This window comes from Fulvimarina pelagi HTCC2506 (assembly GCF_000153705.1).
In the GTDB taxonomy this organism is placed as follows: domain Bacteria; phylum Pseudomonadota; class Alphaproteobacteria; order Rhizobiales; family Rhizobiaceae; genus Fulvimarina; species Fulvimarina pelagi.
On record NZ_DS022272.1, the window covers coordinates 2,079,277 to 2,136,767 of the forward strand.

Consider the following 57,491-nt stretch of genomic DNA (forward strand, 5'->3'; position numbering starts at 1 on the left):
TCTCGCCCAGTTGGCGCGACGAGGGTGAGACGGCGCCCATCGTCAGGGGACGGCGGAGCCAAGTCGTAAAGAAGCGAGCTTCGTCGCCGATGTTCAACTGACGTCGCAGCAGCTTCGATCTCGGTAGCGGCTGCGCGACCGACGGTGACAGTGGCTCCAATAGCGACATGTACTCTCTATGTCCCTGCTCTTAGCAAGTTGAAGGCCGATGCCGGCGGTGACCGCCGTTCATATAGGGTATTGGCCGCGATTGTAGAAAAATCGGCGTCGTCGCGGGCTCGCGTCCGCCCCTATTTCCCAGCGGTCGACTTTGAAACGATGCACAATCAATCGCTTAGGTTCTCGAAAAAATCTTTCATACGCGAGAAGAAGCCATTCGATTGCGGCGAGTTGTCTTTCGAGCCGATCTCATCGAATTCTTCAAGCAGCTCCCGTTGGCGTTTCGACAGATTTTGCGGCGTTTCGACCATGACCTGAATGAAAAGATCGCCCGTCTGCGGCGAGCGGAGCACAGGCATGCCCTTGCCTTTCAGGCGAAACTGCTTGCCGGTCTGGGTCCCTTCCGGAAGCTTCACGCGTGCCGTCCCGTTGTCGATCGTCTGCACCTCAAAGGCACCGCCGAGCGCGGCCTTGGTCATGGAAACGGGAACGCTGCAGTAGAGATCGGCGCCCTCGCGCTGGAAGAACTCGTGAGGGGCTATCGACAGGAAGATGTAGAGGTCGCCGGCGGGACCACCGCGAAGACCGGCCTCGCCCTCGCCAGCAAGGCGGATGCGCGTGCCGTCTTCGATGCCCTCCGGGATGTTGACCTGAAGCGTGCGCTCCTCCGGCAGGCGACCGTCGCCACCGCACTTGTTGCAGGGGTCGGTGATGACCGATCCGCGGCCTTGGCAGGTCGGACAAGCGCGCTCGATCGAGAAAAAGCCCTGAGCCGCACGGACCCGACCGACACCGCCGCAGGTCGGACATGATGACGGCGTCGTACCCGGTTTGGCACCGCTGCCGGTGCAGACGTCGCACTGGATCGTCGTCGGTACGGAGATCTCGGCTGTCTTGCCGCTGAAAGCTTCGGCAAGGCTGATCTCCATGTTGTAGCGAAGATCCGATCCGCGCTCACGGCCAGATGTGCCGCCGGATTGACGAGCCCGGCCCCGGCCGCCCATCATCTCGCCAAAGATATCGTCGAATATGTCGGCCATCGACGAGGAGAAGTCCCCGCGGAAGCCACCGGCACCCCCGCCGCCGCCATTCTGGAAGGCGGCATGGCCGAAGCGATCATAAGCCGAGCGCTTTTGCGGATCCTTCAGGACTTCGTACGCCTCGCCCAGTTCCTTAAACCGCGCTTCGGCATCGGTATCGCCGGGGTTGCGGTCAGGATGGTATTTCATGGCGAGCTTGCGAAATGCGCTCTTGAGCTCCCTGTCGTCCACATTGCGGGAAACGCCGAGCGTCTCGTAGTAATCGGCCTTCATTCACACTTCCAAACTGCTACGACGGCGCGACCCCGGGCGCTGCTTCCGGTCCGCCAACCGGATGTCGCCTCATGGTGATCGTCCGTCCTTCATGGACATCCGCCCGGCGCTCAAAACGCCGAAGGCTTCGTTCGAAAAATCTCCGCCCTACCCAAGCCAATTCGAGTCGATATCGCCTCTCGCCATGGCTTACGACTTCAATGACCCCGGTTGGGTTCCGATTTAGGAATGTTTCGGTGGCGTTACCACAGGACTCGAAGATTTCATACAGGCCGGGTGAAGCAATCCCACGCGACGAAGTTCGGCCAATTCGGGTTCAGCAATGCCCAAGCAGATACATTCAGGGCGCGTGAACGGCTCTATGGCGAGCGCTTCCGGCGGGCCTCGCCCCCTCGATGACCTTGGCCATCGCCGGTTCGAGTAACCGGAAAGACCCGACCGCAACGACGATGGTGATCAGCATCGGCAGCACCATGAAAACGTAAAAGCTGATCCATCCAGTCGTTTCAAGCCAGCGGTCCCAGATCGCACGCAAGAAGATGAACTCGAACACCGGATGCCAGATATAGATACCAAAAGCAGCAGCGGTCACCGGCATTGCGAAGGCAAGGGCCTCAGTCGATCGCGGGTTCTGCACCTCGGCGAGCGAGCTCGTAAGCAGCGAGAGAATAAGCAGAGCGAAGATGACGTACCAAGGCTGGAGCGTCAGCATGCAGGTGACGGCGAGCCCCATGAAAGCGATCCCAAGATACGGGGTGTCGACCTTGAGTGTTTCGCTCGCGACGATGCGTGCGAGGAGTCCGCCGATCATGAAGTCGCAGAAAGCCCGGTAGGCACCGAAAGAGTCGGCGGACGTCCAGTGGCCGCTTGGGAAAACACCCATAGCGCTAACCCATTCCAAGCCAACGAGATAGGTGACTATTACTGCCGAGAGACCGAGAATACCTCGCTTTCGCACGGCGAGGACGATTACCGGGAACAGAGCATAGGAAAAGAATTCCGCACTCACCGACCAGGACACGTAGTTGAGTGCCAGATCCGGCGTCAAGCCGAGCGCGTGTATTCCTAGGAGGTGGTAGGGCAAGCTCTGGAGATCGAGTGCCCACGGGTAATGTGGGGCGTTGATGGACCAACCGTATACTGCCGCGCAGACGAAGAAGAGCGTCGTCAGGAGGTGCAGCGGGTAGAGGCGAGCGACCCGTCGGCGTAGAAACGATGTGTAGTCCGCTACGGTCTGAAGGCTGTCTGTATAGCGGCTCGTGATGAAGAAGCCCGAGATCATGAAGAACATGTCGAGAAGCGGCAGCAGTCTGAAGAGATATTCGATCGCGATCTCGGAACCCGCGGGCCCCCAGAAGAGGAAGTGGTAGGTCATGATGAGCATGGCTGCGATGAAGCGCCAGCAGTCGAACACTCTGAAATACACCGGAGACTGGCTCCCAACTTGCAACACCGACAGACCGGGCTCACTCGGGTACAAGCCTCGGTTCTTCATCCGGATCATGCAATTCGCAATGCAACCTGCAAGCAGACGGTTAAATCGCGGTTAAGCCTTCAATTTTAGTAAGTCGGCAGAAACAATAGACTGGGACCCCACGCAGCACCTCATAGACAGCGCTGCGGTGTCATGGCCGTATCTAGCGTGAGACGGGACAAAGTTTGCTGCAGTCCGTCCAAGGATAGCGGTCCTGCAGATTTACGAAGATCAAGCGCTTCGTTTCTCAGGAGGCGGTCAGCCTTGAAATTCGGGCAGCTCGCTAAGTTCGTTGGCAGTCATGCTGGTCCGGAGCCGTCCAAGATCGAGCGAGAGCCGGTTCAGCATGAGTACGATGCGCTTCTCGCCGAGCCCGAGAAAACCGCCAACTTCGATGACGACCGCCTGGGGAACGCCATTTCGGTCGCCAAGCACCTCTGCGACCCCGCCGATCTCCTCGTCGTCTGATCCGATGACGCTCATCTCCGCTATCTGACCCGCCATGAGGTTGAGCGCCGGGATCGGGGTCCTCTCGTTCTCAACCGGTATAAGCACCTGCGAGGTCGCCGCCGTCTGCCGCTCGCCGGCTGGCTGCGTCGGCTGATCGCTCCGCGCCTCTGCGGAACCGTTGGCTTCCCCTTCGGCCTGGGAAGCATCCTGCGCCATGGCGCTAGCGCCGAGAAGAAGAACAGCCAAGGTCATCGCGAGCATTTTCATGAGGTTGCGGTCCGTCTGATAACGATATTGCGTGAACGGGAACCGCCTGCTTTCGCTCCCCAAGGCCTCGAAAATGTGAGCAGAAGGGAAATTAGCGGCCGAAGGTCGAAAGAATGGCTTCGCGCATGAGGCGAACGCGGTTGGCCGTTCGCTTCGATTGCTCGATAGAACGACCCACTGCATCGACCGCAGCACCGGCCTCCTGCTTGAGACCCAAGACAATTGTGCCGATCTCCAATCGGTCTCGCCAGAACCGGTTCATGACAAAATGATCCGGCATCGCACAGGAATCAGCTCGGCGAATGGTCGGGTCGGCAAGCAGGCTTCGCGTTGCTTCCGCTACGATCTGTTGGCCGGGCGAAGTCTTAGCGTAGCGCTCGTCATATGCACTTTTCCATGCATAGACATCGCCGCCATCGACCAGCATCACGATGCTGGCGATCGCCTCTCCATCGAGCCGCAGGGTGAAGATTCGCGCCCGGTCCTTCTCGGCCAATGCATTCAGCGCCTCGCGCGCAAAAGCGGCGCGGTAGCGGTCACTCGTTAGCGCACTTCGGGCCCTCCCCTTCCAACCAGACGCTTCGAGGATGAAGAAGTCCTCGAGCGCGATGCGAAATGCATTTGCCTCGCGGGCTATCTCAACTTTTACCGAGCCGAAGCTTTCGAGCCGGCGCCGACCACGTTTCAGTTCGCGCAGGCGTTTGCCAGAAAGATTGGCCTGAATCGCATAACGGGCTCCCCCGCCAGGTGTCAGAGCAGCTCGGGAGAAGCGGTTGACAACCTTGATCGGCAGGTGAAGTTCGTCTGCACACTGTTTCACTGCCGCAGCCATGCCTCCCTCGATCCGAACGTCCGGAAAGACGAGGATGTCGGGAAACTCGAGCTCGGAGCCCGCGAGTGTCGTGACGAGGCTCTTCAATGTGCCGACCGGATCGTCGCCGTCGAGCGGCAGTGTACCGAGGGGACCGAACGGATGGCTCCAAACGCGCATGACCTGTACGCGGGCAAAAAGGCCGACCCGTTCCACTGAGAATGGCAAGAGCAGGCGAAGCCGGCTGCGATCTGCACGCTCGTCGCGGATCACCATGAGGCGGACACGTCGATCCTCAAGGCGCGGCATCGCCGGTACAAGAAAGCGCGGATCGTAAAAGATATTGCGCTCGATCGAGCGTTCGGAGAGATGGATCAGTTCGTCAATAAGGCCGAACGCATGTCTCGGTTCGTAGATCGAAACGCTGCGGCCCGGATAGGCAAGTCCAGCCGATACTTCCAGGCGCGGTGTCGGACGGATCCCTTTCTCTAGATCAGCGGGTTGATCCGCGAGTTCTTTCTGAGTTGCAAGTTGGATGGCGGACATCGGGCTGGTTTGGGCCTTGGTCAATGCGAAGACAAAAATGGTTTCGCCAAAAATTCGCAGATAAGGCTTAAGATTTCACGGACGTTCCCCTGCCGAACAGCGTAAGGACTGCGACTTAGCCTGAGTACCCGCCTTCGCGGAGATAGTCCATTTCGGCTTCAGTCGATTGCCTCCCGAGGACAGCATTTCGATGGGGAAAGCGCCCGAAACGGGCAATGATATCCCGATGATGCTTTGCATATTCTATGTTTTGCTCCGTGCCGACGCGCTCCATCCACATCACACAGGCGTCCTGGTCTACCAGATCTTCAGAATGCATCAGCGGCATCGCGAGGAACTGATTGATCTCCTCCGAGACCGTCTCGTGATCACCCCGTTCTAGAGCAACAAGCCCGATCTTCTTAGCTTTCTCGTCTGTCGCGTAGGCTCGGGGTGTTCCACGGAACATGTTGCGCGGAAATTGGTCGAGCAGGATAACCAAAGCGAGCGCGCCAGTCGGCTCCTCGATCCAGTCATCGAGATGACCTTCGGCCGCCTGTTCGTAAATATCGAGAAACCGGCTTCTAACGGTCTCGTCGAACGCTTCATCCTTCGAAAACCACTTTTCGGACCCCGCATCCCACCAGAATTCGACGATGGTGTCCGGCGCGACCACATAGTTGTTCATCGAACGTTCGTACCCTCCAGGTCTCGGGTTCAGCCCTGGATCCTGATATAGACGGTGCGAAGTTGCGGAAAAGGCGGGACGTTTTCTAGCAGAGCGATGTGGAATCTTGATCTCACCGGGCTGAAATGCCCGTTGCCCACGCTGAAGGCACGCAAGGCGCTGAACGGAGCGCCTGCCGGCAAACAGGTACGGATTCTCGCCGACGATCCGATGGCGGCGATCGATCTGCCACACTTCGTCGCCGGCTCCAAACATCGCTTGATCGAGAGCGGGCGAGACGGCGAGACGCTTTGGTTCGTCATCGAGGCGGGCGGGCCGCCCGCACCAATCGATTGCCCTTTCGACGCAGTCAGTTGAAGCTCATTCCAGGAATGACGAGCGGATTGTCCTCGATGGCAACGCGGTCCGGTGCGTCGGTGCGGGCCCCGCCGGTAAACGCCGCGAAAAGGTCGCGGACGCGTGGCTCGTTCAAGTTCTCGCCGATAATCACGAGCCGCGACTGACACTTCGCATCTTCACGCCATGCCGGAAGCCGAGCCGGCGGGTGGAGATAGCCGCGCACGCCATGAAGGACCAACGGACGTTCGGGGTGCTCGAGAGTGAGAACGATGCCTTTCATCCTGAGAATCCTTTCGCCTTCGAAACTGCCGAGCATTTCGAGAAAAGCGAAGGCCGCTTGCTCCGGAATCGGCGCGTCATGTACCAGTGCCATCGAACGGACGCTTCCGTGCCGATGTCGGTGATCATGGTCGCTTCCGACAGCGTGGCTGTGGCCTAGCCAGTCGGCTGGGTCGCCTAGGCTGCCGTCCATCTTCGATATGCCGCAATCGAGGATTCGATCGGCCAGCGAGCGGGCGTCGTTCATCGCGACAACCTCGCCATGTGCGTTCACGGCTCGGATCGTTCTGCGAAGCCTCTCCTCATTTGCAGGAGCCAGATCCGATTTGGTCAGGACAATGCGGTCGGCGACAGCAAGCTGTCGGGCAGCTTCCACTCGTTCGGACAGGTTCATCTCGCCATTGACGGCGTCGACGACGCAGACGACCGCATCCAGAGCATATGCCTCGACGAGGACCGGGTGGGTCATAATGGCGGCCAGGATCGGCGTCGGATCGGCAAGGCCGGTCGTCTCGACGACAACGCGCGAAAGCGTGCGACCCTTTCGAGACCGATCGGCAAGGCGTTCGAGTGTTTCGACCAGTTCGCCGCGGACCGAACAGCACAAGCAGCCGTCGGAAAGTTCTATCAGCCCATCGCTGACCTCGGCCTCGACGAGCATCTGATCGATCCCGACCTCGCCGAATTCGTTGACGACCACCGCGGTATCGGTGACCGACGGCTCGCTCAGAAGGCGGTTGAGAACCGTCGTCTTGCCGGCACCTAGAAATCCGGTCAGGAGCGTGAGGCGGATCGGAGAGGCGGTTCTAGCTGCTGATGGCTGAAGTTCGGTCATGCCGCGAAGATGGGCGTCGACCGCGGGGGTGGCAAGCGATCATGACCGTGCTCGTTGCAATGCCCATCATAGCATAGCCGAAGACTTCAACGCGAAGCGAACTGCGGGACCGGCATACCGGGAGCGGGTTCACCATCGATTTCGACAGCAGGCGGCGCCTCTTCTGCCGATGACTTGTCAGCAGGCTCGGTACGATCGCCGGCCTCCACCTCGCTGCCCGGTTCGTCGACGCTTTCGCGAAGGACAGCAGCGGCGAGAAGGTTCTGGGCGTCCTGAGGCTGCGGGGGACGAAAGCGCGGGAGCGGAATGCCGTAATTTTCGATCAGCGAAATGCCCGCGGTGAAGTCTTCGCCGGCGGCCGCGCCGCCCAGCGATACGCGGATTGCCTTCGGCGAACGGCCCATGTCTCGCAGGAGCGGCGAGCCGTATACAAGGCTCTTGTCTCGCCGGTCGGCGACGCGATCGTTCGCTCGAGCCGTGCGCCCTTCGCCCGAACAGATATAGTTCGAGACGTCGAGGGTTACCTTCCCATCGCCGACGATTGGCAATTCCTTGACCGTCTTGTAGTTCGCGTCCAGATCGGCCTTGAAGGCAGTCTCGTATAGTTCGGCCGACAGGGTCTCGCGCTCGATAGTGCCGTTTGCGCCGAGAACGACCGCAATCAGCGTACGATTGTCACGGGTGACCGCGGACACAAGGTTGAAACCACCGGCGCAGATGTAACCGGTCTTCATACCCTCCGCCCCGTCGTATCGACCCAACAGCTTATTGCCGTTGTTCATCAATTTGCCGTTGAAGACGATGGCTTCGGTGCCGAACCAATCCTTGTATTCGGGGAACTCTTCGCGAATCGCCATCGCGAGGATCGCAAGATCCTTCGCGCTCGAATGCTGTCCTTCACCGGGCAGGCCATGCGCATTGATGAACTGGGTATCACGCATGCCGATGAGGCCGGCGGTGCGGTTCATCATCGCGACGAATGTCTCCGACGAGCCGTGACCGAGCGTCTGGCCGACGGCCGTGGCCACGTCGTTCGCCGACTTGACGAGCAGTGCCCGAACCGCCTCGTCGAGCCGCATTATCGATCCAGGCGGAATGTCGAGCTTGGACGGGGCCTCATTGGCAGCCTGTCGGGTCATGACAACAGGCGTGTCCCAATCCATCGACCCGACTTCGACAGCCTTCATGGCGAGATAGGCAGTCATAAGCTTGGTGGTCGAGGCAGGGTACCGTCGCTCAGTCGCGTTCGACTGGGAAAGCACCTTGCCGGTCTCCAGATCGACAACGATCGAAGCGAGTGTTGTCTTCGGATCTTCGGGTTCGGTCGCTTCGGCTTCTTCGCCCTTTTTTGTCGATTGGTCTACCTGGGCTGTGGCTTCGTCATCTTCCGACTGCGCGAAGCTTGGCACGGCAAAACCGGTCGTCATCAGGCCGGCTGAAATAAGAGCGGCCAGAAAAATCTTCGTTCCTGAAAAAAGCGATGCGTTCAACCGCGAACCTCATGACTCTGGAGCCTGCTTACCGGCTCGTTTAATGCGACCCTTGCAATCGCGCCACACGTATCCGTGATAATGGATCACTCGCCGTTAATTTACCGATGTGACGCAAGAATGGCACAGATGGGAAGACATTGCGGAAAGGTTCGCATATCTCCGTTCCAGTCGCCCTCATGACTCCTCATCCAGTTCGAGGCTCCATGCCCCTCAACGATCGAATAGCCGAGAACGTACAGGATTTCTCCAATTGGCGCAGGCATCTGCACCGCAATCCTGAATTGCTTTACGAGGTGCACGACACTGCAGCCTTTGTGAGTGAGCAGCTGAAAACGTTCGGGTGCGACCTGGTTGAAACAGAGATCGGCCGGACGGGGGTTGTCGGACTGATCCATGGTCGCAGCGGCGACGGCGGTCCGATGATCGGGCTTCGGGCGGACATGGACGCGCTGCCGATCTTCGAAGAGTCGGGCGTCGACCATGCTTCAAACCGCAAGGGTCTGATGCATGCATGCGGCCACGACGGGCATATCACTATGCTGCTCGCCGCCGCGCAAGTTCTCTGCGACACTCGGAATTTCGAGGGTACTGTCGCGGTCGTGTTCCAGCCTGCCGAAGAGGGCGGCGCGGGCGGTAAGGCCATGATCGATGACGGGCTGTTCGAGCGATTTCCCATGTCGCAGATCTACGGGATGCACAATCTGCCTGGATTGCCGGTCGGCCGGTTCGCCATGTGTCCCGGGCCGATCATGGCCGCTGTAGATATCTTTAAGGTGACGGTACGCGGCAGCGGCGGACATGCTGCCCTACCACACGGTACGGTCGATCCAATCGTCACCGCCAGCGCGATCGTGCAGGGGCTGCAGTCGATCGTGTCGCGGAATCTCGATCCGCTCGGCAGCATGGTCGTCTCGGTGACTGAATTTCACGCTGGCTTCGCACACAATGTCATTCCGGACGAGGCGGTGTTTTCTGGGACTGTACGCTGCCTCCGACCGCACTTGCGGGAGTATGCGGAGAAGCGCATCCGCGCACTTTCCCAAGGGATTGCAGCAAGCTTCGGCGCGAGCGCGGAGGTGGAGTGGCGGAGCAGCTATCCGCCGACGGTTAACGATGCCGCCGAGACCACCCTGTGCGCCGAAGTCGCCTCTGACGTCGTCGGCATAAACCAAGTCGACGATGCGGCCCAGCCGCTGATGGCAGGCGAGGACTTCGCTTACATGCTGGACGAGAAACCAGGTGCTTACGTTTTCGTCGGAAACGGTGACAGCGCCGCGCTTCACAACGCTCACTATGACTTCAACGACGGAGCGATCGTCTACGGAGCCAGCTACTGGATTGCGCTCGCCGAACGGAAACTGTCCGAACTCCGCGCGACCTGAACCGGTTGCCGCAGATATACTGCTGGCTATCGGAGCATATTTTTGCCGAACATTCCCGTATCCGAGCATCGCACCGGGCGGGACAACTGACAGGAGGCGGAAGAGGTCAGGGAGGTGGGCGGCGGCGGCGGCGAGATCGGTTGCGTTCATCTACTTTCGCGGAGCTGACATTACCTATAACGGTGCCAAGCCAGAGGGCGACCTTCAGGATAGACTTCGGCCTACCGACCTTTTCTCAGAAAGTTCCAATACTTACTTGGCAAACGCTCCATCGTACGGCTTCGAACATTGAAACCACCGTATTTTTGCCACCATAATGCTCACGAAATTTCGTTCGGTCGATTTGCTGCAGAGGGACGGTGGCACTCGGCTCGGCGCTTCGAGGTAAACTTCAAAAGGGCAATTGATCGGCGACACCATGGGTTCGACAATGGACGCGCTCGCCCGGGCGCTCATCAGAAGGCTCGATCTGGTCGCATCGTTGAACGAGGACGACCGGAAGGCCTTAGAGGCCCTTCCCATTACCGCAAAGACCGTTCAAGCGGGAACGGACATTGCTGTGGAAGGCGAAGAAATAAATCATTGCTGCCTGCTTCTCGACGGCTTTACCCATCGCTACCAGTTCATGCGCGGGGGTAAGCGCCAGATTACGGCGTTTCATGTCTCGGGTGACATTCCAGACCTGCACAGCCTGAAATTCAACTCGCTGGACCACAACTTCGCAGCAACGGTTCGCAGCGAGATCGGCTTGATTCCGCACGATGCGCTCTGGAATCTCTGCATGGAGCGACCCAATATCGCCTCAGCCCTCTGGCGTGAGACCTTGATCGACGGCTCGATCTTCCGGCAATGGATCGTCGCGCTAGGCCGGATGTCCGGCACTCAGAGGACCGCTCATCTGCTGTGCGAACTGACCATGCGTCTGCAAGCCATGGGGCTCGGCGATGGTCATCGCTACCATCTGCCTCTGACACAAAACGAACTCGCCGACGCCCTCGGATTGACTGTCGTCACGGTCAATCGGACGCTCCAGACTTTGAAACAGAAAGGCCTCGTCGATCGCGACCGCTCCTGGCTGACAATCATGGACTGGAAGCGACTCTCTGAAATCGCGGAGTTCGATCCGAGCTATTTGCATTTCCGGATACCGCCGAAGATGACGGTCCCGCAGTACGAGGTGCCGGAAGCGGCGTTAAAGCAGGCGGCACAATAACGCGCATTCAGGGGGCGCTCAGCCCATGAACTGGCCGCCGTTTATCTCGACGATCTGACCGGTGACGTAACCGGAGAGCTCGGGCGCCGCGAGGAAGATGTAGGCAGGTGCGCAATCATCCGCCTCGCCAAGGCGTGCGAGCGGGATGGAAGATGCAGTCTTGGCGAGCTTCTCTTCGGACGAATAGCGACGGTGAAAATCCGTCATGATGGTGCCGGGAGAGACCGCGTTAACCCGGATCAGGTCGGGCGCGAGCTCGCGCGCGAGCGCCCGCGTCCAAGTGGATATGAATGCCTTCGAAGCCGAATAAAGCGATGAACCTGGGGAGCCGCCCACGGTTGCCGAGATCGAGGAGGTGTTCACGATCGCCGCCCCCCTGGCCTGCTTCAGCGGCCCGAGCAGGGCCGTCGTCAATTCCACGACCGAGCGCACGTTGAGGTCAACGACGCGGTCGAATTCGGCGCGGGTCACGCTCGCGGCCTTGAAACGGCCCTCCATCGTGCCGGCATTGTTGATGAGGGCGTGGATGGGACCGTTCGCTTCGACTGCGATTTGTTCCCCAAGCGCGCGTCCAGAGTCAGGCTTGGAAAGGTCACCCGTAAAGAGCGAAAGCCGTTCGCGCTCCCCGGGCGGGACCCGTTCGAGAAGATCGGCCTCGACTTGATCGAGGCTTCGACCGACGTGCGCAATCACCCTCGCTCCGCAGGCAAGGAAGGTAGCGGCAACCGCGGCACCGATCCCACGGCCAGCGCCCGTGACGACGACTGTCTTTCCCCGAAACAGGGTTTCACTGAAAGCGCGCGACACGTTTCTTTCCTTGATGTTTCGTTTCGGACCTACGTTCACCCATTGTGCGATCCTGCCGCGCGGTGGCTGCGGAAAAAATCGCTTCGACTGCGAGAATCAGCCAGGCAAGAATGATCGCGCCGCCTCCCACGGGTGCAGCTCCCTCGAAGAGCCGATCTCCAAGCCAGATGCGAGCGGCAAGATCGCTGGAAAAGAGGACGAGGCCGATGGTCATCATAAACGCAATCGACCCGATCGGACCCGGCGAGCGGTCCGCCATGATCGATAGCGCGAGAAGCACGGGCGCATGCGCGAGCAGAATACCGGCCGCAGGCACTGCGAGCGCCTGATCAGCCGTCCCGTGCGATGCATAGGCCGCGAATGCAACGCCGCTCGCACCGACAAGCGAGGCAAGAAACTGGATGCTGGCTCGAACCAGGCCTCTCATTTCTTCCTCAGATCGCTCCACTTTGGTGGCGCAATTCGCTTTTCCCGCCGCCAGGCCGGTTCCAGCGCCTTGCCGGTATAAAATTCCTGTTGGGAACGACTTTCGGCAACGCTTGCACCAGGGGTCGGTTTACTCCTCGACATCTCATCGAGAACCGAACCCGGCCAGAGATTGTAGCCAACGGTGTAAGATGCCTTCGCAAGAAGATGGGCGGAAATCGGCGCGGTCAGGAGGAAGAAGACGATCGCGGCGATGGCGCGCAAAGTCTCGGGCAGCGATTCAGAATTGATCGCAAGGCCAAGGAGCAGGAGGCTGGCCCCGACCGACCCGGCCTTTGAAGCCGAATGCATGCGGGTGTAGAGGTCGGGAAGTCGCACGAGACCGAGCGCGGCGAGCGCGATAAAGAGCGATCCGCCGACAATCAGTAACCCCTCGACGATGTGATAAAACGCGGTCACCGACCCCACTCTCCTCTGGTCCCGTGCGAAGACTTACCCTGCGGATCGCGGAATGGCAGGGACTCCAGGCTGTCTTCGTCGCCGCTCTGGCCTCGCGCGAGGATGAAACGTGAGAATGCGGTTGTCGCCAGAAACCCGACCAGACCTAAAGCGATCGCGATATCGACATAGAGCGTGAACCCCGTGTTGATGCCGATCAAAGCTATGAAGCCGATCGAGACGCTGGTCAGCATATCGAGGCCGAGCACACGATCGGGCAGCGTCGGGCCGATGATGATGCGAACGGTCGTCAACAGGAACGACAGGCCCAGAAGCACGAGACCGAAGTCGACCGCGTATTCGTAGAAAAGTTTCGCATATTCTTCGATCATCACCGAAAGGCCTCCAGGATCATTCGTTCGAAGCCGGTCGCGATATCGCGGCGGTTTCCTTCGGGGTCAGAGCAGTCGATGGCGTGTACGTAGAGCGTCGAGCGGTCCTCTGAGACGTCGACGGAGAGCGTTCCGGGCGTGAGTGTAATCATGTTTGCGAGCAGCGTTATCTCGAAGTCCCGGTCGGCGCGCAGGTGATACGCGAAGATGCCAGGCTTCAGGTTCATCTTCGGCTTGAGCACCAGTATCGCGACCCGCCAGGCGGACTTCATCAGTTCCAGCAGGAAGAACAGCAACAGCTTGGTTATCAAAAAGCCGCGCTGCATGTAGCCGGCCCCGCCTACCTGTTCACGGATCAGGTAGAGTGCACAGGCGCCGAGAATGAAGCCGAAAACCAGATTGATCAGCGTGAAAGAGCCGGTGACGACGACCCAGACCAGCGCCAGAACGAGATTGATGAGATAAAGTGTCATGGCGCGTCCCCGAACACAGACGAAATGTACCCGCTTGGGTCGACAATGCCCGCCGCAGCGCCATCCGTCAGATCGAAGAGCCATTGTGGCCACACGCCTGCCGCGATGACGAAGGCGGTAAGCGCGAAGAGCGGGATCGCAGACAGTGCCCGGTCCGGTCCGGCCGCTAGGAACTTCTCCTCGACAACGCCGCCAGGTTCGACCTTCCTGTCAGCCGCAGCGATTGGCGGAAGTGGACGCCAGAAGCCAAGAGCGAAGACACGGGCGCTGGCGATCGTCAGGAGGAAACCGGAGACGAGGACCATTGCCGCGAGCCAAGGGAGATCGCCGGAAATCGAAGCTCGTACGAGTGCGACTTTGGGCCAGAATCCAGAGAAGGGGGGCAGGCCAGAGACGGCGAATAGTAGGATGAGCATCACCGCCGCAAAGAGCGGATTGCTCCGCCAGAGCCCGCCCATCTCGCGCAACGAAGATGTCCCCGTCAAATGTGCCGCAACACCGGCAGCGAGATAGAGCGCCGTCATCACGACGATCGAATGGAGAGCGTAGAATATCGTGCCCGATAGCCCGACCGAGAGCGAGCTGGGAACCGCATCTCCATCTGGAACGGGCATTGCCAGGGCAACGAACATCGTGCCGATCCCGGCGATCACGACATAGTTGAGAAGCCGACGCAGATCCGTTTGGGCAAGAGCACCGAGGCCACCGACCAGCATGGTGAGAGCGGCTACCCACGCGAATACGGCGCTGAGTTCGGCACGTTCGGGTGGGAAGAGCATGAGATTGATGCGGATCGCGGCATAGATGCCGACCTTCGTGAGGAGGCCCGCAAACAGCGCGGATACGACGAAACGCGGCGTGTGATAGGATGCCGGAAGCCAGAAATTGAGCGGAAAGGCCGCCGCCTTCATGGCGAAGGACACGAAATAAAGCGCGGCCAGCGTGAAGAGCATTGCCGTCTTGTCGGTCTCGGCCGCCTTCTGGGCGATATCGGCCATGTTGAGAGTGCCGAAAATCCCATAAAGATAGCCGGTCGCGATCAGGAAGAATGTCGTGCCGACGAGATTGAGGAAGCAGTATTTTGTCGCGCCGTCGAGCTGCTCGTGCCGGGAGCCAAGAATCAAGAGCCCGAACGAGCCGATCAAAAAGACTTCGAACCACACATAGAGGTTGAAGACATCTCCAGTGATGAAGGAGCCGGAAACGCCGCCCATCATGATGAAGAAGAGCGGAAAGAATCCGTAACGCCGCTCTACCTTCGAGATGCTCGCCACCGCATAAATGCCACAGCACAGCGCCGCAAAACCGGACGCAGCCAGGAAGAGCGCACCCATGAGATCGGCAGTGAAGGCAATGCCGAAAGGCGGCAGCCATCCACCCATCATCATCGTCACCGTACCCTGCGTCGCGACCCGATAGAGCAATGTCAAATCGGCCAGAAAGAGCAGGACGAGCCCCGGCAAAGCGATGAGCGGATGCCAGCGGATGCTCTTGCGCATCATCAGGAGCCCGGCGCCGAATATGAAGCAGATCGCGACGGGCAGAATGACCGAGTAATCGATCAACGGCACAGCGCCTTGGGTCATCGCTTCGGCCTTCAAGGCCTCGAGTGAAGGGTCAGCAGCCATTTTCGTCAGTAACCAAGGGGCGGCAGCCCCTCGTCCTCGGGTTCGGCGATGCGCATCTCGTCGGTGTCATCCGTGTCGAGATCCTGGAACGCCCGATAGGAGAGGACGAGCAGGAAGGCGAAGAAAGAAAAGGAAATCACGATCGCTGTCAGGATCAACGCTTGGGGCAGCGGGTTTGCGATCATCTCACCCGGCACCTCCAGACCTTCAGGAATGATTGGCGGGACGATCGATTGGATGCGGCCGTTGGTGAAGATCAGAAGATTCACAGAATTGCCAAGGAGCACGACACCCAGCAGCATGCGGATGATGTGTTTGGACAAGATGAGATAGACCGTCACCGCAAAGAGCGCGGCAACGACGAAGCAAAGCGCGATCTCCATCAGTCGGTCTCCGTTTCCTCAAGGGCGAGTGCTATCGACGAGATCGCACCGACGACGACGAGATAGACCCCAATATCGAAGAACAGTGGCGTCGAGAGTGCCACCTCTGTGCCAAGAAATGTGGGGAATGCCCATAATCCGGTGAGGAATTCGACGCCGATCAAGAGCGAAAGGACGCCTGAAAGAACCGCAAGCATCAGCCCGGCCGCCGCAATGGCCATCGGATGAAAATGCAAGGCCCTTCGTACCGGCGCGACACCACACGCAATGCCGTATATCGCGAAGGCCGAAGCTGCGATGAGGCCACCGATAAAGCCGCCGCCAGGCTCGTTGTGGCCGCGCAGCAGCACGAAAATCGAGAACAGCACCATCAGGCTCGTCAGGTACGGCGCGGTGAAGCGGAAGATGATGGTTCTCATGGGGTTACCTCCATGGGATCGTTCGTTCGGATGCCGCGCCGGCCGACCCGGATGCGGATAAGGGCGAGCACCGCTAGGCCGGCAGTCATGACCACCGCAATCTCACCCATCGTATCAATGCCGCGGAAGTCGACGAGGATGACGTTCACGATGTTGCGCCCGTGTGCGATGGCGTAGCTGTAGCGTTCGAAGAAATCAGAGAGGCTGCGATCGAAATCGCTCTGGACAACCGCGAGAAGGAAGAGGCCGAAGCCGATACCGGCCAGAACGCCGATGGTCGCGTCAGGCAGTTTCTGTGCGAGCGGACGATGGTCGCTCGGCGACAACTTCAGCCGCGTCATCACAAGTGCGAGGATGACGACCGAGAGGGTCTCGACCATGAACTGCGTGAATGCCAGATCGGGCGCGCCTTGTAGCATGAAGATGAAAGCAACGGCATAACCCTGGATGCCGAGAGAAACGATTGCTTGGAGGCGGTTTCTGGAGACAACCACGGCGAGGATCCCGAAGACGATCAGGCCGAGGATAATCCACTCATAGGGCAGGAGATCGGGGAGTTCCGGAACACTTGGGAAACCATCCGCCCACCACATCGAACCGAACAGTGCGGCAACGAGCGCAATCATGACCGTCGTCATGTAGTAGTCGAGCCGGCCCGGCTGGACGATCAGCGTGACGCCAAAAGCCAGGCGTACGAGGCCACGCATCGCCTGGTCGAAGCCATAGTCCGGTCCCCAGCCGATCGCAGCGAGGAACTGGGCGAGCTTCTGACGGATCTGCGTTGAGGCCAGATAAATTATTACGCCCAGAACGATCGTCAGGCAGGAGAGCGCGAATGCGAGATTGAGATGCGGCACCCAGCCGATCTCGATCTCCACCGCCTCGCCGTAGGAGGCCGTTGCCATCGGGGAAGAAAAGAGCTCGTGGTAGACGCCGTAGTAGAGAGCGCCGACGAGCGACAGTGCACCGAGCACCAGCGGCCCCAGCCAGACTCTGAGACCACTCTCATGCGGATGGTCGATATGCTGCGGCTTGGTGCCGACGAAGGGTTGCAGCGCGACTATGAAAGCGGCGGCGAACATCAGCGCGTTGCCCGCGATCGCCGCGATCAGCAGAGCGACGTGATAGAAATCGCCGTATTCGAGCGCGTGGTAAATCTCTTCCTTGGCGAGGAAGCCGACGAAAGGCGTGATACCGCCCATGGAGAGTGCGCAAAGTAGTGCTGCGACGAAGGTAATCGGCATGTGCCGCGCAAGCCCGCCGAGCCGGTGAATTTCGCGGGTATGGGCACCGTGGTCCACCGAGCCGGCAACCATGAAAAGCCCGCCTTTGAACAGCGAGTGGGCGATCAAATAAAGCGTCGCCGCAATGATCGCGGTCTCCGATGAGACACCGATCAGCATGACCAAAAGCCCGAGGGAAGCGACAGTCGTGTAGGCGAGCGTTATTTTGATGTCGCTCGCGCGGACGGCCAGCAGCGCACCAACGACTAGGGTGATCGCCCCGAAGATCGGTAAAATGGTCATCCAAAGCGTCGTCTCGCCCAGCGCAGGATGCATCCTGAGAAGCAGATAGACGCCGGCTTTCACCATGGTGGCCGAATGCAGATAGGCCGAGACGGGCGTCGGCGCTTCCATCGCGTTCGGAAGCCAGATGTGGAAGGGCATTTGCGCCGATTTCGTGAAGGCGCCACAGAGAACGAGAATCAGGACCGCCAGATAATACGGGCTTTCGCGCAAGGCGTCGCCCGCTTCGAGAATATCACTGAGAGAGGTGAGGCCATGCAACTCTCGAATGGCGATGAGGCCTGCGAGAAGCGCTAGGCCGCCGCCGCCAGTAATGACCAATGCCTGGACAGCTCCCCGCCGCGCCTTCTCCCGAGTATGGTCGAAGCCGATCAACAGGAATGAGGTGATCGAGGTGAGTTCCCAGAAGACGAAAAGCGTGATGAGGTCATCGGCGACGACGAGCCCGAGCATCGAACCCATGAACATCAGCATGAAGGAATAGAACTGGCCCTGATCCTTGTGGCCCTTCATGTAACCACCGGAATAAAGGATGATGAACGTGCCGATCCCCGTGATCAGCAGCGCGAACACCATCGAAAGGCCGTCCAGGCGGAACGAAAAGGCGATGTCAAAACTGGGGATCCACTCGAACCCCCAGCGATGCACGGTACCCTTGGCAATCTCGAAGATGCCGCGCAAAAAAATGACGAAAGCGGCGGCCGGTGCTAGCGCTAGAAGCCAGGTGGAATGGGATTTGAGGACCGAAGTGAGGAGCGGCGCGACAGCGGCTGCGAGAAAGGGCAGGATCAATGCCACATAGCCGAAGTCGGAGACGAAGCCGTTCAATTGATCCATCAGCGCCCCATCCCTCCTTGAGTCCTGCATCCGGTCGCCCAAACGCATCGATCCGTTTCTTCATAGAAACCGTGTCCGCTCGGGGCAAGCCATAGCGGCCGTGAAAGCGCACTCGGTTCGAACGCGGAATCAAAACCTCCTCACGACTTCGTAGTGTGCGACATGGCCCGAGTTTTGCTCGAAGCGCCCAATCGGCTATCGTGCCCCCTCACGCCTTTGGCGGTGCGTTCGTGCCGCCGGCTCCCAGACATTCCGTCAAGTCCCGAGCGAGTTTGATGCCCGTTAATCTCCCCAGTCCGCCCACGGCCGAACGCCTTATCGAGCGAGATACGCGCCATGGTATTGCGAGATCGGACGAATATGCCTGGCTGAGAGCTGCGAACTGGCAGGATGTCTTCAAGGATACGAGCGTCCTCGATCCGTCGATCCGCATTCATCTGGAAGCGGAGAATGCCTATGCCGAAGAGGTGATGGGCGACACGAAGGAATTGCGCGAGGCGCTGATCGCGGAGATGCGCGGACGCATCAAGGAAGACGATTCGTCCGTACCCGCGCCCGATGGCGACTTCTCCTACGGCGTCGCCTACGAGGCCGGCGCGGAATATCCGCGGTTCGTACGCTACCGGCGTGGCGCAGAAACATCGAGCGAGCCGCATATCCTCGTCGACGGCCCGAGCGAGGCGGCGGATCGGTCCTATTTCTCCATGGGCGGCGTCACCCATTCGCCGGATCACACGACGCTTGCCTGGTCTTATGACGACAAGGGATCGGAGTATTATCTCCTGGCGATCCGCGATGCCGAGTCAGGCGCAAACACTGGTACGGTGATCCAGGACACAAGCGGCGCGGCGGCCTGGGCGTCCAATTCACGCGGCTTCTTCTACACTCGGCTCGACAAAAACCACCGACCGAGCAAGGTCTTCTACCACGCGCTCGGCAGCGATCCGGACGAGGACCGCCTGATCTACGAGGAGACCGATTCGGGGTTCTTCATGGGCGTCGGCAAGAGCCAGTCCGGCCGGCTCGTGCTGATCGACATTCATGATCACGAGACGTCCGAATGCTGGATGATCCCGGCCTCGAACCCGGCAGCAGAACCGCGGCTGATCGCCGAGCGGGAGACAGGCATCGAATATGATGTCGATGAGGGAGAAGACTGCCTCTACATTCGCACCAATGCCGACGGCGCGCGCGACTTCAAGATCGTCACGACACCGATGGACAAACCAGAGCGTTCCGCATGGGTGGACGTCGTCCCTCATGAAGAGGGCAGGCTCATCATCAGTCATATGGCACTCAAGCGGCATCTCGTCTGGCTGGAGAGGCGTGACGGCCTGCCACGCATCGTCGTGAAGAAATTCAACAGCAGCCCCGATCCGACCGACGGGCCTGAGCATTCAATCGCCTTCGATGAAGAAGCCTACTCGCTGGGCCTCATCGGCACCTACGAGTACGACACCGACGTCATCCGATTCTCGTATTCGTCGTTGACGACGGCGGCGCAAACCTTCGAATACAATGTCGAGACCCGCGAGCGGACGCTCCTGAAGACGCAGGAAGTGCCGTCCGGCCACAACCCGCAGAATTACGTAGCGCGGCGCATCTTCGCACCGGCAAAGGATGGCGAACTGGTGCCTGTCTCGGTGGTACATCACAAGGATACGCCGATCGACGGTTCGGCACCTTGCCTACTCTACGGCTACGGCTCCTATGGAATATCGATCCCTGCCTCGTTCAGCACCAACACGCTCTCTTTGATCGATCGTGGCTTCGTCTACGCCATTGCGCATATCCGCGGCGGCAAGGACAAGGGGTTCGCGTGGTACGAAGCAGGCCGCCGGCAGAACAAGGCGAACACATTCACCGACTTCATCGCCGCCGCCAATCATCTCGTGGCGGAGAACTTCACGAGCGAGGGGCGGATCGTCGCCCATGGCGGGTCGGCGGGCGGCATGCTGATGGGCGCAGTCGCGAACATGGCGCCCGCGACATTTGGTGCGATCGTCGCCGTCGTACCATTCGTTGACGTCCTCAATACCATGCTGGACGACACCCTTCCGCTGACACCGCCGGAATGGCCCGAATGGGGCAATCCGATCCTGTCAGGCGAAGACTATCAGGTGATCGCGGCTTATAGCCCTTACGACAACGTGAAAGCGCAGGCCTATCCGCCGATCCTGGCGCTCGCCGGCCTTACCGACCCTCGTGTCACCTACTGGGAGCCGGCGAAATGGGTCGCCAGGCTCAGGGCGATGAAGACCGACGACAATCCCGTCATCCTGCGTACCAATATGGATTCCGGCCATGGCGGCGCCTCTGGACGCTTCACCAAGCTCGAAGAAGTCGCCTATATCTACGCCTTCGCGCTGAAGATGACCGGGACGATCTGAACCGTAGGCAGATTGAAGCCACTCCCGTCCCCTTTGCTTTCCCGCCGCCGTTCAGGTGACGAGCGGCGCTCGTTTTTCGCCCGCGAAGGACGAGGAAAGGCCTTTATGTTGACGACGACCGCTGAGAACAAAGATAGCCTGGAAGGCGACCCGCGCCGCTGGATCATCCTCGCGGTGCTTCTGCTCGCGGGTTTCATGAATCTCGTCGACGTGACGATCGTGAACGTGGCGGTGCCCAGCCTGACCGCCGACCTCGGCGCATCAAGCGCGGAAATCGAATGGGTCGTTGCAGCCTATATTCTTTCGTTCGCCCTTGGACTTCTGCCCTTCGGGCGGCTCGGTGATATTGTCGGACGCAAGCGGATGTTCCTGATCGGCATATCCGGGTTCACGGTCGGCTCGGCGCTTTGCGGCCTCGCCCCGACCATCGGTCTCCTCATCGCGTCGCGCTTCGTCCAGGGCCTGTCGAGCGCAATGATGATGCCGCAAGTACTCGCGCTCGTTCAGGTCACGTTCTCACGTGAGGAACGAGGTTTTGCCTTTTCGCTGTTCGGAGTGACTGCAGGCATGGCCGCTGTCACCGGCCCTCTTGCGGGTGGCGCCCTGATCGCGGCCGACATCTACGGGCTCGAGTGGCGGCCGATCTTCCTCGTCAACATCCCGATCGGCCTCTTCGCCTTGGTCATGGGTTGGCGGCTGATCCCGCGGACCCGGCGCGGCGATTATGAGCCGTTGGATTTATGCGGTGTGGCGCTCGCCGCGCTCGCCGTTTTCACGGTCGTTTTTCCGCTCGTCGAAGGCCGCGAATTCGGCTGGCCGTGGTGGTGCTTCGCGATGATGGCCGCGAGCCTGCCCATGGCCACTGCCTTCGTGAAATGGGAGGCCAGACGTGCCCGGATGAACAAAACGCAGCTTCTGCCGATAAGCCTTCTCACGAATCGCCATTTCCTGCTCGGCCTTACGATGACCGCGACGCTGTTTGCCGGAATACCCGGCTTTTTCTTCGTGACGGCGATCTTCCTGCAGGTCGGTTTCGGGTTCACGCCGCTCGAATCGGGGCTTGCGACAACGCCGTTCTCCGTCGGCGTCTTCATCGCCTCGCTCGTTTCCGGGCGTTTCGGTTCGGCTTATGCGAAGGCACGGTTGGTCACAGGGCCGCTCATTCTGGCGAGCGGGATGATCTATCTGCTCACGGTGGTCTCGGGCGTCGACCAGACGACGGACCACTGGGCGTTCACCGCTCCCTTGGTGCTCGCCGGCCTCGGCATGGGCATCACGGTCGCGCCGCTCTTCGCAACGATCCTGACCGTCGTCGATAACCGAGACGCGGGTTCTGGATCAGGTGCCCTGCAGACCTTTCAGCAGATCGGTGGCGCCCTTGGCGTTGCAGTCCTCGGACAGATCTTCTTCGGCGTCCTCGGCAGTTCGTCATCGCCGGAGACATACAAAGCAAGCTTCGAAGCCGCTCTCAGCGTCCAGATCGCTCTCTTCCTCACACTGGCCTTGCTGGCGAGCCGCCTTCCGTCCGGAGCCCCGGAGGTGGAGAGATTGGCGGGCGAGGCGCGCTAGCCGATGCGTAAAGGATCGAGTGCCAGGCTCGCGCCTGGTCCCTCCGCATCTCCCTCCACGTCTGTGCGATGACGGCCCACATTCCGAAGAGGATCGTCATCTCTGTCGCTTATCTTTCGCAGTTCTTCGAAACAAACCCAAAGGAAAGAGCAGCTTCGCGAAAGCTTGGCTACCTACCAATATTTTCATTGGTGGTAGGAGGCTTGGGCGATGACAATGGTGCGTCTGGCAGCGACGATCGAGAAGGCGTTCCTGGAGAGTAAAGCTTGGCGGGAGGGGCGCAAGGCTTACTTCCTGCACGGTGAAGCAGCGACCTGCCCTTATGCGTCGAGCGATCCGCTAGGCTATTACTGGCGCGCCGGTCTGCAGCTTGAAAAGTGGAAGCCGACTATAAGCGGAGAGGCGCCGGCCTCAGCGGCGTAACACGGAGTTTTCGTTCATATGGACGGAATAGTCGCCGTGTCGGGGTTTCACCCGTATCGTTGGATAGCCACGCGACTTATTATGATCGCGGTCATTCTGCCTCGGCACCAATCGGCGGTACTGCCTTCAGGTAGGCGGCGATCGCTTCGCGGTCTGCGGCAGGCAATTGCGCGAGGTTCTCCTGCACGTCCACCATCGAGCCACCGACGGAGTCGAAGTCGGGCGTGAAGCCACTCTCGAAATAGTAGGCGAGATCGGATTCGGACCAGGAGCCTACACCGGCTTCGGAAGAGGTTATGTTGGGAATGCGGCCGTCGCCGTCGGGGTTTGGACCGCCTGCTAGCCATTTGCTCTCAATCATCCCGCCCGCACCCATGAATGATCGAGGGGTGTGGCACTGGCCGCAGTGCCCCAGGGCCTCGACGAGATAGCGACCGCGTCCGGCCGATTCCCCGGCATCCTCCGGAAGGGCAACGATCGGCTCGGACGCGTCGTCAAGAAAGGCGAACTTCCAGACTCCAACACCTCGGCGAATGTTGAAGGGGAAGGGAATTTCGTTGTCGGGCGCCGCGTCAGCAACGGCAGGAAGCGTCTGTAAGAACGCCCAAAGATCAGCCAAATCCTGATCCAAAATGCGGGCGTAAGAGGAATAGGGGAACGCCGGATAATAGTGCTGGCCGTCAGGTGAGACGCCCTGTTTCATAGCGTTCGCGAAATCGGTGAAGCTCCAGTTCCCGATCCCAGCGTCAGGATCGGGTGAAATATTGGGGGCATAGAAGGTTCCGAAATCTGACTCGATTGGATCGCCGCCACCGAGTCGCAACTTCTCCTCTTCCTCGGCATCCCCGTCGGCATGGCAAGATGCACAACCCCCCGCCCAGAAAACGAGTTCGCCTCGCTCGGCATTGCCCGTCTTGGGGTTCGGAAGAATTGCCGCATCAAGCGTCGAAGGAGCAGTAAGGAGCCAGCCCACACCTGCTACTACGAGGGCGACCGTAAGAAAGGCGATTAGGGCGCGTTTCATAGAGTTCGGCGACGATGCTTTTCACTCAAGGGAGAATGCCCGCGCTACAGCCATCATTCGTGATGATCCCGAAGAGCCTCGAGCAGGGTTGGCCGACCTCCAAACGCGGCGATCGGCCGGAGTTCGGATGTGACTGGATCAGTCGTCGTCGATGCGGAAGTCCTCGTGGCAGCCTTTGCAGTTCTCTGCGACCATGCCGAACTGCTGCCGAAAGGATTCTAGGTCCTCCACACTCGCTTCCATCGCTGTGGCAGATTCCTCCTGGAACTTAGTCAGCGCGGCCTCGAATTCCTCGGGCTGTTCCCAAATGGCCGGAGCGGCTTCGGTCTCGTTGCCGGTCTTGGAGTCCTCGGGGAAGTAGTCGCCAAATTTCATGGCGACGCCGTGGATGTCATTGAAAATCTGCTTAGCCTTGGCGGCGTCGAATGGCTGCTCGCCCTTGATCATGGCGCTCGCCGCCTTGGCGGAGTCACCGTTCGACTCCATCAGTTCCTGTCGCTCCTTTATGGGGGCAGTGTTCTGCGCGACGGCACTTGCAGCAAAGAGCATGCTCGCGGCTGCAAGGATGGATGTTGAGATGCGGAAGGAGGAAATTCGCATAGGTCGATCGGGCCTCCGAGGTTGGAACATCACAGGAAGAAGATAAAAGCGTTTGCCGGTGCGGCAATTCTTCCGGGATGACAAGTCATGACGTCTTCGTGATCCGAGACCTGCAATGCTCCCAAAGAAAAGGCCCCGCCAGCGGTAACGGCAGGGCCTCTAGTATCATACGAACGACGTTGGGTCAGTTCGTTGCCTGGCGATACATTTCTTCGACATGTTCCCAGTTGATGAGGTTATCGACAAAGGCCGACAGGTATTTCGGACGAGCGTTGCGGTAGTCGATATAATAGGAGTGCTCCCATACATCGACGCCGAGGATGGGCGTCGCGCCGTGAACCAGAGGGTTCTCGCCGTTCGGCGTCTTCATGATCTCCAGCTTGCCGTTCTCGACCGCGACCCAAGCCCAGCCCGAACCAAACTGACCGGCGCCGGCGGCTTCGAAATCAGCCTTGAACTTGTCGTAGCCGCCGAGGTCGCGGTCGAATGCGGTCTTTAGTGAACCCGGAAGGTTCTTGCCGCCGCCATTCGGCTTCATCCATTTCCAGAAGTGAATGTGGTTGTAGTGCTGAGCGGCATTGTTGAAGAGCGGCTGGTTGGATCCGTGCGAGGCCTTGACGACTTCTTCGACCGACTTGCCGTCCATGCCGGCTTCCTTGGCCAGCTCGTTGCCCTTTGTCACATAAGCGTTGTGATGCTTGTCGTGATGATATTCTAGCGTCTCCGCCGACATGTAGGGGCCGAGCGCGTCATAGGCATAGGGAAGGTCAGGTAGCTCGAAAGCCATGTTTCATCTCCTCTTGGATTCGCCAGAGTTTCGGTGACGCGCGGAGCTTCATTTGCGCGGCGCTCACCATTGAAACGAGAGCTAGAGGGGATGCGGCGCAATGCCAGCGGGTTCGGTGCTATCCGCCGAAGAAATTCCGGTCGTTCGATCGTTCGACCGCCCGGCGGACGCTCGCGTCGCGCCGGGGACAGGACACGCACTTACGGCTTACCAGTCGGACCGGTCCGTCGTGTAGAGGAAATCTTCGCCTGTCGCTTTGCTATGGCAGGCGATACAGCCGGCTTCCGCATTGCCCTTGGCGACACGTCCGGCCAATGGGATGCCCTGCGGATTCGACTGCAGGGATCCGTCCGGAGCAAATTTGGCGTAAAACCAGTCCTGATTTTCGGTGTCGTAGCCATCTTCGCGTTTGAACATCACGGTCACTGAGTCCATTGCAGCGCCCGGATCGACCAGAACATCGGAAGCTTCCTCGCCCAGATAGTTGCGTTTGATGATCAACGATCCGGAATGGCCATCAATTTCGGCGTTCGTGTAGAAGGTCTCGAGCATTTCCCCATGCGGCTGGCTACCGGTGTATGGGAAGGCATGGATTGCACCGTCGCCTGCAAGGTTCTTGTCGACCATGGCCGACCAGACCTTTTCTGCGTAGTCGGTGTCTTCAGCCTGCCCGAAGGGAGGGGTCTGCGCAAAGACGGTTGTGGAGATCAATCCGGCTCCCGCGAACAGGAGCGTAGCGGCGTAACGTTTGGTCATCGGTCGATATCTCCTCCTCGAAGTCCGACAGCGGCCATCGCTGGGGCTTACTTTAGAGAATTCGCCGCCGAAAAAGAGAACGTTACGGAATATTCGGTCCGCTCGACGAGACTGACTGCTCTGGCCTCAGGCCACACCAGCCTTCGCGAACTCCCAGTAAAGCTCGCGCGAACGTCTGTAGAAATGGCCCGGCTGGAAGGAGACGCTCTCGAAACGCGTGATCGGGACGACCTTCGAATGGTTGCCGGTGGAGAACAGTTCGTCCGCTTCAAGGAAATCCTGCGGCCGGAGCGTCTTCTCGATCACCTCGACGCCGTCGGCGCGCAGGCATTCGATCACGCGTGCGCGTGTGATGCCCGATAGGAAACAGCCGTTTGCAATCGGCGTCATCACGACGCCGTTCTTGGCAAGGAAGATGTTGGACGTCGCTGTCTCTGCGACATTGCCGAGCATGTCGCACATCAAAGCGTTGTCGTACCCGCGAGAGCGGACCTCGGTGATTGCCCTGCCGGAATTGGGATAGAGACAGCCGGCCTTGGCGTCGGTCATCGCGACCTCGACCGTCGGTCGGCGGAAGGGTGACAGCCCTAGAGTGAAGCCAGTCGGCTCCATCATCGGCGACTCGAAGAGATAGAGGCAAAAGACAGTCGAGGACGGCTCCGGCGGCACGCCCATGAAGCCGCCGGCCGTCGCCCAATACATCGGCTTGACGTAGATTGCGGTGTTTCCATCGAAATCAGCGATGCCTTCGAGAACCAACCTCTCGATCTCTCCGGAGGCCATCGTTGGCTCGAGACCCATCGCCCGCGCGGACCGATTGACGCGCTGACAGTGGAGGTCGAGATCGGGTGACAATCCCTCGAACCAACGCGCGCCGTCGAATACAGAGCTACCGAGCCAAAGACCGTGAGTAGCAGGGCTCACGCAGTTCAACGCGCCTTCGTGCCACCTTCCGTCGAACCAGGTCCGCGAGCGCCGGTCGGGCGTCCCTTGCGCGTCTTTAGCCATTCGATCGTCCCTGCCTGTTGAAGGTCCCGCCTCTCGCGAGCGAACCGCCCTTGGACCGCTACGCTCGTCCCTTACACCATCCGACACCCAGATCACTTGAACGTGAGACGAGGTGTACCGCGCGGAACTCGATGTAGCATGTGAGGCTTAAGCTTCGAAAGAACCTGTGTCAGCGCCATCAAGAGCGCGTCACAGATTGGCTGGAGAAAACCGAACATGACCTCGCTTCATTCGCGACGCAAATTCCTTATGGGTCTTGGCCTGACAGCTGGCGCTGCACTCGCAGGGTGCTCGTCATCCGGTCCGCGCGCCCGCATTATCGGGATGTCGGCGTTCAACGCCGATGGCGGTCCATCCGGCTATGATAGCCGATCGGGATCGACCTTCGGCGCACCGAGCGCCCGGTATCGCAGGATGTACGATGCCGTCTATGACGGCGGTTACCGAATTCCAGCGGTCGACCTCTCACGGGTCAATCCGATCTACTATCGGCAGGAAGTCGCCGATCCGACTGGCGAGGCGCCGGGCACAATTGTCGTCGATACAGCCAACAAGTTCGCCTATCTCGTTCAGCCAGGCGGCAGGGCGATGCGCTACGGCGTTGGCGTTGGACGGGCCGGCATGGAATGGTCGGGCCGTGCCAAGGTGCAGTGGAAGAAAAAATGGCCGACCTGGACGCCACCCGCAGAGATGATCCAGCGCAAACCCGAACTCGCGGAATACTCCGCGGAGAATGGCGGCATGGAGCCCGGCATCGGTAATCCGCTAGGCGCGCGCGCTCTCTATCTCTTCCAGGGTGGACGCGACACGCTTTATCGTCTGCATGGTTCCCCCGAATATTGGACGATCGGCACGAACAACTCCTCCGGCTGCATACGGTTCATGAACCAGGACATCATCGATCTCTACGATCGAGTGCCATCCGGCACCCAGGTTCTGGTGACGCAAGGCGGGATCGCCTGAGACGAACTGTCGCCGTCGCAGCATATCGAACGGGTCGCGCTTCGCGGCCCGTTTTGCGTTTGAGGCGACAGCAGATCACCAAGCCGGGTTTCCAGCCGGAACGGGCGTTCCATCTTCCAAGTTGGATCGCAAATATCGAACATGCATCGCGGCGGCTCGCCCACGCGCCATAAGGATAGACGACAATGCAGCATGATGTCCTCGGACTCGACGAATTGGGGCCCGACGAGCTGAAAGAAGTCGAAGTCGGCGAAACCAAGCTGCTTCTGGCCCGCGACGGCGAACGTGTCTTCGCGACTGGCGCCAAATGCACTCACAAAGGCGCGCCGCTGAAGAACGGCACGCGGGTCGCCAATACGGTTATTTGCCCATGGCATCATGCCATCTTCGACCTCGACAGCGGCGACCATATCGAGCCGCCCGGCCAAGGCTGCCTGACCCGCTTCGTCGTTTCGGTGCAGAATGGCCGGATCATGGTCGAGGTGCCGGAAGGCGCCCACATCCATCGGCCTGAGGTGGCCCAGAGCGAGCGCAAGACCGGCGGCGATGCAGTGTTCGCGATCATAGGCACGGGCGCAGCGGGGCTCGCCTGCGCCCAGGAACTCGTAAAGCGCGGCTTCGACGGGCGAATCGTGATGATCGGTCAGGAGGACACGCCGCCCTACGACCGTACCGACCTTTCAAAGGCCTATCTGAAGGGCGGGACGACGCCCGAAAAGATGACGCTCGCAAGCCGCGATGAACTGCACGATCTTGGCATTGAGCGAGTCCATGCGCGAGTGACGAAGATCGATGCAGAAGCGCGGCATCTGACGCTCGAAGGCAAGGGCGCACCTTCGGAACTAACCTACGACGCCTGCTTCGCGGCGCCTGGAAGCGGTTCCGCTCAGCTGCCGATCGAAAATGCCGATATGCCGAACGTCTTCACCCTGCGTAGCCTGAACGACGGCAAGGCGCTGCTTGGGGCGGCCGAAGTCGAAACGGAGATTGTTATTGTCGGCTCAGGCTTCATCGGAATGGAGGCCGCGGCTGCGCTCGCGGGCGACGGGAGGAATATTACCGTCGTGACGCCAGAGGAGTTGCCCTTCGCTTCCAAATGGGGCGATGCCGTTGCCAGGCAGATCACCGAGCAGCACAAATCCAAAGGCGTCACGATGAAGCTCGGCGCCAGGGTTGAGAAGATCGAAGCGTCCGACGGGATGGCGACTGGCGTGACCACCGAAGGGGGTGAGACGATTCGTGCCGGGCTCATAATCCTAGCCGTCGGAGCCAAGCCCAATCTCGACGCCTTCGGCGATCTCGCGAAGGACGGGAAGGTCTCGGTCGATGCGAACCTCAGGGCCGCCGATCGCCTGTGGGTCGGCGGCGACGTCGCCGACTTCCCGCTCTATAAGCGCGGCTATTCCACCCGGATCGAGCACTGGCGCGTCGCCGAACAGCATGGCCGCCATGCGGCCCGGGCCATGCTGGGGGATGAGGGCGCCTTCGCCGGTGTGCCGTTCTTCTGGTCGGCACAATACGGGCCGATCCACTATGTCGGCCATGCGGAAAGTTACGACGACGTCCATATCGAGGGCGATATCGAGAACGGCAGCTACACCGCCTTCTACATCAAGAATGGCAAAGTCATTGCCGGCATCGGACGCGGCAAAGCGGACGTCACCGCGGAACTCCACGCAGCGATGCTGTCCGACCCGGCGCCGAGCGCGGAGAAACTGAAAGCGGCGGAATGGAAGCCGCAAAGTCTGATTGTATAGGCAACGAAACCAGAGAGGGACGCTTGAGGCGCCCCTTACTTTCGCAAAAGACGTACCCTGTCACCCGACCCTGATCTGATCAGAGAAGTGCGCGATCGTCACGCTCGCGCAGGGCAATGCTGCGTTCCAGATTCTCCTCCCGCACCATGCCCGGAATCAGGAACAGATCGATGATCTGTCCGATATAAAGGAAGCCGAGCGTCAGCAGCCAGATTGTGCCGGAGACTGGCCGACCGTTGTAGAAGCGATGAATACCGCAGACGCCGAAGAAGCAGGAGCACCAAAGAAGGTAAGACACCGCCTTCGACTTCTCTTCGGCCAGGGGTTGATTGATCGTCATCGGCGGATCCTGTCACGATCGTAGCCAGCGAGCCGATTTTCCATGTTTTGTTCGCGAACCATTCCCGGGATCAGGAAGAGGTCGATAATCTGGCCGATGCCGAGCAGACCGCCGGTGAGCAACCAGAGAAGACCCGTCCACGGGCGGCCGAGGTAGAAGCGGTGGAGACCGCAGACGATGAACAGGCAGCAGAACCACAAGAGGTATGAGGTGGCCTGAGATTTCTCGCCGTTCATCTGCATCGCTCCATCACCTGTTCGCCGCTCAATCGGTGCGGCACCCTACCTGGGGATGTGGTGCGCCGATGGGTCAAATAAAAGCCGTGGTCTTCAATCGGCCGGATCCCGAGATTTCGGGCGGCCGAAACTACCGGCCCTTCTTCAAGCTGCCTAGAATTCCCCGGACCACGGCCCGCGTCACGGTGGAGGCGAGTGTCCGACCGACCTGCTTCATGATCGTCTCCGCCACGGACTGGCGTTGATAGCTCGAAGCCGAACGACGCCTGCGGCGCGGAGCGCGCCGGTCGGACGGCACCTCTTCGTCGTCGTAGTCCTGGGTGTCGTCGCGCCCGCCGGAACCGAAATCCGGCATCTGGAATCCGGTCCGGGTGCGGCGCGGCTCTTCCTCTTCGCGACGCCGGGCCTCCTCTTCGCGCTTAAGCTCGTCCTCGGCGCGGCCGGCAAGCATTTCGTAGGCCGATTCTCGGTCGACGGGATGATCGTACTTGCCGGCGACCTGGCTCCTGCGGATGAGTTCGGATCGCTGGTCGTCCGTGATCGGGCCGAGACTGGCCGCGGGTGGACGGATGAGCGTGCGCTCGACGACGGAGGGGACACCCTTCGGTCCGAGCGTCGAGACCAGTGCCTCGCCGACACCGAGATTGGTGATCGTCTCGTAGGCGTCGAATTCCGGGTTCGGCCGAAAGGTCTCCGCAGCGGTCCTCACCGCCTTCTGTTCGCGCGGGGTATAGGCGCGCAGCGCATGCTGCACCCGGTTGCCGAGTTGGGCGAGCACGCTGTCCGGCAGGTCGAGCGGGTTCTGTGTAACGAAATAAATGCCGACGCCCTTCGAGCGGATGAGCTTCACGAGCTGTTCGATCCGTTCCAGCAGGATCTTGGGCGCGTCGTCGAAGAGAAGATGCGCCTCATCGAAGAAGAAGACGAGCTTGGGTTTCTCCAGGTCCCCCACTTCGGGCAGTTCTTCGAAGAGTTCGGAGAGAAGCCAGAGCAGGAAAGTGCCGTAGAGACGCGGGTTCATCATCAGCTTGTCAGCGGCTATGATGTTCACGACCCCACGCCCATCGCGATCGGTCCTCATCAGGTCGGCGATCGAAAGGGCCGGTTCGCCGAAGAATTGCTCCGCACCCTGCTGCTCTAGGACGAGCAGCGAGCGCTGAATCGCACCCACCGACGCTTTCGTCACATTGCCATAGGTCTTTGAGATCTCGGATGCACTCTCCACTACGTATGCGAGCATCGCCTGGAGGTCCTTTAGATCGAGGAGGAGCAGGCCCTCGTCGTCGGCGATTTTGAACGCAATGTTGAGGACGCCTTCCTGGGCGTCGGACAGGTCCATCAGCCGCGAAAGGAGGAGCGGCCCCATCTCGGTGACGGTTGTTCGAATGGGATGGCCCTGCTCGCCGAAGATGTCCCAGAAGACGACCGGGAAGTAGTCGCGATAATAGGGATCGAGGCCGATCTCGGAGGCGCGTTTCGTGAGGAAATCCTTGTCTTCGCCTCTCGCGGAAATACCGGAAAGATCGCCTTTGATATCGGCACAAACAATAGGAACGCCGGCTTCCGAAAACCCCTCAGCGAGGATCTGCAGCGTCACCGTCTTCCCGGTGCCGGTCGCACCGGTGACGAGCCCGTGTCGGTTGGCGAGCTTCAGATCGAGGTATTCGCCCTTCTTGTTGGCATTCGAAGGATCACGGCTGGTACCGAGATAGATCTTCCCGTCTTCCCGCATGTCCGCGACCCTTATTTCTCGATCTCGTCATCGCTTAAAGCTGAGGCTGCGTTGCGGAACAAGTCGGGTGTCCGCAGATCTCACGGCGTTCATGAGAACAATCACGTTCCAGGCCCCGGGCCTGCCGCGGGACATCCAAGGAAGAGGCACGTTTCGAGCATCACAATGGAACGCCAGCAAACCGTTTGTATATCGATCGGAGTCGAGGTCGGCCTTGGAGGTAAGGCGAAAAGATATGCTTCGATAGACCGAGGTGAGGGTCGGTAGCTTCGGCAGCATTCGAGCTCTCAGAGTGTGATTGTCGAAGCCGACAAGACCGGAATGGAAGTGGTACATGTTCGCCGTTCGTATCGGTGGCATTACCGGCGATGACAGCGCGTGGCTCGAAACTGACACCTGTCGGTTCTTTCACCGAGCGGACTCGGCCTGTCGCTCAAACAGCACGCCGGTAATGCAGAGACCACGCGCCAGTCAGTGTCGGACCTGAACACGTCCTCCGTTGCCCTCCGGCAACACTAGTTGCGCATTCGCTAGCGAACCGCCGCCGCGCCGGCTTCGCGCATGTCCACAAACCCCGCGGCATGGCGAAATCTGCATCGCAGGTGTTATTTCACAGGCACTCGCGGCGCTTGTCACATTAAGGCAAGTCGGGTCTAGTTCCACGCGAGTGACGGCACCCCGCACACGGCTTCCGGCGAAAGGTCGAGCTGATTCGAGTGGCGCGAGCCGTCGAGGGGGCAAAGCCGGATCCGACACTCTTCGTCGATTCGGCCAAGCGGCAGGGCATCGATTTCATGAGCCTCGGCAAACGGGCGGGCCAGTCTAAACGGCTTCTGCGTTGGGGGCGTGTGCCTCTGCCTCGGGGTCGCCTGCGTTTGAGCCGTCTCGCTCACGCGATGCTGCGCCCATCCTTGCTTGTCTATCTGACCACGCTGACGTTGATGGTGCTCACGCCGGCGCTCCTCTTCAGCGCCTTGCTGATCTACCGATTTTCCGACCAACAGCAGGAACTCGCCCGAGCACAGGTGGGCGACATGGCTGAGATCGTTTCCAACGCCTTCGATCGCGAGGTTGTCGGGCTCTTGGCGACGGCGCGCGTTCTGGCAACCTCGGTCACCATCGGTCGTGAGGATTTCACTATCTTTCGCGAACGTTCCGTCCGCGCATTAGAGCAGAGCGGGATTGTCGCCGATCTTGTCGGTGAGGACGGCGAAGTCATCGTCTCCTCTAGCAGTGCTCCCTACGAGCCGATCGTCCAGAAACACGAACGGCAAATCATCGATGCTGCACGCGAAACTGGACAAATCGATGTATCCGGCGTCGCTTTCGATCCCCGTTTGGAAAAGCTCGTCTTCATAGTCGCCGTTCCAACAGAAGAACGCGGTGGAGCTCGATATGTCGTTGCGCTGACCAAGCCACTCGACAGCCTCGAAAACGTCATCAACGAGGAGAGCCTGCCCGGGGCCTGGTCAGTCGTTGTCGAAGACGAGGACGGAGAGCAGGTTTTCTCCGGTGGAGCGTCGAACGGCCAGATGTTCGGCCCACGCAGGATCGAAAAAGAAGCCGGTCCGCCCATGCCGGGCTTCAGCGACAGCGACAACCTTATCGACGCCTCCAAAATCTCCGAACTCACCCATTGGCGAACGACTGTCACCGTCTCGAACGCCGCAATCGAACGGCCGATCATGCGCTCCTGGTTCGCGCTGATCGCGTTCGGTCTCATACTTACCGGTTTCAGCATCTTCCTTGGGGTGATGATGGGCCGACGCGTGTCACGGCCGATCCTTGCGCTTTCCAAACAGGCTCAGGCGATCGGGCGCGGCGAACCGGCGGGGAACGTAGCAACAGACATCGCCGAGATCGGCGAAGTATCGAAAGTGCTGAACCGGGCATCGCGCGACCGGATCGAGGCGGAGGAGCAAACCCGGCTCTTGATGCGGGAGATGACACACCGGGCGAAGAACCAGTACGCGCTGGTCGCTGCGATCGCCCGGCGAGCGGCTCGCGAAAGCGCCAACACCGGCGAATTTCTGAACACGCTGTCAGACGCCCTCGCCTCCCTCGCTCGCTCAGCCGAGCTTTTGTCGAACCAAGGCTGGGAGAGCGTCGAACTTTCGGCGCTGATCGAGAATCAACTCGCGGCCTTCGGCATCCAGACGAAACGCATCCGCTATGATGGTCCGCGGCTAAGGGTGAACGCCTCCATCGCCCAGACGATCGGACTTGCCCTGCATGAACTTGCGACGAATGCCGCCAAATACGGCGCTCTGTCAGTCGAAGACGGTTTCGTGAGGATCACCTGGTCCTATGCCGACAAGTTTGAAATGGAATGGCGCGAAAGTGGAGGACCGCCGGTAAAGAAGCCGAGCCGGTCAGGCTTCGGAACGCTGGTGACCCAAAAGATGACGGCACGCGGCCTTGGCGGTTCGGCTTCGATGAGCTTCGAAGAAACCGGCGTCGTCTGGAGCCTCGAAGCGCCGCCGGAAAGCGCCGAGCCTGTCGACGAAGCGGGAGAAAGCTCTCCCGAAAAGAGCAACTGACCGGGCGAATTCCCAGACGCGACGTCGCCGAGGGTGGAAGGCTCCCTGGAGGTGCGATGACCGTCTGCTCTATCCAGAGCGTTTCCGCGGGCGCGCATGAGACGATCGACGGCTGAGCTGGCTCAGCATCGAGAGGCGAAAGGATGGCCATTCCGGGATGATCAGCGTCTACCTGTCCGATGGGTCCCACATGACCCGCCGTCCGATCGACATAGCCAACGAGGCGGTTCCGGAGGAGGCTGTCTGGGTCGATCTTGCCGAACCGAGCGAGGACGAGATTCGCAAGGTCGAAGCCCTCGTCCGGGCGACGATCCCCTCTCGGGCGGAGATGATGGAGATCGAGATCTCCAGCAGGCTCTACAGTGACGCGAACGCCGAGGTGATGAATATTCCGGTCATCCACGGCCTCCATAGCGACCAGCCCTCTTTCGCCCCGGTGACCTTCATGCTGGCGTCGAAGCGACTCGTCACGATCCGCTACAGCGATCCAACGAGCTTCAAGATTTTCGCAGCCCGACTCTGCCACGATCCGTCCATCATGGGTCTTAAGAGGGACGAGAAACCGCTTCCGGGCACTTCCTCGGCCATGTCGGAGGCCGGCGAAGACCACAAAGCCGAAAGCCTGCTCGTCGGCATCCTGGAAACAGTGGTCGACCGAGTCGCCGATCTTCTGGAGACGATATCCACCGATCTCGATCAGATCGCGACGGATATCTTTTCCTCGTCGAGCCGCAAGAAGCCGATTGGAACGGTGGAGTTCAAACGCCTCCTGCGACGCATCGGCGAGGCCGGCGACCTCGCCTCGCGCGTTCGCGAGGCGCTGGCGATCTTCGATCGGCTGACGCCGTTCCTGCAACTCGTCCTCGACGGCCGCGAAAAGAACGCTCAAAGTCTGAGAAGGCGGCTGAAGATAATGTCGCGAGACGTTCGCTCTCTTAACGACTTCTGTTCGTTTCTTTCGAACAAAACGACCTTTTTACTCGACACGACGGTCGGCATGATCTCGATCGAGCAGAACGGCATCATAAAGGTGTTCTCCGTCGCCTCGGTCGCCTTCCTGCCGCCGACGCTGATCGCCTCCATTTACGGCATGAACTTCCGGATCATGCCCGAACTGGACTGGTCGTTCGGCTATCCGATGGCGATCGTGCTGATGGTGATGTCGGGACTGCTGCCGACGATCTATTTTCGTTCGAAGGGCTGGTTCTGATCAGCTTCACGCTACGCCGATCCGCAGGAGATCGTGCAGATGCACGATGCCGACGGGCTGCGCCTCGCGCACCACCATCAACGACGTGATGTTCGAAGCGTTGATCGTCTCGAGCGCCGCCATGGCGAGGGTGTCGGGCTCGACTGTCTTCGGGTTCCGGGTCATCACATCGTCGACGGTCTTGGCGAGAAGATCGGATGAGATATGGCGCCTCAGATCGCCGTCGGTGATAATTCCGGAGAGCCGACCAGCCTCGTCCGTGATCGCGACGCAACCGAAACTCTTACGTGACATTACGAGGATCGCCTCGGACATGAGGGTATTCGAGGTGACGAGGGGCATCTCGTCTCCAGAATGCATGACGTCTCCAACTTTGACGAGGCTCGCGCCCAGCTTGCCCCCGGGATGGTAGATGCGAAAATCCTGCGGAGTGAAACGGCGCTGTTCCAACAGGGCGACCGCGAGCGCATCGCCGAGTGCCATCTGGAGCGCCGTCGAGGTCGTCGGCGCGAGCCCATGAGGGCAAGCTTCCGTCGCCTGAGGCAACTGTAGAATCTCATCGGCGCTGCGACCGAGCGCAGAGTCGGGTTTTGATGTCATCGCGATGAGGGTGATCCCGAAACGGCGCGAATAGTCCAGAATTCCCTTCAATTCACTGGTTTCGCCAGACCAGGACAAGGCAAGGATGATGTCGTCTTGCCCGATCATGCCGAGATCGCCGTGATTGGCTTCCGCCGCATGGACGAAGAAAGCCGGCGTGCCAGTCGACGCGAAAGTCGCGGCCATCTTGGTGCCGATGTGGCCGCTCTTGCCGACGCCGGTGACGACGATGCGGCCGCGCATTTCGAGAATGCGCGCGATGGTGCGTTCGAACGCATTGGCCCGGTCGCCGACGAGACTTTCGCTCAGTGCCTTCAGTCCTTCGGCTTCAGTTGCGATCGTGCGAAGGGCGGAGAGGATCGCCGTCGACGGCTTACCTTCTGGATCGAAGGATTCGGAAGCACGCTTCATGATCTGGGACAATATAGGCTCTCAGGGCTTGGCTGCGGGCATTGGACGGAACGCGTCGGCCCGGTTTCAGCATTTCTTAACCATAAATCTTCATCTTTTCCAAAGGCCGCAGTTCAGCGACCGATCCTTGTGCCGTTTAAATGAGAGTCCGTTTCTGAGAATGACTGGTATGGGACACCGGAACGGACGTGCGTGGGCCGGCATAATCGCTGCCACCTCCGGTTTATCCGGGCTCTTCATGATGGCTCTGCCTGTCTTCTCCCAAGAAACCAGCCTTGGCGAGATCAGAGGGGCGTACACCAGCTCGCATTCAAGGCTCGGAACGGAGAGGCCGAACGACGCCGCCGACCGTGATCGGATGGCGCTCGGCCAACGCCGGCAAATTTTATTCGAGCGCGACGAAGCCCTTTCGATCGAAGAAGGCGAACTTCTTCGCGAGCTCTATCAGGACGAACGAAGTATCGATCGTCTTGACGACGACGAGTACGGGCAAGATGAACCGGTACCTGCGCAGACGGATGATTTCGACGTCTTTGCTGGTCCTGAAGGATCGCCCAATACTGTCGATCCCTTCGGGAACGACTTAGTCTCTAAGCCAATTTCGGCTGTTCCGCCGGATCAGGGTGAAAGGCTGGTCGACGAACCGTTCGGTCCCCAATACAACGAGACAGCCGATGGCGTGCTTCGCTCTCGGACTGCGAGCGATCCAGCCGGGCCGGTTCGGGAAACGCGCCAAGACTTCATGCTCGGCAACCCCCCTCTCGCCGCAGGCATCGCCGGCGAGACTTTGTCGTCGGACACGCTTTTGGACGACAATTCCCGGGCCCGCGCGCTGGAGCGAATTGTAAGGCCGGTGCGGGAGGAGGCTCCCTATGCTCCAGTTGGAGTTCGCGCCGGAACGCTGACGATCTATCCCGAACTCTATCAAGCCGCCGGCGCCACGACGAATATCGACGAGAAGGCCGGCGGCAAAGCTGGCGCCTTCTCTGAGACCGAAATTGGCTTGCGCGCTGTCACCGACTGGACGCGGCACGCAGGCGAGTTGAACGGCCGCCTGCGCTATCGCCGCGACTTCGGGGGCGAAGACGATCCGAACGATCCAGAAGCCTCGCTCGACGGGCGGATGGAACTCGATTTCGGCGCTCTCACCAGCGCTACCTTGCGAGGCGCAATCGCCTATCGCCGCGACGACGAGATCGATCTCGGAACAGGCCTCGCCGAAGGTACGCCCGAAATCCTGTCCGGCTCGCTCGGCGCGGAGGTGCGTCGCGAGATCGGGCGCGCGGCACTGACCGGCGGGGTGACGGTCGCCCGGGAACACTACCTCTCGACGGTGCCGGGTACGCCCGACCTGAGCTACACGACCGCGACGGCGACCGCACGCGCCGGCTACGAGCTGTCGCCGGCGATCAAGCCTTTCGCGGAAGCGAGCATCGGCCGCCGGTTCTACGACGAAACCAATGTGAGCGATGCCGATGCGACGATCCCCGCCGTTCGTGCCGGCCTCGAACTCGATCTCACCGAGAAGGTGCAGGGAGAGATCGCCCTCGGATATGCATGGAGCATGCCGGAGGAAGGAGAGACCACGTCTTCCCCGACGATAGACGCCAACATCACTTGGTCACCGCGCCGCGGCACCGATCTCGTCTTCGCTGCGCGCACTCAATTCGATCCGGAGGCTGCCGGCGTATCGAGTGCCGACTACGAAGCGTCGATCGGCCTGCTGCACGCGCTGAGCGCAAAAGTCGACCTCAACGGAACCCTTCGCGCGGAGCTCGAGACAACCGAGGGATCGCAGAACGATCCGCTTGGGCTCGCCGCCGAAGTGGGCTTCACCTACTGGCTCAACCGCACCCTGGCTCTTTCGGGTTCTTACGAATACGAACGGCGCTTCGAAGCCGATCCGGCCGACGACTGGGATGCAAACACCGTCATCGTCGGACTGCGCCTGCAGCGGTAGCAGGTGGTCAGTTCAGCCACGTGGCTCGACAGTCTCCATCAGCCGCTCGATATCGTCTATCACCTTATCGCGGATATCTGCCCGCCAGAGCGCGAAGGCGATGTTGGCCTCGATGAAACCTTCCGGTGAGCCGCAGTCGAAGGTACGACCCCTGAAAGGATAGCCGGCAAATTGCTGTTGCTTGAAGAGGGTCTGCATGCCGTCAGTCAGCTGTATCTCGTCCCCCGCTCCACGCCCGGTCTTCTCGAGGATCTCGAATATTTCCGGCTGAAGGATGTAGCGGCCCGAAAGGTAGAAGTTTGACGGCGCGTCTTTGGGTGCAGGCTTTTCGACCATGCCGGTTATGCGGAAGCCGTCACCGATGGGTTCTCCCTTGCCGACGATGCCGTATTTGTCCGTTTCGTTGGGGTCACACTCCTCGACGGACAGGACGTTCCCGCCGTTGCTCTGATAAAGCTCCATCATCGAGGCGAGGCAGCCCTTCTCGGCCTGCATGATCATGTCCGGAAGGAGAAGCGCAAAGGGCTCATTACCGACGAGTTCGCGCGCGCACCAGACCGCATGACCAAGCCCGAGCGGGGCCTGTTGTCGAGTAAAGGAAGTGGTGCCGGGCGGTGGTTGGAGATCGTTCAAAATCTTCAGCCTGTCGGTCTTCCCCTTCTCCGCAAGGCTCGTTGAAAGCTCCATCTGAATATCGAAATAGTCTTCGATCACCTCCTTGGAGCGGCCGGTCACAAAGATCATGTGCTCAATTCCGGCCTCGCGCGCTTCGTCGACGACATACTGAATGATCGGACGGTCGACGACCGTGAGCATTTCCTTCGGTATCGATTTCGTCGCCGGGAGGAATCGCGTGCCAAGACCCGCGACCGGAAATACAGCTTTGCGCACACGCTTCATTGATAGACCTCCAGATGTCGTCATGCCGTTGCAGCCTGAAGAATAGGTTCTCGCCTGAAAAGGCAAAGCCGTCTCTCTTTCGCCGAAAAAAGCTGCAACTGACCATGCCGGGGTGAGGAGTATCTTATCGAAGGGCTCCTCAGGGTAAACGAAACGTCAACGCACTTCGCGCATCGTATCGAATGATATCGAGCAATCGAGGGAAACGCTTGAAGTCATGAAGTATTTCGGAAACTTCCAAAAGAAATTGAGAACACTCGGCGCGGCCCTGGCCGTTGCGGTCGCGACCAGCCTGGTGCCGGAGGCCGCTCAGGCCGATGCTGGGTTCCGCAACTGGATCCAGTCCTTCGAAAACACGGCGGCGCAGAACGGCGTGCGCCGTGACGTCTATCGCGCCGCGTTTTCCGGCGTGACGACGCCTGATCAGGACGTTCTGGAGAAAGCCCGGTACCAGCCGGAATTCCAGTCCAAGGTCTGGGATTACATCGATAATCGCGTCAACGAGATGCAGGTCCGTACGGGCCAAGCCTACCGGAGCCGATTGTCCAGCTGGCTCGATCGTATCGAAAGCCGATACGGCGTCGATCGCGACATCCTGCTCGCGATTTGGTCGATGGAGACCAATTACGGGGAAATCCTGAAGCGCGACGATGTGATGAAGAGTCTGCCGCGTTCGCTGGCGACACTCGCCTATCTTGATAAGCGCCGTGCCAAGTTCGCGCGTGAACAGTTGATCGCAGCACTCAAGATCGTTCAGGACGGCCATGTCTCGCCTTCCAACCTTCAGAGCTCCTGGGCCGGAGCCATGGGCCACACCCAGTTCATTCCGACGAGCTACCGCGCCTATGCTTCGGATATCGATGGCGATGGTCGTGCCAATATCTGGGCCTCTGTTCCGGATGCGCTTGCGACGGCCGCCAATCTCCTTCGGAAGAATGGTTGGCAGACCGGCAAAACATGGGGCTACGAGGTTCGTGTGCCGGCGCAGTATCGCGGGGGTCGGCTCGAACGGGACAACCGGACGATCAGCCAGTGGGCTTCGCTCGGCTTCACGCGCGCCGATGGCCGCCCGCTTCCGAATGTCGGCGATCGCGCCAACCTCGTCCGTCTCGCCGGCGACAGTGGTCCAGCCTTCCTCATGATGAAGAACTTCTTCGTCCTGAAGAGCTACAACAATGCCGACAAATATGCGCTGGCAGTCGGCATGCTGGGTGACCAGATCGGCGGTTACAGTGGGCTGGTGCAAGACTGGCCGCGCGGTTACACCCCACTTTCCATGGACGAACGCTTCGAGCTTCAGAAGCGTCTCGCCGCCTTGGGGCTTTATGATGGCAAGATTGATGGTAAGATTGGATCGGGGTCAAAGGGCGCGATCACCGCAATTCAGAACCGGGCTGGAATGCCGGCGGATGGCAATCCGTCCAAGGCTGTGCTGAACTATCTGCGCCAGAACTAAAGTCGCAGGAACGATCAAAGCTTGGCATGGCTTTCGCGTGCGTTAGCCATGTCGAAATCCGGAAGGAAGCGAGACGAATGACCACTTTCGCGACCCGACGCGCCCGTTTCCGATCCGCTGCACTGCGTGCGCTTGCAGCCCTCGTGGCAGTCGCGGTGGCGGTCACGGGAATTCTACCGGTGCAGCGCGCGGAGGCACAACAGCGTCCACGGACGATCGTCGACATGCTGTTCGGCGGCGGCGGCAGCAACGCCGAACGACCGCGCCGGGTCATCAAGAAGCGCGTGATCCGGAAAAAGAAGGCAACCAGGAGTCAGCGCTCCGCGACACGAAAGAAGCGTAACGCGAACCGTAAGACGCGTTCGAGCCCGCGCAATGCCGTTCGTTCCGCTCCGGCACAGGCAGCTCCGGCGGCGGCCGCCGTTGCTGACGATTCTGAAAAGAACGACAACGCCAAGAAAATTCTCGTCGTCGGCGATTTCATGGCCGATTCGCTGGCCGACGGGCTTATAGAGTCCTTTTCGGACGACGACATGGTGGTCGTCACTTCGAAGACGAACGGTTCCTCGGGCCTCGTCCGCAACGACTTCTACGATTGGGGCGAGCAACTCGGTCCGCTGATCGATGAGGAAAAACCGGACGTTCTGGCGGTCATGATCGGTGCCAACGACCGACAACCGCTCCGCCTCTCAGGTTCGACGCTCTCGGTCCGCTCCGACGGCTGGACCGCGGAGTACGAAAAGCGCGCGACCGACATCGCCAAGATCGCCGAAGAAAAGAAAGTTCCGTTGATCTGGGTCGGCATGCCGTCGTTCAAGTACGACTCCATGAGCGAGGACATGGTGTTCTTCAACGACATCTATCGCCGGGCGGCCGAACGTGTTTCGGGAGAGTTCGTCAGCATCTGGGACGGTTTTGTCGATGAGAATGGCGACTTCGTCTACTCGGGGCCGGATGTGAACGGTCAAACGACGCGCCTTCGAGGCAGCGACGGGCTCAATATGACCGATGCGGGCGAGGAGAAGCTCGCCTTCTTCACGGAAAAAGCTCTGCTTCCGATCCTCGGCGAGGTCTCACCCGACATCGCACTCGACGCCAAGTCCCTGCCGACGATCCAGCTTCAGCCGCTGTCGAACGCAGCGAGCGCCCAGGTTGCGGCGCCGGTCGGACTGAACGATCCTGGTCTCGACGGCAGCGAAGCGCTGCTCGGTACCGGGTCGAGCCAGACCGCGTTCTCGCTTGAAATGTCGCCCCGCGACCGGCTGGTGCTCAACGGCGATCAGGTCAACAGTCGTGAGGGACGAGCCGACAATTTCGCCTGGAGTACGAAGTCGAGCGCCATCCGAAGCGATCCTCCGATCGTCTATCGCGGTTCGATTGATCTCAAAACGATCAACGAGTCTGCTGGGATCGAGCCACCAAAGGAAATGCCTTCGATCCTCGATGCGATCATCGAGGACTGGCAGACGGGCGAAGACGAGGAAGCGAGTGAACCACCGGCTTCGTCCGGGTGACCGGGCTCATCATTGACGAATGCTGTGACGCTGACAGGTCTTTGCCATCTTAGACGCGAACGGGCGGTCAGAAGCCCGCCCGTTATGTTCAGGATATGGTTGCGTCGAGCCCTAGAGGGGCAAAGTCGTGTGGCCCATCAGGGCAAGATCGATCGAGCGCGCCGCCTGCCGGCCCTCGCGGATCGCCCAAACCACCAAGGATTGGCCGCGGCGGATATCGCCCGCGGCGTAGAACTTGTCGATCGACGTCCTGTAGTCGCGGTCGTCGGCTGCGACTGAGATGTTGCCTCGGCGATCCGCATTGGTCTTCAGCGCATCCTTCAACTCGGCCATGACCGATGTTTCGAACGGACCAGCGAAGCCGATGGCGATGAAGGCGAGATCAGCCTTGATGATGAACTCCGTGCCCTCGATAGGCTGACGCTTCTCGTCGACCTCGGCGCATTTGACACCCGTGAGAACGCCATCTTCACCAACGAAATCGAGCGTCGCGATCTGGAATTCGCGCACCGCGCCTTCGGCCTGTGAGGACGAGGTGCGCATCTTCGTCGCCCAGTAAGGCCAGACAGTGAGTTTGTTCTCGCGTTGCGGTGGTTGCGGACGAATGTCGAGCTGGGTGACTTTCACTGCGCCCTGTCGAAAGGCCGTGCCAACGCAGTCGGAGGCCGTGTCGCCGCCGCCAACGACAACGACATGCTTGCCGCCGGCCCAGATCTCTTCCTGCGGCCAACCAACGCTTTCGGAGTTCTCACCGCCGACACGCCGGTTCTGCTGAACGAGATAAGGCATGGCGTGGTAGACGCCCGAGAGACCGTGATCGGGAATTCCGGAATCGCGCGGCTTTTCGGAACCTCCGCAGTAGAGGACGGCGTCATATTCCGAAAGAAGCGAGTCTACCGTTTTCTCGACACCGACATTCACGCCGCAGAAGAAGCGCACGCCCTCGGCTTCCATCTGCTCGACACGCTTGTCGATGTAATGTTTTTCCATCTTGAAGTCGGGGATGCCGTAGCGCATCAGGCCGCCCGGCCTGGACTCTCGTTCGTAGACATGAACGTCGTGACCGGCGCGCCCCAACTGCTGCGCGGCGGCCATGCCGGCAGGTCCAGAACCGACGACAGCGACGCTTTTTCCAGTCTTTGCCTTCGGTGGCTGGGGTTGGATCATGCCAAGCTCATACGCCTTATCGGCGAGCGCCTGCTCCACCGTCTTGATCGCGACGGGTGCATCCTCGAGGTTCAGCGTACAGGCTTCCTCACACGGCGCAGGGCATATGCGGCCAGTAAACTCGGGGAAATTGTTCGTGGAGTGAAGATTGCGGATCGCCGCTTCCCAGTCTCCCTGGTAGACGAGGTCGTTCCAATCGGGAATCTGGTTGTGGATCGGACAGCCCGTCGGGCCATGGCAATACGGGATGCCGCAATCCATGCAACGCGCCGCCTGCTTGGCGACCTCTGGCTCCGACATCGGAAGCGTGAATTCTTTAAAATGTCGGATACGGTCGGAGGCCGGCTGGTATTTCGGCGTCTGCCGATCGATTTCAAGAAAGCCGGTTACCTTACCCATGTCCGTCTCTGTCCACCTCGGTTCCAAATCCGCACACCTTCCATAGGGGGTGCACTGCACAAAGTGCGTTGGGGTTCTTCTAAAGGGATTTTCGCGCTCGCGTCAGCCCCGGAGGCAATTCTCCGTCCGCAAGTTCGGTACGCGCGAGAACTCTTTCTCGTTGTCTGTCACCAAAACAACATCGAGCGCAAGCGCGTGCACCGCGACAAGGGGATCGTTCCAGACGATCAACGTGCCGCTATGACGCAGTTCAGCGCGGGTCCTACCGTTGATGAGATCTGCGGGCGGGTCGAACCGCCCAAGCGAAAACTGGCATATGCCAAAGGCATCTGCCAGTCATGTTCGCTTTCTGCGGTGTGAGAAGATGCTGGAAGAATCAGGACGGATCGGTCGCCTTGAAACTCTCGCGGTTGGAAATCAGCTCCCACCAGGCGGACAATCCGTCGATCTCGTTCAGGAACTCGTCCTTGTGCGGCGTCATGGTGATGTAGGCGACGATCGGCGCGAGATAGAGATCGGCGATCGAAATCTGCTCGCCGGCGAGATACTGGTCGCCGCCCTTGATCTTCATCAGCTGGGTCAGGGCGTGCTTGGTGTCCGAAATGCCCTGCTTGTGGGCTTCGTCGTTCTTGCCGCCGACGAAATCCGGGAAAAGGTGATAGGCGACGACACCGCCGATCGCTGGGCCGTAGGTGTAGGAGTCGACGATATTGGTGACCATGTCCATCCGCGCCCGGCTCTTCGGATCGGAGGGAATGAGCGCGATCCCGGGCAGGACTGCATCGAGATACTGGCAGATCGCAGGCGTTTCGTAGATGCGAAAATCCTTATGGTCGAGCACCGGAACCTTGCCGAAGGGATGACGCTGGCGGTGCTCTTCGCTCTTCGGCTCGCCTTCGAGGACGTTCACCTGGACCTGCTCGTAATTGCCACCATGCTTCTCGGCAAACACCATCTTGACGGTCCGCACATAGGTCGAGCCGTCGAAGCCCCAGAGTTTGTAATCGGCCATTCGTTTTTTCGTCCTTCTTTGGTTTCGGCGACGGCCGCGCTCCTCGCACGGCTTTGGACCCTATCTAGGGAGGCCCTGCAATCTTGCGACGGCATGGACGCCCGATAGAGGAGCTATTCGGCGGGGCAGACAGAGAAAAAGGCCTCAGACACGCGGCGCATCCGAGGCCTTCAGAAACGAATGAGGTCAGGCCTCGCTCATTCCGCGGCGACGCCGATTTTCATGCGCTCCATCTCCTGTAGCGCGCGGCGGTATTCGACCGGCATGACCTTCACGAACTTCGGTCGGTAGTGCTCCCAATTGTCGAGCATTTCCTTTGCGCGGGTCGAGCCGGTGTAATGGAGATGGTTCGAGATCAACTGGAACAGCCGCTCGTCGTCGTGGCGCGTCATGTCCGAGGAAACGTCGACGCGGCCCTTGTGCTGCAGATCGCCGCCGTGGTGATGCAGCTTTTCGAGGAGATCGTCTTCCTCCGGCACCGGTTCGAGATCGACCATTGCCATGTTGCAGCGCTCGGAGAAGTCGCCGAGTTCGTCGAAGACATAGGCGACACCGCCCGACATGCCTGCCGCGAAGTTGCGGCCGGTCTTGCCGAGAATGACGACAACGCCGCCGGTCATGTACTCGCAGCCATGATCGCCCGCGCCCTCGACGACCGCGATCGCGCCGGAATTGCGGACGGCGAAGCGCTCGCCGGCAACGCCCCTGAAGTAGCACTCGCCGGAGATAGCCCCATAGAGCACCGTGTTGCCGACGATGATGGACTCCTCGGGAACGACCCTGGAATTCTCGCCCGGCTTGACGATGAGTCGACCGCCGGAAATGCCTTTTCCGACGTAATCGTTTGCTTCACCAGAAAGTTCGAATGTGATGCCATGGGCGAGGAACGCGCCGAAGCTTTGGCCGGCCGTGCCGGTCAGCTTCACGTGGATCGTGTCATCTCGCAGGCCCTTCAGACCGAAGCGCTTGCAAACCTCGCCCGAAAGCATCGCACCAGCCGAACGGTCGACGTTAATGATCTTGGTCTCGATCTCGACCTTCTGGCGGGCCGTGAGCGCTGCCTCGGCCTCCTTGATAAGCTTACGGTCAAGAACGTCGTCGATTGGATGCTTCTGGAGTTTGGTCCAGCGCATCTCCTCCTTTTCGGCCTTCGGCTTGAAGAAGACATTGGTGAAGTCGAGACCCCGAGCCTTCCAATGCTCTATGACCTCGCGCTTATCGAGCCAATCGGACTGACCGATGAGGTCGGCGAGCGACTTCACGCCCATCTCGGCCATCAGCATGCGCACCTCTTCCGCAACGTAGAAGAAGTAATTCACCACATGCTCCGGTGCGCCCTTGAAGCGCTGGCGCAGGACCGGATCCTGGGTCGCGACGCCGACCGGGCAGGTGTTGAGATGGCACTTGCGCATCATGATGCAGCCGGCCGCGATCAGCGGCGCAGTCGAGAAGCCGAATTCGTCCGCCCCGAGCAGCGCGCCAATGAGCACGTCGCGGCCGGTCCGCAGGCCACCGTCAACCTGCAGGCAGATGCGCGAACGAAGGCCGTTGAGCACCAAAGTCTGCTGGGTTTCCGCGAGACCCATCTCCCACGGCGAACCGGCGTGCTTGATCGAGGTCAGCGGCGAAGCGCCCGTGCCGCCGTCATAGCCCGAGATCGTGACATGGTCGGCGCGCGCCTTGGCAACGCCCGCCGCGACAGTTCCGCAGCCGACCTCCGAGACGAGCTTGACCGAGACGTCGGCCGCCGGGTTCACGTTCTTCAGATCGTAGATCAGCTGGGCCAGATCCTCGATCGAATAGATGTCGTGGTGCGGCGGCGGCGAGATAAGGCCGACGCCTGGCGTCGAGAAGCGAACCTTGGCGATGGTCGCGTCTACCTTGTGGCCTGGCAGCTGACCGCCCTCGCCGGGCTTCGCCCCTTGTGCGATCTTGATCTGCAGCATGTCGCCGTTGACGAGATATTCCGTCGTCACACCGAAGCGGCCCGAGGCGATCTGCTTGATCGCGGAGCGCTCTGGGTTGGACGTTCCGTCGCGCAAAGGCTGGAAGCGGTCCGGCTCCTCACCGCCTTCGCCTGTGTTCGACTTGCCGCCAATCCGGTTCATCGCGCGGGCGAGCGTAGTATGCGCCTCGCGAGAGATCGAACCGAATGACATGGCGCCGGTTACAAAGCGCCGGACGATGTCCTTGGCGGGCTCGACCTCGTCGATCGGGATCGGCTTCCGGCCCTGCTCCTCGGCATTCTTGATCCGGAACAGGCCACGAATGGTTTGCTGCTCGGTCGTCGCATCATTCACCTGGGCAGCATATTCCTGATAGCGCTCCCAACTGTCGGTCCTCACAGCATGCTGAAGGGTCGCCACGTTGTCGGGCGTCCACATGTGCTTCTCGCCGCGGATTCGATAGGCGTATTCGCCGCCAACCGCGAGTGAACGCGCCAGTACCGGATCGTCGGAGAAGGCCGCGCTATGGCGCTGCTCGCTTTCCTTGGCGACCTCCGCGAGACCAATCCCCTCGATAGTGGTGGCGGTCCGGGTGAAATACTTTTCGACGAATTCGGTGTTGAGGCCGACAACATCGAAGATCTGCGCGCCGCAATAGGACTGGTAGGTCGAGATGCCCATCTTAGACATGACCTTCAAAATGCCCTTGCCGATCGCCTTTATGTAGCGGGTCACGACCTCGTTGCTGTCGACTTCCGGCGGGAAGTCGCCGCGCTGGTGCATGGCGAGCAACGAGTCGAAGGCGAGATAGGGATTGATCGCCTCCGCGCCGTAGCCCGCCAGACACGCGAAGTGATGGACCTCGCGCGGCTCGCCGGACTCGATGACGAGACCCGCCGCCGTCCGAAGACCCTTGCGGATCAGGTGATGGTGGACGGCCGCGCAGGCAAGCAAAGCCGGGATCGGCAGCCGATCCGGGCCGACCTGCCGGTCCGACAAGATGATGATGTTGTAGCCGCCGACGACCGCCGCCTCGGCCCTCTCGCAGAGCCGTTCGAGCGCGCCTTCCATACCGTCGGACCCTTGCGCCGCCGGGTAGGTCATGTCGATCGTCTTCGTGTCGAAGCGATCCTCGGTGTGGCCGATGTTCCGAATCTTTTCGAGGTCGCCGTTCGTCAGGATGGGCTGACGCACTTCGAGCCGCTTCTTGCGCGACATTCCTTCCAGATCGAAGATGTTCGGGCGCGGACCGATGAAGGAGACGAGGCTCATCACCAGCTCTTCCCGGATCGGATCGATCGGCGGGTTCGTCACCTGCGCGAAGTTCTGCTTGAAATAGGTGTAAAGAAGCTTGGCCTCCCCCGACATCGCCGAGATCGGCGTGTCGGTGCCCATGGAGCCGATGCCCTCTTGGCCCGTAGTGGCCATCGGGGCCATCAAAGCGCGAGTGTCCTCCAACGTATAGCCGAAGGCCTGCTGGCGATCGAGAAGGGAAACGTCGGAACGCGAGGCTCGCGGAGCGACGGGCTTCAAGTTCTCGAGAATGATCTGAGTATTCTTCACCCAATCCGCATACGGATGAGCCTCAGCCATCTCCTTCTTGATCTCTTCGTCGGAGACGATGCGTCCCTTCTCGAGGTCGATGAGCAGCATGCGACCCGGCTGGAGACGCCACTTCTTGACGACCTTTGAATCGTCGATCGCAAGCGTGCCGGCTTCCGAGGCCATGATCACGAGGTCGTCGTCCGTTACGATATATCGGGCCGGACGTAGGCCATTACGGTCGAGCGTCGCGCCGATCTGCCGACCGTCGGTGAAGGCGACCGCGGCCGGCCCGTCCCAGGGCTCCATCAGGGCAGCATGATACTCGTAGAAAGCCTGAGTTTCTGGCGCCATCTGCTTGTTGCCGGCCCAGGCCTCCGGGATCAGCATCATCATCGCATGGGCGAGCGGATAACCTCCCTCGACAAGAAATTCGAGCGCGTTGTCGAAGCAGGCGGTATCCGACTGTCCCTCGTAGGAGATCGGCCAAAGCTTGGAGATATCGTTGCCGAAAAGCTCGGAATCGACCGACGCCTGCCGCGCCGCCATCCAGTTCACGTTGCCGCGGAGCGTGTTGATTTCGCCGTTATGAGCGATCATCCGGTACGGATGCGACAGCTTCCAGGACGGGAAGGTGTTGGTCGAGAAGCGCTGGTGCACCAGCGCAAGCGCGGACGTGAAGCGTTCGTCCTTCAGGTCTGAATAATAGCGGCCGAGCTGGTAGGCGAGGAACATCCCCTTGTAGACGATGGTGCGGCAGGAGAACGAGACCGGGTAGAAGCCGTGATCGCGGCCATCCTCTTCGGCCTGCACGCGGTTCGAGATCACCTTGCGCAGGATGTAGAGCTTGCGTTCGAAATCGTCCTCGGTCGCGACATCGTCGGAGCGGCGGATGAAGAGTTGCTGATGAACGGGCTCCGTCGCGACGATCTCCGGCGCAGTGGAGAGCGAATCGTTTGAGACCGGCACGTCGCGCCAGCCGAGGATTGACTGGCCCTCGGTCGCGACCGATTCCTCGACGATGTCGAGAATGCGCGCCCGCATAGCCTCGTCCCGCGGCATGAAGATGTGGGCGACGCCGTAGTGTCCGGGTTCCGGCAGTTCGACGCCCTGCTCGCTCATCACCGCCTTGAAGAACTCGTGCGGGATCTGAACGAGCATGCCTGCACCGTCGCCCATCAGCGGATCGGCACCGACAGCACCGCGATGGGTAAGGTTCTCCAGGATCTCGAGGCCCTTCGCGACGATCGAATGGGACTTCTCGTTCTTCATGTGTGCGATGAAGCCGACGCCGCAGGCATCGTGCTCGTTGCGCGGATCATAGAGACCAGCGCGCGTCGGACGGGTCCGATCGAAATCCGCGATCACTGCCGGCATCGGCAGATTCACGGTGAGCGCGGTGGGCGCGCTCGAAGCGCCGAGTTCGAGGGATGGCGTCATCTTCGTCATCGCGTCGTCGTCCTCTCCCGCGTCGCCGCAGCCGACGCGATTCTTCAAAAATCTTTCCTGATGGGTGACGCGGTTACGGGCCATTCACCCGGTCCGCAAGTGTCTCCATCCGCCTGAGGGCTGAAGCGGCCGTGACTATCCGGCGGCGTCCCTCGTTTGTCAGGCCTTCCGGAGCGGTTGGCTCCCTGCCCGGAAAATTATGGCAGCATTGCTGTCCTATTATCGAAATTGTGCCAGAGACGCAAGAGCCCCGCAATCGGGCGGAAAGCCGCGCAGCCAGCACTGATGCGGTGCGTGTCAGCAGCATCTTGCGCGTCGCACTGCTCCACTATACCCCGCCTTCCCATGAACTTTGCATCCGACAACTGGTCCGGCGCACACCCCGCCATCAACGAATCAATAGCGCGCGAAAGCGCCGGCATGGCGGCTGCCTATGGCGCGAGCGCCCTCGACAAAGCCGTCGAGAAACGCTTCGACGAATTGTTCGAGCGCAAGGTCGCAGTCTTCTTCGTCGGCACAGGAACCGCGGCAAACGCACTCGCCTTTGCGTCCGTCAACCGGCCGGGCGGCGTCGTCATGTGTCACCGCGAGGCGCACGTCATTGAGGACGAGTGCGGGGCACCAGAATTCTTTACACACGGCGCCCGTATGGCGCCGGTGGACGGAGCGGACGGCAAGATCGACCCGTTGAATCTGGAAAGGGAGCTTTCCCGCTTCAAACCGGATTTCGTCCACGCGGGTCAGCCAATGGCGGTATCAATCAGCCAGCCCGGCGAGGCCGGCACGCTCTATAGCCGAAGCGAGGTCGAGGCGATCGCTGCGATCACCCACGCGCGCGGCCTGACTCTGCACATGGACGGCGCGCGCTTCGCCAACGCCCTCAGCGCGACTGACATGTCGCCGGCCGAAATGACCTGGAAGCTCGGCGTCGACATCCTGTCCTTCGGCGCGACGAAGAACGGCTGCTGGTGCGCCGAAGCGATCGTCGTCTTCGATCCCGAAAAGGCGAGCCAATTCCCCTATATTCGCAAGCGCGGAGCGCAGCTGTTCTCGAAGACGCGCTTCGTCGCTGCGCAGCTCACCGCCTATCTGGAGGATGGCCTGTGGCTGCGCCTCGCAGCCCACTCCAACCGCATGGCCGACCATCTGCGTGACGGCCTCGACGCTTCGGATAATGCGCGTCAGGCCTGGCCTACAAAATCCAACGAGGTCTTCGCGATCATCGGTCGAACGAAAGCGGAAGCGCTGAGGGCTGCAGGCGCTGTCTTTTACGATTGGAACGTGCCGCACGGCATGCATGAGATTCTCAGAGAGGGCGAGATGCTTGCGCGCCTCGTAACGTCTTGGTCAACCGAACAGACGGATGTCGAAGAGTTTCTGCGCAATCTGGGAACCGCGGACTGACAGGATCGATTGTTCTCTCGATCCGCCTCGATAGACGGGTCTGACAGAAAGGAGAAATCCCATGTCGACCAGTGCATTCGACCAAGGCAAGCTCGCTTACAAAGCCAATCTTCCGATGTCGGCCTGCGAGTATCCACGCGGTTCAAAAAACAGGACCGAATGGATGGCTGGCTGGACGCAGCTCAGACGCAACGACGAAGGTAAGATCCACCCCGAACCGCAAGCGGGGATGATGACGGATCTCGTGCGGTCCACGACGCGCGCGCCAACCCATCCTCGACAGGGATGACTGATAAGAATTCGTTCCACGACTGCGGCGGCTTTTCAGTCGCCGCTATTTTGTTCCATCCATCAAGAGTAGGCCCCAAACGAAAACGGCGCCCCTTTCGGGACGCCGTTCCGTGACCTTGGGCCTGCAATCAGGCAGCCTCTGTCTCGATCTTTTTGGCATTCTGGTTACCGGCAGTCGAAATCTCGATCTTCCTCGGCTTCATCTGCTCGGGAATGACCCGCTCGAGTTCTACGTGAAGCAGGCCGTTCTTGAGGCTGGCACCACGAACCTCGACATGATCGGCAAGCTGGAAGCGCCTCTCAAAGGCCCGGCCAGCAATGCCGCGATGAAGGTATTCGACGCTGTTTTCGTTCTCCGTCTCAACCTTTTCGCCCTTGACCAGAAGCGTGTTCTCACGGGACTCTATAAAGAGTTCGTCTTCGGCGAAGCCTGCGACCGCCATGGTGATGCGATAGTCGTTCTCGCCGGTGCGCTCGATATTGTAGGGCGGGTAGGTCTGGCCGCTTTCGGGCTGCGAGACGTTATCGAGCATCGAAAACAAGCGATCGAAGCCGACGGTCGAGCGATAAAGCGGGCCAAAATCAACGTGACGCATGGGTGTTCTCCTTAAGAAGCAACGATGTGCGTGTACCTTAAACCGGTCTTAAACGCCCCGTTAGGCGGCGTTCTCCAGTGCGCGGCCCCTTTCGGCGGCCACAATGGAAAAATGGTTTTTGCCGAAATCCGGTTCAAGAGACCCTCGCGTTGGCAATTGAAAAAAATTCGCGACTGCCGAGACGATTCCCGGGGAACTCATCCGCGACAGTCCGAGTGCAAACGCTTAGCACTCGCACACGCCATTAACCCGGTATGAATACGAGCGTTCGGCCATATTCATGACCGGATAACTAGATTTAACAGCTTCGACCGGTGCGCACTTCGACGCGTCAGTCGTTTTGATATATAAGACTTAGCACCGAGCGCGATCCGTCCCGTCCCATAGACCAATGCGCGGAGGCGGCACGAAATCGGTCGCAGCGTCCCGTCCCTTCCGCTGTGGCCGCTAGAGCCGGGAGATCCCGAGCGGGACTCCCGGTTCGCTCATTTCCACGCACTGTAGTTCGGGCTACGGAATGAAGGCTTTGACGGTTTGGCAGGACCGGCGATAAGGATACTCGCCGGCCCGGAAAGGCCGGCTGTCATGACCGGTGGCACCATTTCAGTTGGTTTTTTCAATGACGGAACACAAAACGCCCGATGGTTTCGTAGAGATCGAGGGCAATCCTGCGCCGCCAAATCTCGTAGCAAGGCTGGTGACAACGACGGATGGAATCGAACTTCGTTGCGCCATCTCGAAGCCGGACGGTGGCAGTCGTGGGACAATCCTGTTGCTTCAAGGGCGAAACGAGACCGTCGAGAAGTATTTCGAAACGATGGCCGATCTGAACGCGCGAGGCTTCACGGTCACGACCTTCGACTGGCGCGGCCAAGGCGCGTCGGCTGCGCGGCGGCACAAGCCTGGAGAGAAGGCTCCGCGTCCGCGGAAGGCGGGACGGCGGATCGGCCATATCCGCCGAATGAAAGGCTACCTCGACGATCTGGAATGCGTAGTGAAGCATCTTCTCCTTCCAGACTGCCGCCCGCCTTATGCTGTGCTCGCCCATTCAATGGGCGCGCTTGTCGCGCTCGTCGCTGCAGAACAACTCGTCAATCGCATCGAGCGCATGGTCCTGACGGCACCTCTCGTCTCCCTACCAGACAGTTGGATCCCCTCCCCCCTCGTCGCCGGCGTCGCATGGATCGCGAGACTTTTCGGCTTAGGGCGTGTGCCTGTAAAACTCGGAGCGCTTCCCGGAGCGGTCGGAACGCCCGCCGACAATACGCTAACCAGTGATCCACGTCGCTTCGAGCGGAACAAACGTCTGGCGACCACTCATCCCGGCCTGTTCCTTGGCGCCCCGACGTTTGGCTGGGTCGCCAGCATGACGGGCGCAATGAAAAGGTTTGATCGCTCGACTGTCATTGCGCGACAAGCCATACCGACGCTGTTCATCTGCGCAGGATCCGATCGCGTCGTTTCGACCCGTGCCGCCGAACGGCTCGCTTGGCGCATGCGGACGGCCTCCAGCCTTACACTGCCGGAGGCTCGGCACGAGCTGCTTCAGGAAAGGGACCGCTATCGCGAGCCATTGCTCGAAGCGATCGACACCTTCCTAGGCGAAGCGATGCCCCCGCTCGGCACCGTTTCAACCGGCAAGTCTTACAGGACGGGACCGAGTGAAGGCGAAAAGTCGCCACTCTTCGATAAGCGGGATCAGATCGCCACCAACAGCACAGATGAACGCCAACCCGCCTAACGAGCGGCGAGCGAAAACACGCGAAGGAGTGATACGCCCCTACATCGCATCGATCATGCTGATCGCGGCAGGCGCCAGGATAATAGCCATCAGTACCGGTAGAAAAAACACGATCATCGGCACGGTCAACTTCGGTGGCAGCGCGGCAGCCTTCTTTTCGGCAGCATTCATGCGGAGGTCACGGTTTTCCTGAGCCATGGTGCGCAGTGCCGAACCGATCGGCGTGCCGTATCGCTCAGCTTGCGTCAGTGCGGTCATGGTCGCGCGTACGCCTTCGAGATCGGTCCGGAGGATAAGATTATCGTAGGCGGTGCGGCGCTCGGGCAGATAGGACAGTTCCGCACAGGTGAGCATGAGCTCCTCGGCGAGGGCAATCGACTGTATACCGATCTCCTCGGCAACCTTCCGGAATGAGGCCTCGATCGATTTACCGGACTCGACACATATCAGAAGAAGATCGAGTGCATCCGGCCAGGCCCGTTGGATCGACGCTTGGCGCTTGGTCGCGGCGTTCCGCAGATACATCACCGGTAGGACGAAACCGATATAGGCTGCACCAACGCAGGCTACGATTCGCATCATGAGCGGTTGCTCGGCGAGCAGTCCAAGTCCCAACACGTAAAGCGCAGCGAAGGCAAAAAGCGCCAGCGCCAGCGCGATCCGCAGGAAGAGAAACAGGGTGAGATGACGCTGGCTTCTAAAGCCCGCGACACGGAGCTTTGCGATCGTCGCGTCGTCGACAAGCGCCTTTCGCAGGTTCAGCGATGTGACGACTCGTGAAACGAAACCGCGTTCTTCGACCTGACGCAAGCTCGGCTTACCGCCCTTGTCGCGCCCTAGCCGGGCGCGTTCACGCGCCCGCATTTCGTCGCGCTCGATAGCGACCGACTTCATGCGGCTTTGTAGGCGGTTGCGTTCGAGCTGCGGCAGAACGACAGCGAGAACGCTCGCAAACACAGCAAGCGACAGGACGACGCTGAAGAAAACTTCCGGCTCGATGCCGAATATTGCGAACACGCCTTGCATTGGGATCAGCTCTTTCGGGCGGCTTTGCTGCGGACAGGCTCGTTGGTGTGATGCCTCGCGCCGTTAAATGTCGAAGTTGATCATCTTCTTCATGATCAGGACGCCGATCAGCATCCAGACGGCCGATGCGATCAACACAATGTTTCCCCGAGGATCGTGAAGAAGGACGTTGAGATAGTCGGGCGACGTCATGTAGATCATACTGGCAACAAGGACGGGGATCGAACCGATGATCGATGCGGAAGCTTTCGCCTCCATCGAGACGGCCTGAATCTTCTGTCGCATCTTCTTACGCTCGCGAAGCACTCTGGACAGATTGCCGAGCGCCTCGGAGAGATTGCCGCCCGCCTGCGACTGGATCGCGATCACGATCGCGAAGAAGTTCGTTTCGGGCAATGGAACCTGCTTGTAGAGGCGATCGCAGGCATCGCCGAGCGTCACGCCCATCTGCTGGGCTTCGACAACCTTCTGAAATTCGCTCGACACTGGGTCGGGTACGTCACTGACGACGGTTCTAAGGGTATCGTTAAGCGGCAGACCCGCTTTCACGCCGCGTACGATAAGATCGATCGCTGTCGGGAAACTGTTTGAAAAATCGTTGATCCGCTTTTTGCGGCGATTGGAAAGGAAGGCGCGCGGAAGACCAAGCCCTGCGACGACGGCAATTCCCAAAGTAGCCAGTATCGGCAATCCAAAAACGAGTGTGAGGAGAAAGGCAGCTGCGGCGAGACCGGCCGAGATCAGCCTGAACTTCTTCGCGGTGATCTTCAGGCCGGCCTGATCGATCCTCTGCTGCAGCGTCGGCTTGGCGGAATGGCCGCCGCGCTCTTTCGCTCGATCCTCTAGATCCTTGAGATTGTTCTGGAGGGCTCGACGGCGTTTAGCCTGCTCCTGCATCCGTTCCTTGGCTTCGATCACGCGCGTACGGGACGCCTCGTCGCGCGAATAGGTCGTTTTGCGGGCGGCGACACGCTTCGAAGCGGCAAGCTTCGGCTGCATGAACGCATAGGCCAGACAGCCGGCCGAGATGGTCGACAAAAGGACGAAAAGCATCATGCCGAAAGGCGTCATCAGAAGCCGTCCCTTTCATTATCCGGACTGCTTGCGTCGAGCGCCGTTGCGAGGCGCTTCTCCTCGCCATAGTAGCGGGCCTTGTCCCAGAACTTCGGCCGACCAATGCCGGTGGAACGATGCTTGCCGATGAGCCTACCGTTCGCGTCCTCTCCCTGAATTTCATAGACGAAGAGGTCCTGGGTGATAATCACGTCGCCTTCCATCCCGACGACCTCGGTGACATGTGTGATGCGACGCGAACCGTCGCGCAGGCGCGCCGCCTGGACGATGACATCGACCGATCCGCAAATGATCTCCTTGACCGTGCGTGAGGGAAGTGAATAGCCGCCCATCGCGATCATCGATTCAATTCGGTTGAGGCATTCCCGAGGTGAGTTGGCGTGAATCGTGCCCATGGAGCCGTCATGGCCTGTGTTCATCGCCTGGAGAAGATCGAAAACCTCCGGTCCGCGCACCTCGCCGACCACAATTCGTTCAGGACGCATGCGCAGGCAGTTCTTGACGAGATCCCGCATGGTGATGGCGCCCTCGCCCTCGATGTTCGGCGGGCGGGTCTCCAGACGCACGACGTGTGGCTGCTGGAGCTGAAGCTCCGCAGAGTCTTCGCAGGTGACGATGCGTTCGTGCGAATCGATATAATGCGTCATACAGTTGAGAAGCGTCGTCTTGCCCGAGCCGGTACCGCCGGAGATGACGATGTTGCAGCGGACGCGACCGATGATCTGAAGGATCTCGGCGCCCTCCGGCGTAATCGAGCCAAACTTGACGAGCTGATCGAGGGTCAGCTTGTCCTTCTTGAACTTACGAATCGTAAGAGCGGCGCCATCGAGCGCGAGCGGAGGTGCGATGACGTTGACACGGCTTCCGTCGGGGAGGCGCGCGTCGCAAATCGGCGAGGTCTCATCGACGCGCCGGCCGACCTGGCTGACGATGCGCTGGCAGATATTCAGAAGCTGCTGATTGTCACGAAACTGGACATTGGTTTCGATCGTCTTGCCGTTGACCTCGATGAAGGTCTGTTTTGCGCCGTTCACCATGATGTCCGCGATGTCGTCGCGCATCAGGAGCGGTTCGAGCGGGCCGTAGCCCAAGACATCGTTACAAATGTCGG

Annotated in this window: 49 protein-coding genes and 1 pseudogene (2 of these 50 only partly in view); 16 read left to right on the forward strand and 34 right to left on the reverse strand. The window is 60.1% G+C overall.

Annotation, left to right across the window (positions count from 1 at the left end; all coding sequences use genetic code 11):
* The 6 genes from FP2506_RS09665 to FP2506_RS09690 form a co-directional block, all read right to left on the reverse strand.
* A protein-coding gene (locus tag FP2506_RS09665; RefSeq protein WP_007067280.1) for a class I SAM-dependent methyltransferase crosses the window boundary here: on the reverse strand, nt 1–97 show its 5' portion. The gene continues 482 nt to the left of window position 1, outside the view; only the first 97 of its 579 coding nucleotides appear in the window; it begins with the start codon at nt 95–97; its stop codon lies beyond the left edge, outside the window.
* A 229-nt stretch (nt 98–326) separates the two neighbouring features.
* On the reverse strand, nt 327–1,472 hold the full coding sequence (gene dnaJ / locus FP2506_RS09670) for a molecular chaperone DnaJ (RefSeq protein WP_007067281.1): 1,146 nt from the start codon (nt 1,470–1,472) through the stop codon (nt 327–329).
* 340 nt (nt 1,473–1,812) lie between these two features.
* Complete coding sequence (locus FP2506_RS09675; protein ID WP_187289037.1) at nt 1,813–2,898, reverse strand: acyltransferase family protein; 1,086 nt, start codon at nt 2,896–2,898, stop codon at nt 1,813–1,815.
* A gap of 306 nt (nt 2,899–3,204) precedes the next feature.
* Complete coding sequence (locus FP2506_RS09680; RefSeq protein WP_187289038.1) at nt 3,205–3,648, reverse strand: PRC-barrel domain-containing protein; 444 nt, start codon at nt 3,646–3,648, stop codon at nt 3,205–3,207.
* A 106-nt stretch (nt 3,649–3,754) separates the two neighbouring features.
* Entirely contained in the window at nt 3,755–5,020 is a 1,266-nt protein-coding gene (locus FP2506_RS09685) for a GNAT family N-acetyltransferase (RefSeq protein WP_007067285.1), read from the reverse strand.
* Nucleotides 5,021–5,135: 115 nt separating this feature from the next.
* Nucleotides 5,136–5,687 carry a DUF924 family protein gene (locus tag FP2506_RS09690; protein ID WP_007067286.1) on the reverse strand — a complete coding sequence of 184 codons (552 nt, stop codon included), beginning with the start codon at nt 5,685–5,687 and terminating at the stop codon, nt 5,136–5,138.
* A gap of 96 nt (nt 5,688–5,783) precedes the next feature.
* Between FP2506_RS09690 and FP2506_RS09695 the strand changes: the two genes are divergently transcribed.
* Nucleotides 5,784–6,044: a sulfurtransferase TusA family protein gene (locus FP2506_RS09695; RefSeq protein ID WP_007067287.1), complete on the forward strand. Its 261-nt coding sequence runs from the start codon at nt 5,784–5,786 to the stop codon at nt 6,042–6,044.
* Here the strand turns inward: FP2506_RS09695 and FP2506_RS09700 are convergent.
* Nucleotides 6,037–7,140, reverse strand: a complete 1,104-nt coding sequence (locus FP2506_RS09700; protein ID WP_007067288.1) for a CobW family GTP-binding protein — start codon at nt 7,138–7,140, stop codon at nt 6,037–6,039. The two genes, FP2506_RS09695 and FP2506_RS09700, sit on opposite strands and share 8 nt — an antisense overlap.
* An 86-nt stretch (nt 7,141–7,226) precedes the next feature.
* A complete protein-coding gene (locus FP2506_RS09705; RefSeq protein ID WP_007067289.1) occupies nt 7,227–8,630 on the reverse strand; it encodes a D-alanyl-D-alanine carboxypeptidase family protein in 1,404 nt (467 codons plus the stop codon).
* 206 nt (nt 8,631–8,836) lie between these two features.
* On the opposite strand from FP2506_RS09705, the gene FP2506_RS09710 reads away from it, so the two are divergent.
* Together FP2506_RS09710 and FP2506_RS09715 are read left to right on the forward strand one after the other, a co-directional pair.
* Nucleotides 8,837–10,015 (forward strand): M20 aminoacylase family protein, encoded by a 1,179-nt coding sequence (locus FP2506_RS09710; RefSeq protein ID WP_007067290.1) that lies wholly within the window; start codon nt 8,837–8,839, stop codon nt 10,013–10,015.
* A 403-nt stretch (nt 10,016–10,418) separates the two neighbouring features.
* Nucleotides 10,419–11,228, forward strand: coding sequence for a Crp/Fnr family transcriptional regulator (locus FP2506_RS09715; RefSeq protein ID WP_007067291.1), 810 nt, complete (start codon nt 10,419–10,421; stop codon nt 11,226–11,228).
* Between the two features lie 18 nt (nt 11,229–11,246).
* Here FP2506_RS09715 and FP2506_RS09720 read toward each other — a convergent pair whose 3' ends face one another.
* The 9 genes from FP2506_RS09720 to FP2506_RS09760 are packed head-to-tail and all read right to left on the reverse strand — an operon-like array spanning nt 11,247 to nt 18,557.
* Nucleotides 11,247–12,035, reverse strand: a complete 789-nt coding sequence (locus FP2506_RS09720) for an SDR family NAD(P)-dependent oxidoreductase (protein WP_007067292.1) — start codon at nt 12,033–12,035, stop codon at nt 11,247–11,249.
* Nucleotides 12,016–12,462, reverse strand: coding sequence for a DUF423 domain-containing protein (locus FP2506_RS09725; protein WP_007067293.1), 447 nt, complete (start codon nt 12,460–12,462; stop codon nt 12,016–12,018). The genes FP2506_RS09720 and FP2506_RS09725 overlap by 20 nt, the downstream gene beginning before the upstream one ends.
* On the reverse strand, nt 12,459–12,920 hold the full coding sequence (gene mnhG / locus FP2506_RS09730; protein WP_148227528.1) for a monovalent cation/H(+) antiporter subunit G: 462 nt from the start codon (nt 12,918–12,920) through the stop codon (nt 12,459–12,461). The genes FP2506_RS09725 and mnhG overlap by 4 nt, the downstream gene beginning before the upstream one ends.
* Nucleotides 12,917–13,291: a cation:proton antiporter gene (locus tag FP2506_RS09735; protein WP_007067295.1), complete on the reverse strand. Its 375-nt coding sequence runs from the start codon at nt 13,289–13,291 to the stop codon at nt 12,917–12,919. Before FP2506_RS09735 ends, mnhG begins: the two co-directional genes overlap by 4 nt.
* Nucleotides 13,291–13,764: a Na+/H+ antiporter subunit E gene (locus FP2506_RS09740; RefSeq protein WP_007067296.1), complete on the reverse strand. Its 474-nt coding sequence runs from the start codon at nt 13,762–13,764 to the stop codon at nt 13,291–13,293. Before FP2506_RS09740 ends, FP2506_RS09735 begins: the two co-directional genes overlap by 1 nt.
* Complete coding sequence (locus FP2506_RS09745; protein WP_007067297.1) at nt 13,761–15,392, reverse strand: Na+/H+ antiporter subunit D; 1,632 nt, start codon at nt 15,390–15,392, stop codon at nt 13,761–13,763. Before FP2506_RS09745 ends, FP2506_RS09740 begins: the two co-directional genes overlap by 4 nt.
* 5 nt (nt 15,393–15,397) lie before the next feature.
* Complete coding sequence (locus FP2506_RS09750) at nt 15,398–15,775, reverse strand: Na+/H+ antiporter subunit C (protein WP_007067298.1); 378 nt, start codon at nt 15,773–15,775, stop codon at nt 15,398–15,400.
* Nucleotides 15,775–16,194 carry a Na+/H+ antiporter subunit B gene (locus FP2506_RS09755; protein ID WP_007067299.1) on the reverse strand — a complete coding sequence of 140 codons (420 nt, stop codon included), beginning with the start codon at nt 16,192–16,194 and terminating at the stop codon, nt 15,775–15,777. The genes FP2506_RS09750 and FP2506_RS09755 overlap by 1 nt, the downstream gene beginning before the upstream one ends.
* Nucleotides 16,191–18,557, reverse strand: a complete 2,367-nt coding sequence (locus FP2506_RS09760) for a putative monovalent cation/H+ antiporter subunit A (RefSeq protein ID WP_007067300.1) — start codon at nt 18,555–18,557, stop codon at nt 16,191–16,193. The genes FP2506_RS09755 and FP2506_RS09760 overlap by 4 nt, the downstream gene beginning before the upstream one ends.
* Nucleotides 18,558–18,832: 275 nt before the next feature.
* On the opposite strand from FP2506_RS09760, the gene FP2506_RS09765 reads away from it, so the two are divergent.
* From FP2506_RS09765 to FP2506_RS09775, 3 genes are all read left to right on the forward strand, one after another.
* Nucleotides 18,833–20,947, forward strand: a complete 2,115-nt coding sequence (locus FP2506_RS09765; protein ID WP_007067301.1) for a S9 family peptidase — start codon at nt 18,833–18,835, stop codon at nt 20,945–20,947.
* A 105-nt stretch (nt 20,948–21,052) separates the two neighbouring features.
* Nucleotides 21,053–22,516 carry an MFS transporter gene (locus FP2506_RS09770; RefSeq protein WP_148227529.1) on the forward strand — a complete coding sequence of 488 codons (1,464 nt, stop codon included), beginning with the start codon at nt 21,053–21,055 and terminating at the stop codon, nt 22,514–22,516.
* Nucleotides 22,517–22,726: 210 nt separating this feature from the next.
* Nucleotides 22,727–22,939, forward strand: a complete 213-nt coding sequence (locus tag FP2506_RS09775; RefSeq protein ID WP_040489074.1) for a hypothetical protein — start codon at nt 22,727–22,729, stop codon at nt 22,937–22,939.
* Between the two features lie 91 nt (nt 22,940–23,030).
* Here FP2506_RS09775 and FP2506_RS09780 read toward each other — a convergent pair whose 3' ends face one another.
* From FP2506_RS09780 to FP2506_RS09800, 5 genes are all read right to left on the reverse strand, one after another.
* Complete coding sequence (locus tag FP2506_RS09780) at nt 23,031–23,963, reverse strand: cytochrome c (RefSeq protein WP_007067304.1); 933 nt, start codon at nt 23,961–23,963, stop codon at nt 23,031–23,033.
* A gap of 138 nt (nt 23,964–24,101) precedes the next feature.
* Nucleotides 24,102–24,593: a cytochrome c gene (locus FP2506_RS09785; RefSeq protein ID WP_148227678.1), complete on the reverse strand. Its 492-nt coding sequence runs from the start codon at nt 24,591–24,593 to the stop codon at nt 24,102–24,104.
* Nucleotides 24,594–24,747: 154 nt separating this feature from the next.
* Nucleotides 24,748–25,350, reverse strand: a complete 603-nt coding sequence (locus FP2506_RS09790) for a superoxide dismutase (protein WP_007067306.1) — start codon at nt 25,348–25,350, stop codon at nt 24,748–24,750.
* Between the two features lie 207 nt (nt 25,351–25,557).
* A complete protein-coding gene (locus tag FP2506_RS09795; RefSeq protein WP_007067307.1) occupies nt 25,558–26,106 on the reverse strand; it encodes a cytochrome P460 family protein in 549 nt (182 codons plus the stop codon).
* Between the two features lie 126 nt (nt 26,107–26,232).
* Nucleotides 26,233–27,114, reverse strand: a complete 882-nt coding sequence (locus tag FP2506_RS09800) for a branched-chain amino acid aminotransferase (protein ID WP_040489076.1) — start codon at nt 27,112–27,114, stop codon at nt 26,233–26,235.
* A 216-nt stretch (nt 27,115–27,330) separates the two neighbouring features.
* On the opposite strand from FP2506_RS09800, the gene FP2506_RS09805 reads away from it, so the two are divergent.
* Entirely contained in the window at nt 27,331–28,077 is a 747-nt protein-coding gene (locus tag FP2506_RS09805; protein WP_007067309.1) for a L,D-transpeptidase, read from the forward strand.
* Between the two features lie 185 nt (nt 28,078–28,262).
* Entirely contained in the window at nt 28,263–29,834 is a 1,572-nt protein-coding gene (locus FP2506_RS09810; protein WP_007067310.1) for an FAD-dependent oxidoreductase, read from the forward strand.
* A 79-nt stretch (nt 29,835–29,913) separates the two neighbouring features.
* On the opposite strand, the gene FP2506_RS09815 is transcribed toward FP2506_RS09810, so the two are convergent.
* The 3 genes from FP2506_RS09815 to FP2506_RS09825 all read right to left on the reverse strand — a co-directional run bounded on the left by FP2506_RS09815 (nt 29,914) and on the right by FP2506_RS09825 (nt 32,142).
* Nucleotides 29,914–30,174, reverse strand: coding sequence for a TM2 domain-containing protein (locus tag FP2506_RS09815; RefSeq protein ID WP_007067311.1), 261 nt, complete (start codon nt 30,172–30,174; stop codon nt 29,914–29,916).
* Nucleotides 30,171–30,410: an NINE protein gene (locus FP2506_RS09820; protein WP_148227530.1), complete on the reverse strand. Its 240-nt coding sequence runs from the start codon at nt 30,408–30,410 to the stop codon at nt 30,171–30,173. Before FP2506_RS09820 ends, FP2506_RS09815 begins: the two co-directional genes overlap by 4 nt.
* A 130-nt stretch (nt 30,411–30,540) precedes the next feature.
* Complete coding sequence (locus FP2506_RS09825) at nt 30,541–32,142, reverse strand: helicase HerA-like domain-containing protein (RefSeq protein WP_007067313.1); 1,602 nt, start codon at nt 32,140–32,142, stop codon at nt 30,541–30,543.
* 716 nt (nt 32,143–32,858) lie between these two features.
* Between FP2506_RS09825 and FP2506_RS09830 the strand changes: the two genes are divergently transcribed.
* A complete protein-coding gene (locus FP2506_RS09830) occupies nt 32,859–34,682 on the forward strand; it encodes an HWE histidine kinase domain-containing protein (RefSeq protein WP_007067314.1) in 1,824 nt (607 codons plus the stop codon).
* 157 nt (nt 34,683–34,839) lie between these two features.
* On the forward strand, nt 34,840–35,892 hold the full coding sequence (locus FP2506_RS09835) for a magnesium transporter CorA family protein (protein ID WP_007067315.1): 1,053 nt from the start codon (nt 34,840–34,842) through the stop codon (nt 35,890–35,892).
* Between the two features lie 6 nt (nt 35,893–35,898).
* Here FP2506_RS09835 and FP2506_RS09840 read toward each other — a convergent pair whose 3' ends face one another.
* The gene (locus tag FP2506_RS09840; RefSeq protein ID WP_007067316.1) at nt 35,899–36,903 is read right to left on the reverse strand and encodes a KpsF/GutQ family sugar-phosphate isomerase; all 1,005 of its coding nucleotides are present in this window, start codon (nt 36,901–36,903) and stop codon (nt 35,899–35,901) included.
* A gap of 169 nt (nt 36,904–37,072) precedes the next feature.
* Here FP2506_RS09840 and FP2506_RS09845 point away from each other — a divergent pair, with 169 nt between their 5' ends.
* Nucleotides 37,073–38,863, forward strand: a complete 1,791-nt coding sequence (locus tag FP2506_RS09845; RefSeq protein ID WP_040489077.1) for an outer membrane beta-barrel protein — start codon at nt 37,073–37,075, stop codon at nt 38,861–38,863.
* A 12-nt stretch (nt 38,864–38,875) separates the two neighbouring features.
* Here the strand turns inward: FP2506_RS09845 and galU are convergent, their stop codons facing one another.
* Nucleotides 38,876–39,763: a UTP--glucose-1-phosphate uridylyltransferase GalU gene (galU, locus tag FP2506_RS09850; RefSeq protein ID WP_007067318.1), complete on the reverse strand. Its 888-nt coding sequence runs from the start codon at nt 39,761–39,763 to the stop codon at nt 38,876–38,878.
* A 217-nt stretch (nt 39,764–39,980) separates the two neighbouring features.
* On the opposite strand from galU, the gene FP2506_RS09855 reads away from it, so the two are divergent.
* Together FP2506_RS09855 and FP2506_RS09860 are read left to right on the forward strand one after the other, a co-directional pair.
* On the forward strand, nt 39,981–41,219 hold the full coding sequence (locus FP2506_RS09855) for a lytic murein transglycosylase (protein ID WP_007067319.1): 1,239 nt from the start codon (nt 39,981–39,983) through the stop codon (nt 41,217–41,219).
* Between the two features lie 77 nt (nt 41,220–41,296).
* Complete coding sequence (locus FP2506_RS09860) at nt 41,297–42,733, forward strand: SGNH/GDSL hydrolase family protein (RefSeq protein ID WP_007067320.1); 1,437 nt, start codon at nt 41,297–41,299, stop codon at nt 42,731–42,733.
* Between the two features lie 111 nt (nt 42,734–42,844).
* Here FP2506_RS09860 and FP2506_RS09865 read toward each other — a convergent pair whose 3' ends face one another.
* The 3 genes and pseudogenes from FP2506_RS09865 to gltB form a co-directional block, all read right to left on the reverse strand.
* Nucleotides 42,845–44,299 (reverse strand): glutamate synthase subunit beta, encoded by a 1,455-nt coding sequence (locus FP2506_RS09865; protein WP_007067321.1) that lies wholly within the window; start codon nt 44,297–44,299, stop codon nt 42,845–42,847.
* 376 nt (nt 44,300–44,675) lie between these two features.
* The gene (locus tag FP2506_RS09875) at nt 44,676–45,311 is read right to left on the reverse strand and encodes a glutathione S-transferase family protein (protein ID WP_007067323.1); all 636 of its coding nucleotides are present in this window, start codon (nt 45,309–45,311) and stop codon (nt 44,676–44,678) included.
* A gap of 197 nt (nt 45,312–45,508) precedes the next feature.
* Nucleotides 45,509–50,134: pseudogene (gene gltB, locus FP2506_RS09880) on the reverse strand (glutamate synthase large subunit); the annotation flags it as partial.
* A 459-nt stretch (nt 50,135–50,593) separates the two neighbouring features.
* Here gltB and FP2506_RS09885 point away from each other — a divergent pair.
* Together FP2506_RS09885 and FP2506_RS09890 are read left to right on the forward strand one after the other, a co-directional pair.
* The gene (locus tag FP2506_RS09885) at nt 50,594–51,652 is read left to right on the forward strand and encodes a threonine aldolase family protein (RefSeq protein WP_007067325.1); all 1,059 of its coding nucleotides are present in this window, start codon (nt 50,594–50,596) and stop codon (nt 51,650–51,652) included.
* A gap of 61 nt (nt 51,653–51,713) precedes the next feature.
* Nucleotides 51,714–51,941 carry an Rmf/CrpP family protein gene (locus FP2506_RS09890; protein ID WP_007067326.1) on the forward strand — a complete coding sequence of 76 codons (228 nt, stop codon included), beginning with the start codon at nt 51,714–51,716 and terminating at the stop codon, nt 51,939–51,941.
* A 130-nt stretch (nt 51,942–52,071) separates the two neighbouring features.
* On the opposite strand, the gene FP2506_RS09895 is transcribed toward FP2506_RS09890, so the two are convergent.
* Nucleotides 52,072–52,539: an Hsp20 family protein gene (locus FP2506_RS09895; protein ID WP_007067327.1), complete on the reverse strand. Its 468-nt coding sequence runs from the start codon at nt 52,537–52,539 to the stop codon at nt 52,072–52,074.
* Between the two features lie 619 nt (nt 52,540–53,158).
* On the opposite strand from FP2506_RS09895, the gene FP2506_RS09900 reads away from it, so the two are divergent.
* Complete coding sequence (locus FP2506_RS09900; protein ID WP_007067328.1) at nt 53,159–54,280, forward strand: alpha/beta fold hydrolase; 1,122 nt, start codon at nt 53,159–53,161, stop codon at nt 54,278–54,280.
* Nucleotides 54,281–54,319: 39 nt separating this feature from the next.
* On the opposite strand, the gene FP2506_RS09905 is transcribed toward FP2506_RS09900, so the two are convergent.
* From FP2506_RS09905 to FP2506_RS09915, 3 genes are all read right to left on the reverse strand, one after another.
* Nucleotides 54,320–55,306, reverse strand: coding sequence for a type II secretion system F family protein (locus FP2506_RS09905; protein WP_007067329.1), 987 nt, complete (start codon nt 55,304–55,306; stop codon nt 54,320–54,322).
* A 63-nt stretch (nt 55,307–55,369) separates the two neighbouring features.
* Nucleotides 55,370–56,377: a type II secretion system F family protein gene (locus FP2506_RS09910; protein ID WP_007067330.1), complete on the reverse strand. Its 1,008-nt coding sequence runs from the start codon at nt 56,375–56,377 to the stop codon at nt 55,370–55,372.
* Nucleotides 56,377–57,491, reverse strand: the 3' portion of a protein-coding gene (locus FP2506_RS09915) for a TadA family conjugal transfer-associated ATPase (RefSeq protein ID WP_007067331.1). The gene runs 400 nt beyond the window's last position; the window shows 1,115 of its 1,515 coding nt (coding positions 401–1,515); its start codon lies beyond the right edge, outside the window — the gene reads right to left on this strand; its stop codon occupies nt 56,377–56,379. The genes FP2506_RS09910 and FP2506_RS09915 overlap by 1 nt, the downstream gene beginning before the upstream one ends.

Excerpts from the sequence above, each read along its gene's own strand:
- FP2506_RS09760 (WP_007067300.1), bottom strand. The coding sequence starts at position 18,557 with ATGGATCAATTGAACGGCTTCGTCTCCGACTTCGGCTATGTGGCATTG.
- FP2506_RS09710 (WP_007067290.1), top strand. The coding sequence starts at position 8,837 with ATGCCCCTCAACGATCGAATAGCCGAGAACGTACAGGATTTCTCCAAT.
- galU (WP_007067318.1), bottom strand. The coding sequence starts at position 39,763 with ATGAAGCGTGTGCGCAAAGCTGTATTTCCGGTCGCGGGTCTTGGCACG.
- FP2506_RS09855 (WP_007067319.1), top strand. The coding sequence starts at position 39,981 with ATGAAGTATTTCGGAAACTTCCAAAAGAAATTGAGAACACTCGGCGCG.
- FP2506_RS09755 (WP_007067299.1), bottom strand. The coding sequence starts at position 16,194 with ATGAGAACCATCATCTTCCGCTTCACCGCGCCGTACCTGACGAGCCTG.
- FP2506_RS09895 (WP_007067327.1), bottom strand. The coding sequence starts at position 52,539 with ATGCGTCACGTTGATTTTGGCCCGCTTTATCGCTCGACCGTCGGCTTC.
- FP2506_RS09875 (WP_007067323.1), bottom strand. The coding sequence starts at position 45,311 with ATGGCCGATTACAAACTCTGGGGCTTCGACGGCTCGACCTATGTGCGG.
- FP2506_RS09700 (WP_007067288.1), bottom strand. The coding sequence starts at position 7,140 with ATGACCGAACTTCAGCCATCAGCAGCTAGAACCGCCTCTCCGATCCGC.
- FP2506_RS09775 (WP_040489074.1), top strand. The coding sequence starts at position 22,727 with ATGACAATGGTGCGTCTGGCAGCGACGATCGAGAAGGCGTTCCTGGAG.
- FP2506_RS09750 (WP_007067298.1), bottom strand. The coding sequence starts at position 15,775 with ATGGAGATCGCGCTTTGCTTCGTCGTTGCCGCGCTCTTTGCGGTGACG.
- FP2506_RS09905 (WP_007067329.1), bottom strand. The coding sequence starts at position 55,306 with ATGCAAGGCGTGTTCGCAATATTCGGCATCGAGCCGGAAGTTTTCTTC.
- FP2506_RS09885 (WP_007067325.1), top strand. The coding sequence starts at position 50,594 with ATGAACTTTGCATCCGACAACTGGTCCGGCGCACACCCCGCCATCAAC.
- FP2506_RS09805 (WP_007067309.1), top strand. The coding sequence starts at position 27,331 with ATGACCTCGCTTCATTCGCGACGCAAATTCCTTATGGGTCTTGGCCTG.
- FP2506_RS09770 (WP_148227529.1), top strand. The coding sequence starts at position 21,053 with ATGTTGACGACGACCGCTGAGAACAAAGATAGCCTGGAAGGCGACCCG.
- FP2506_RS09765 (WP_007067301.1), top strand. The coding sequence starts at position 18,833 with ATGCCCGTTAATCTCCCCAGTCCGCCCACGGCCGAACGCCTTATCGAG.
- FP2506_RS09820 (WP_148227530.1), bottom strand. The coding sequence starts at position 30,410 with ATGAACGGCGAGAAATCTCAGGCCACCTCATACCTCTTGTGGTTCTGC.
- FP2506_RS09890 (WP_007067326.1), top strand. The coding sequence starts at position 51,714 with ATGTCGACCAGTGCATTCGACCAAGGCAAGCTCGCTTACAAAGCCAAT.
- FP2506_RS09745 (WP_007067297.1), bottom strand. The coding sequence starts at position 15,392 with ATGGCTGCTGACCCTTCACTCGAGGCCTTGAAGGCCGAAGCGATGACC.
- FP2506_RS09740 (WP_007067296.1), bottom strand. The coding sequence starts at position 13,764 with ATGACACTTTATCTCATCAATCTCGTTCTGGCGCTGGTCTGGGTCGTC.
- FP2506_RS09900 (WP_007067328.1), top strand. The coding sequence starts at position 53,159 with ATGACGGAACACAAAACGCCCGATGGTTTCGTAGAGATCGAGGGCAAT.
- FP2506_RS09865 (WP_007067321.1), bottom strand. The coding sequence starts at position 44,299 with ATGGGTAAGGTAACCGGCTTTCTTGAAATCGATCGGCAGACGCCGAAA.
- FP2506_RS09800 (WP_040489076.1), bottom strand. The coding sequence starts at position 27,114 with ATGGCTAAAGACGCGCAAGGGACGCCCGACCGGCGCTCGCGGACCTGG.
- FP2506_RS09795 (WP_007067307.1), bottom strand. The coding sequence starts at position 26,106 with ATGACCAAACGTTACGCCGCTACGCTCCTGTTCGCGGGAGCCGGATTG.
- FP2506_RS09825 (WP_007067313.1), bottom strand. The coding sequence starts at position 32,142 with ATGCGGGAAGACGGGAAGATCTATCTCGGTACCAGCCGTGATCCTTCG.
- FP2506_RS09690 (WP_007067286.1), bottom strand. The coding sequence starts at position 5,687 with ATGAACAACTATGTGGTCGCGCCGGACACCATCGTCGAATTCTGGTGG.
- FP2506_RS09790 (WP_007067306.1), bottom strand. The coding sequence starts at position 25,350 with ATGGCTTTCGAGCTACCTGACCTTCCCTATGCCTATGACGCGCTCGGC.
- FP2506_RS09735 (WP_007067295.1), bottom strand. The coding sequence starts at position 13,291 with ATGATCGAAGAATATGCGAAACTTTTCTACGAATACGCGGTCGACTTC.
- FP2506_RS09860 (WP_007067320.1), top strand. The coding sequence starts at position 41,297 with ATGACCACTTTCGCGACCCGACGCGCCCGTTTCCGATCCGCTGCACTG.
- FP2506_RS09680 (WP_187289038.1), bottom strand. The coding sequence starts at position 3,648 with ATGACCTTGGCTGTTCTTCTTCTCGGCGCTAGCGCCATGGCGCAGGAT.
- FP2506_RS09835 (WP_007067315.1), top strand. The coding sequence starts at position 34,840 with ATGATCAGCGTCTACCTGTCCGATGGGTCCCACATGACCCGCCGTCCG.
- FP2506_RS09685 (WP_007067285.1), bottom strand. The coding sequence starts at position 5,020 with ATGTCCGCCATCCAACTTGCAACTCAGAAAGAACTCGCGGATCAACCC.
- FP2506_RS09810 (WP_007067310.1), top strand. The coding sequence starts at position 28,263 with ATGCAGCATGATGTCCTCGGACTCGACGAATTGGGGCCCGACGAGCTG.
- dnaJ (WP_007067281.1), bottom strand. The coding sequence starts at position 1,472 with ATGAAGGCCGATTACTACGAGACGCTCGGCGTTTCCCGCAATGTGGAC.
- FP2506_RS09780 (WP_007067304.1), bottom strand. The coding sequence starts at position 23,963 with ATGAAACGCGCCCTAATCGCCTTTCTTACGGTCGCCCTCGTAGTAGCA.
- FP2506_RS09785 (WP_148227678.1), bottom strand. The coding sequence starts at position 24,593 with ATGTTCCAACCTCGGAGGCCCGATCGACCTATGCGAATTTCCTCCTTC.
- FP2506_RS09725 (WP_007067293.1), bottom strand. The coding sequence starts at position 12,462 with ATGAGAGGCCTGGTTCGAGCCAGCATCCAGTTTCTTGCCTCGCTTGTC.
- FP2506_RS09815 (WP_007067311.1), bottom strand. The coding sequence starts at position 30,174 with ATGACGATCAATCAACCCCTGGCCGAAGAGAAGTCGAAGGCGGTGTCT.
- FP2506_RS09840 (WP_007067316.1), bottom strand. The coding sequence starts at position 36,903 with ATGAAGCGTGCTTCCGAATCCTTCGATCCAGAAGGTAAGCCGTCGACG.
- FP2506_RS09845 (WP_040489077.1), top strand. The coding sequence starts at position 37,073 with ATGGGACACCGGAACGGACGTGCGTGGGCCGGCATAATCGCTGCCACC.
- FP2506_RS09910 (WP_007067330.1), bottom strand. The coding sequence starts at position 56,377 with ATGACGCCTTTCGGCATGATGCTTTTCGTCCTTTTGTCGACCATCTCG.
- FP2506_RS09695 (WP_007067287.1), top strand. The coding sequence starts at position 5,784 with ATGTGGAATCTTGATCTCACCGGGCTGAAATGCCCGTTGCCCACGCTG.